Here is a 57671-nt window from a genome sequence, read left to right as displayed (position 1 = left end):
AAAAGCAAAGCAAATGGCAAATCAATTAGTGCAGCAATCGTTGCTGAAGTAAAAAACTCTCTAATTGATTCAAATTCTTGAAGATGTCGAGCAAAAGCACCAACCGAAGGGGGTTTGGCTTCCATTCTAATCCCTAAAACTTTCTGAAATAACTTAGATGAAATTAATACATCTGACTTTTTACCTGCAACATCAATAAAATACCCTCGAATATATTTCAAAATAAAGTCGAAAATAAAGACAACAAAAATACCAGAGGCTAATACCCATAAAGATTCAAAGGCTAAATTTGGTACTACTTTATCGTACACTAATCGAGTAAACATAGGTGTAGCAATGGCAAAAATATTAATTAAAATAGAAGCAATCAAAACATCTCGATAAATATGTTTTGATTCAAATAAAGTACTCCAAAACCAATGACCTTCACGTTTCTTCAATATCTCAGGAGAGCGGTCATCATATCTAAATTGTTTTTTTAATAAAAAATATCGTCCTGTATATTGTGAAGATAGTTCATCTATAGAGATCGATATTGGCATCATCCCTGAACTAGCAGTAATAATTTCTGCGTGTTCATTATCAGCGTCAAATCCAATTAATACGCACGACTCCCCGCCTTTTAGTAAAAGAACGGCAGGTAATACTAATTGAGGTATTGTTAATAACTCCCCTTGGTTTTCTTTGGCTACTAATCCACCTCTCTCTGCGGCTCGAGAAAAGAGAAAAGGCGTTAACTTACCATCCTGTAAAGGCAGCCCATTAATAAGTGCCTCAGGCGAATTCACTTGTCCGTAATAACGCCCTACATAACATAGTGAATGTAATAATGAATCTTTCATTTTATTCACCTTTTATTTTTTCATTTATAAAAAAACCTTGGAACACATCAATATTATGTTCTGATAATAATTCAAGTTGTTCTTTATTTTCTACTCGTGATGCGATGGTAATAATCCCTAAGTTTTTCGCCGTTCTTGAAATAGACGCTAAAATGTAGCGTTGTTTTTCATCATCTAATTGATGAGTAAACAGATAGTCTAATTTTACATATTTAGGCCTAAAGGTTTCTATATATTCTAATGATTCAAAATTTCGACCAAAATTATCTACACCAAATTCAGCACCAAATGCACGGATTACATTACATAATAAGGCAGTATGATCTTCATTTTCAATAAATGACGTTTCTTGGATCTCAAAATGCAGGAATGACGTTATCGATTTATTTTTCTTTAATACTTTAGTTAGCCAGCGTACAAAACTTGGATCTTCTATGCTTCCGTTCGCTAAGTTAATCGCCACTGGTTGAAGTATCTCTTTTGAAAGAATACGTTCAATCATGGTATTAATAACAAATCGATCAAACGATGAGGTTTCATTCAATTGCTCAAGAGCAAATAAATATTGATTAGCAGAATAACGTTGATTATCTTTCTCTATCGCAGAAAAGACTTCTTGATGAAAAACAGCCCCCGAGTTTGTTGTGGCTAGTTGTAATGTAAAGTCAAATAGGTGTTCATTTATTGCCTCATCAACAAACTGCTTCCACTGCTGCTTACCCATCAGTTCATGTTCACTTTCATCTGCAATATAACCAAACAATAATTCTGGGCTTGCATGAGCTTGTGTTAATGCATTATCTGCTAAAGATAATATCTCTGTCGTTGTTTTTCTTGATTCATTAAATACAACACCAAGATTCACATCAATAGGCGCCGTTGCTGTAGGATCCCCCTTGATATCTTGGGTATAGGCTATAATATTTTCAGCCGCTAATTTAAGTTCATTTTCTTCGATATTTGGAAAGATAAAACCAAATTCATACGAACTTAATCGAGTTAAAATTACATTTGTTGATGGCAATGTAATTTTCAGTAAATCAGCAAGCTCTTTAACTTTTGCATCACCAGCGTCATACCCTTCTTCTTCATATACTTTATTTATAAAATTAACTTTAAATAGAGCAAGCCCACCTTTACCTGATTCAGATAACCATGTATTTAATTGAGCCATAAAAAAAGCACGGTTGCCAAGCCCAGAAATAGGATCAAGGTAAACCTTATCCCTTAACTTCTCAGCTTCTTTAGCTTGTGACTTAAAGCTTTGTGCTATTTGTGATGACATAGAGTTTATCCCGATGATCACAGCTTCTAAATCTTTTGTCTTAGGCTTTGCTAATTCACGACTAAAATTATTCTCTGACACTTCCTTCATTTTCACAATAATTAACTGTAACGGAGATAATGCACGTCGAACAACAAAAGCGATAATTATAATGCCCAGTACTATAACAATGAAAAAAGTGGTCAATAGTTGCGTTAATGCATTCCATAACTGCAGATAAGCATATCCAGGATGGGTAACAATCTCGACTTCCGCTAGTTGTAACCAACCACTAGTAATAATGCGACTCTCTGAAATAGTCCTAAATAGATTCAGATCAGAAAACCACTTTGGTACTGCTTCTATTTTCAATGGATAAACACGAACAATTTCATCATTAGTACTAAACAACGTTAATCGTACGGCTGAATAATAACTGCCATCAAATAACGCGTTAATGACAGATTCTGCTGCCACTTTATCTTCATTTTCAAGATATGGGGCGAGAGCTAAACCAACCGTATTTATACTATTGTTTACTTCTGAGTGTTGTTGGTTCTCTAAAAATTTTTGAGTGTTCAAGAACTCAATGGAGAAGACAGAGATCATTAATATTAAAAAGACGGCTGTCATCCATGATACTAGCTGTTTATATAATGTCATTTCACTACTCATCATAATTTATAATTGGGTGATTCAATCTCAGGTCTTTATTTCTTGCTCGTAAATCATTCCATAAGCTTAACCTGGAAGATTGACCTGCCTGTTGTCCGTTTCCGTTACCTTTCATTAACCATAGATGTTGACCATTAAAACTATAAATAGGCAATAAATCGGTTCGCTCTGTAGCGGGTTTTATTTCTTTATCTATATTGTCCAAAATCAGTGGAACTGAAGATGGGGTTGGATAATATGCTAATACCATGTGGAACTGATTCAGCTCCAATGCTTTTAGATAAATTAATCTTAATTTTTTATCTGGCACACCAAGCTCTAATAAAGAAAAATACTTTGCAATTGTAAAATCCTCACAATCACCAGCATTACTTCCTAAGAATTCTAATGGTGTAGCCCAATAATCTTTTTTACCCCAAAGTTTAATATCATCAACAAAGTACAACTGGTTAAAAAATTGGTTAATGTTATCTAGTTTTTCTCTTTCTGTTTTATTGTTTAATTCAACAATTAACTCACGCCAAGTATTAACTCTTCTTGCCGCTCTTTCCCCATACTCTTCTTTTACCGCTTTAATCAAAAGACTGTCTTGCTGAGTCAAAGCTGCCGTTGTTAAAGAGAGTATTATCAAGGGAATAATGAATAACCACTTAGTTCTCATTACTGATTCTCCTTATTTATACTCACTCCTTAAGCGCAGAGCCTTTAACTTGCATAATAGGTTTCAGTAAATAATCTAAAATACTTCTTTTCCCTGTAATTATATCTACTGATGTTGTCATACCTGGAATAATATAAAATTGTGTTTTCTCCATTAAATCATCTTGTGACGTTCTAACTCTGACTAAATAAAAGCTATTCCCTTCTTCATCCTGAATAGTATCAGCACTGATATGCTCTAAAGTCCCTTGCAAACCACCATAACGTGTAAAATCATAAGCACTAAATTTAATAATTGCAGGAAGGCCCGGTCTTAAAAAAGCAATGTCTTGTGGCGCAATTTTAGCTTCAATCAATAACGTATCTTCTGTTGGAACAATCTCTATTAAATCCATACCTGGCTGAATAACACCACCGACGGTATTAATATAAATTTTCTTGATTGTTCCCGTTACTGGTGAAAGAACAATGGTTCGATTTACTTTATCTTTCAAGCCAACTTGTGACTCTGTTAATGCTGATAATTTATCTTGTATGCTGTTCAATTTTTCTTGTTGTTCAGATCGAAATTTAAGTGCTGCATCGATACGATTTAATATTGCTTCTTGAATGGTGGAAGTTAGCACTGGAATTTTCAATTCTGTGGAGGTTAACTCCCGCTTCGTATCATTAACTTGACGTTGTAATTTAAGTAATTCAATTCTAGGAACAACGCCTTCATCAGCTAAGGGCTTTGTTATATCAAATTCTTTTTTGGCTAATCTATAACTTGATTTTAAACTTCTCACCCGAGATTTTATTTCAATTAGATCTTGTTGCTTTTGTTTTACCTGTTGGTCAAATACATTAATTCGGTTTTTTAGATTATTCATATCCGCTTTGTATTCTGCCATTTGCCTTCTAACAACAACTGGATTTTCTTTAATAAAGTCTTCTTCAAATTTTAATTTATCTGTAGATAAGATTACCGACTCTTTCCAACGTTTCTTATTATTAATATCTTGAATTAAAATACTGTCCATTGAGGCTGAGAGTTGCATTCCACTGGCAGTTAGATTAACCAACTGTTTTTTTCGTTCTCTAAAATCTGAACGGAAACGAGTATCATCAATCAATAATAATTGTTGCCCTTTAATTACTTGGTCACCTTCTTTAACTAGCATCTCTTTTACTAATCCTCCCTCAAGGTTTTGAACAACCTGTAATTGAGAGGAAGGAATAACCTTTCCTTGTCCAACGGTTACTTTATCTATTTCAGCCCAAGATGCCCAAGCAATAGCGATACAAAAGAAAAGAACTATAATCCATAAAAGGATTTTAGCGTTAGTTGGTGTATTAAGAAGTAAGGCTGCGGTTCGGTCATCAACAAAATCCAACTCTTCTTTTTTTAGATTATTAAACCCATTTTCATTCATTTCAATATCCCTAGACAATAGTCCAAATGAATAACATTCCTATTACATTAATATATAGCATTTTTGAATAACTCACTAGATTAATTGTTTTTTTTAGGACCTTGATAACAATATGAGAAAAGGGGTTACGATTGGATTTACAGTGTAAATTGACTTAGGGGAGATCGATTTACACTGTAAATTGAGAGGGGTATTTTAGATACGATACATTACGATTTACACTGTAAATTGTGCATCAACACTTTGATTGATTCTCGAAGTTTCTTTTCCGCATTTTTACGACCTACTAAATTACATTTAGATATGACTTCCTGCCAACTTCGCACTTGAATAACCTTTGTAACAATTACACTCTTCTGCTCAAGAGATAACAATTTAACCGCAACAATGTTAGCTAATACAAACTTTCGTAGCTCGTATTGAATTAACTCAAAACCTAAACCACCGTGAATAAAAATAGTAAGACGTTTCAGCATCAGTGCGTTAATAGGCTCAATATTAGAAATGCCACCTAATAAACTTAATACTTCATTCACGTTCAAATCAGAGAAGGTTGACATTAATTGCTCAGGAAAAGATGCGCTGAAATAATCAGTGGCTACAGGTAACCAATTCTCGCTTATCTTTTTCAATGGTTTGATTGCTAACAATGAGTGGGTTCCACTTGCTTTATCTTTGCTTATTCCCAAGCGTACAAATGTGAAACCTAATGAATTCCAAAAATTATTTAGTTCAGTGACGGAGCCAAAGCTAGTACTAAGGTAGTCTACTGATGTTTTTAAATAACGGATCTCAATAAATTTCATAAATTGAGTTCCAATACCATAATGCTGATAACCAACAGCAACAGCAATTCTCATTATTCGAATACTGCATTGAGCAGCAGGTTCATCAATGCATAATGTTTGAGTTAACGACACTGGAGCTAAATGCCCTTTAGGTCTTCTTTTTCCATATTGAATATCATGTATCAAACTGAAATCTAACCCGCCCTCTTTTGATACTAAAGAACAACAAAGTAAACGCTTTGAGTTTTTATCAATGCCTATCCAACAAGAAAGAGTCGGATCTGATAATAATGAAAACCAATCATTTGGCGATGTTTGATAATGAGCCGACACTAATAAGGAGAATAATGATTGAGCAAGAAGCGCATCACCCAATAACTCAATAATAGATAACTGACGATAATCTATTGATAATGACGGAGCCATGTCTATGTCTAATGCGCTATCAGAGACATCATTGGTATGATTTAATAAAAATACAGAAGATAACCACGATTCAAGTGGATCATTTATATTCCATCGGATCGGTTGTTTCATTTCAATAGAACGGTAATTAGGTCGTAATAACTGAAGTTGTTTCTTAAATTTAATTTCAAAACCACGCCCTGTACCTTCATAACCATTAATCGTTGTAGAAAAAAGTATCCGTGTGTATTTTTCAGATAAGGCCATTAACATTGAAGCTGGTATTGCAGCGGCCTCATCGACACACAATAAATCAAAAGAATGATCTCCTTTTAGTAGTTCATCTGGTGCTATATAAATAATATTAGAATCGTTCATTGTTAAGCTATTTTTATGACTATTCACGTCAATCTTATTCAGTATCGCAGTAGACGCCGCTCGTGAAAATATTTCATCTACACTAGCTCGTTGCGGAGCAGTTATACCAATAGTCAATGTTCTCGATTTCGTTAATTCAGCGATAGCAATTCCGATCGCTGATGATTTACCTCTTCCACGATCGGCCGTCATTACCAGTGGCCTTTTCGTATGACCAGTGACTACTTTCTTTATCGCTTGTACTGCTAACTCTTGATCTTGTGAGCGATAAATTAATGAATCAACCGTTGAATTAGCAGATTTAAGTTCTGGTTTATCAGGTAAAGCATATAGATACTCATCTTCGCTGATACATACCATTTTCTTTTTAAAAAGTGATAACCACTCATAAACATGAGAAGGAAGTGTTGAATTTGATGATTGAATAAAAAAGACGATCCCTCCTCCCACTAACGTTCCACAAATTGCATTGATGGCATTAGCATTAAATTCATTAGATATATCGATAATTAAACAATCTGTTTCTTGCCCTAATTTTTTTAATGCTGATTTAATAGGATATGCTGATAATCCTTCAATATTCAAATCACCATACAACTCAATACGCTTTAACTCTGAAAATGGGTTTTGAAGATAAGACTCAATGAATTTTTCACACCACGATATTGAACCTTCAACAAGTACAGGATAACGGACATAACCATTAACAGCATAAGAAGAGATAGTGTTTAATACTGACAGCGCAGAATGCATTGCAAGATGTCCATTAAAAATAATAAAGATGAGAGGTAAATTGTAGCATGAGATAGATATTTACTGTCTATTCAGAAAGAAAGTATGACGCAACAAATAGGGAAAAGGTATAATAGCTATTACATTTAAGATTTCATCATTTAGGAAAAAAAATGCATTTAAGTCAACTAACACAACCTATCTACGAAAAGTTATATAAAGATATATCTCAATTTAGAACCACATTTGACTTAGCAGTTGAAGCTCCTGAATCACTAGATGAAAAAAATGACCTACTGCATACTTCTTTAGCGATTGAAGAATTAACAGAGTTAGCGGAAGCTGACAGTAAGATAGAGCAGGCTGATGCTATCATCGATACCGTTTATGTATTAATGGGACGTGCTGTCCATCTAGGCACTGTGAATTTAGAAGATAATTTAAGTATCTCTTACTTAGTAGATTTACTATTAAACGTTGCTAAAAATCTAAATATCGATTTTTTACCATGCTGGGATGAAGTACATTCAAGTAACATGAGTAAAGTATGTAAAACAATAGAAGAATATCAAGCAACTTACGACTTCTATGCAGAGCAAGGCATTGAATTAATGTCTACAGAAAAAGGCGGATTCATTATCGCTAAATGTGCTAAGAACGTAGAATTAGAAAATAAAGTAATTAAACAAGGCAAAGTATTAAAGTCTGTAAACTATCGCCCAGCGGATCTTGCACCATTAGTTTAATATTCATTAATTAAACTGCATTACGAATACATAAAAAAAGAGCCTGATTTAGTTTATTAAATCAGGCTCTTTTTTATTAAAGAATAAAAGTATTAAGACACTCTTTGACTTATATACGCCAAAATATCTTCCATTAACGCGTCATCTACTTTCTTTAAGCTGACTGTTAATGCTGAACCTTTACGTTTATAAGATGCTCGACCTTTCACTAATTCCGTACTTAACGGTTTTGTTGGTTCTGCTTTTGGTAATAAATCTTCAATCCAAACTTCAATAAGTTCAGTTACTTCTTTTGTCATTCGGCTAACGCCAAGTGCAGTAGAACGCATCCAAAGAGCACCTTGATCTCCAGCACACTGATTAAGCAATACGGTTTGTTCCTCTTTAGATAACGTATTATAGAGCTTATGAAGCTTAACGACGGTAGGACGGCCTATTTCACTCACGCTTGGGTAAGCTTGAAGTAATTCTAAAGGCAACGTTGCGGCTTTTAGAGCCCCGCTAACTAAAGCTTCACTACACTGACATACTTTTGCTAATTCTTTTTGGTCAGCCACATCACCACGAGCCAACATTGCATGCATTTCTTTACCACGTTCATATAAAGAAAGCGGCTTATGTGCGTTAGCGACATCAGAAAGAAACTTAGCGTGTTTCGTATTAATGCCTTCAGCTACATAAATTAAGAAATCTTGCTCAGCTAAAATACACGACATACGACGGCGACTACCGTCGAGAACTTCAATCTTTCCACCTTCAACAATACGACCAACCGCAGGGTATTGCTGACCACGATCACGCAGTGTTGAAAGAATATCAGATAAGGCATGTTCAGTTAAAAAAGACTGTTCGCGTGCATTTTCAGCAAAAACAACGGTAGCGTTACTTACCTCTTTTGCCGGAATTTTACGTAATTCAAACGTCACCATGTCTTCACCAGCAACCGCTAGTTCAATAACTTGAGCTTGAGATTTTGCTGCTTTTTGAGCTTCAACAGGGGTTGTAGCTCTGCGCTTATTCGTTTTACCAAACAATTTTGCATTTAAGTCTGATGTTTTAATTGCCATCGGTTAGTACTCCCCTTTATTTAACGAATTCCAGTGGCTATGTAAAACACGTTCAAACTCTAAAGCGCACTTTTTCACTGCATCTTGAGCTACTGCCAATGTTTTTTTACCACCTTCAAAATCAGCTGCCGTTAAATCAAAAACAGTACTGTAGGTATCAGCACAAATTTCAAATGCTCGACTTCTTGGGATCGTAGCCATCATCACTTGGTCAGCCAATAAATAATTCATTTCAGTGAGTACTGACACTTGTTTTTTATTGTCATCTTCAAACATAGTTGGCATAAGACGAACAAATTCTAAACCATGCCAATCTTCAGGGAACATTTCATACACGGTTGGTAAATGTTGGAAAAAGTTTACAGTTGATGCCCAATCTAAACGCTTAGCTGCACATGGAATTAATAATGAGTTAGACGCATACATGGCATTCCATACCAATGGATCAACGTGCGGACCCGTATCGATCATGATCACATCAAATTGATCAGCAATTGGGTCTATAACCTTTTCTTTCAATAGCTTAACAATATCTAAAGAACCATTTGTTGATAAATCCTGCCATGCTTCTGCGTTAAACATTGCATCTTCAGGGAAAGCTGAAATAGTTTTCAAATTCGGATATTGCGTGTTCAACAACACATTTTTAGCCATAAACTGACCATCAATAACTTCATTTTCTGGCACGTTATCAAGCATGATATCAACAGCAGAATAGATAGTATCTTGCTCTGAAACACTGATTTGAGGGTTTAAAAATAAACGAAGAGACCCTTGTGGATCTAAATCGATTAAGCAAATACGGTAACGTTTTTCTAAATTTAGAGCCAGACAAGCAGCAAGGTGAACAGCACTCATTGACTTACCTGTTCCCCCTTTTTGGTTCTGAACATTTACAACCCAAGGCTTATTATTTACATTTTTTTTCTGTTCATGAAAAGAAAGCATACCCGCCGCTTCCATTAACATATGAGCTTCTGTTAATGAAATAGAATAATGGTTAGCGTTATTTTTTGTAAATTGATGACCTTCAGATTCTAAACGAGTAATTGCTTCATCTAACTTTCTTCTCGTTAAACCAGAACGAGTTTCCATCATTGCTTTAGACATTGGAGGAAAATGCTCATCATTTCTTTCTTCAAGAACCAATTCAATACGATCAGATTGAACTTGTTGGGTCTGCTCTGCCAATGCAGCTAAATTAGCAATGGTTTTTTCTCTATTCATAATATCCGCCAGTAATGTAACTATGAAAAGGATTGTACAGCAATAACAGTTAATTTCAACTAATTGCTGAACGTCAAATATAATTCTGTGATGTACATTAAAATTTAAAAAAACTAACAAAGCTGTAATTTAGCTAAATAAAGAACATTATTTATCTTGATAATACGAGGCAAAACTCACAAAAGTAAAAGTGTTACACTGTCACCAACTGGGATTTACAGTGTAAATTTTACCGGAAGCGTGTAATTAGGTCTATATTTTACGGCTATTGTATTTTCAATAAAAAAATCAAAAAATAATAATTAATATCGCGTAATTAGACCCTATCATAGTTGGGGCTCAAAGCTATTGAACGAAGCATGATCAAGTAGATATACTTCACGGAAGCATGATGTCCATCTCATAAATTACAGAGAATGTATATTCCAAAAGGCTTTCTAGAAGATCTAGCATCAAACAACTAGATTCGAAAATTTAGAATACCACTTGATCATTCTTTCTAGATCTACATAAAGTCTGAAAATAAGATCTCAAGGGGTATATAAAAACAAAAACGAACGTATTTGCAGAAATAATCACATAAACATACAACAGTGACTTCTAAAATATAATTCACAGATGGAAAAGCACTAAAAACCACATAATAATGATCCTTTCTGTGGATAACTTGTGTTTAAACCATGATCATTCTTCAGTTAGATACCTGATCATCGGTTCTTATTGATGATGATCATGCTTTTGAATATTAGTGATCATAGATCCGGCTTGTTATTGATCATGCTTTCTAGGAACTCTTGATCATGCTTTCATTGCGCAAAAAAATAAGATGTTTATATACAATGACTTACAAGTAAAAAACCAACCAGATCATAGATCAATATAATCATATAGATCAGTATTAATCATAAAGATCAGTTTAAAAGAATAATAATTTTTTTCTTTATTTAAAGATCCAATTCCATTAACCTATACGAAAGAATGATTAAAATACAATGAATGTCAGTTGAAAATGAATCATATAAAAACAGCAGATAACGAAAAGATCTACATTCCTTTCCCAAGAGATCACAAGGGAGGACACTTATTTGAAATACCAACAAATTTAGTTGATTGGATTACTCAATATCAACATTTTAAAGGTGTGACAAAAAGTATTTTAGAATTAATGAATTTAATTTCATTAAAAGGATTTTCATCAACTGATGGCTTAGTTTCAACAACTGAGATTATAGAAACAACAGATGGACATCTTACTAGAGCAGCTATTCAGCAACGTTTACGTACTGCTGTGAGTATCGGTTTATTCGAGCAATATCCAGTTCGATTCGAACATGGATTAGCAGGTAAAACCATGCTGCATAAATTTATTAATCCATCTCAATTGATTTCAACGTTAGGTATTACAAGTTTAAAATCAGAGCAAAGTCATGAACAAGAAAAACAAAAACGTTCTAAAGCACTCGCTCAAACTCAAGTAAACCGCCAATTTTTAACTGAACATGGTTTAAGCATTCCTCCAAGTATGCGAGATGAAGCAGATCAATTCGTTGTATCTCCAACAAATTGGGCTGGTATTATAGATCAAGCATTAGCACCACCACGTACACGTAAAAATTATCAAAAAGCCATGGTTGCGATCTCTGGAACTAAAGCGATCATAGAAACAAGATCATCAAAAAACATCATGACTGTTGATGATCTTATGACTCTTTTTGCTCTGTTTACGTTAACTGTTCAATATCATGATCACAATCAAGATGATTACCATATTCAAACCAAAACAATGGGAAACAAAACACCCATTTATATCACTGATATTTTAACTTTACGTGGAAAAAAAGACTCTGGACCAGCTCGAGATTCAATTCGTGAAAGTATTGATCGTATTGAATTTACTGATTTTCAATTACATGAACTTACAGGTCGCTGGTTAAGTGAAAATATGCCAAAAGGCTTTAAAAGTGATCGTTTCCGTTTTTTAGCTCGAACGATTACCGCATCAGATGAAGCACCAAAGGAAGGCAAAGACGGTGAAATAAAAATTAAGCCTAATTTGTATATCTTAGTATGGGAGCCTTCCTTTTATGATGAATTGTTAACCAAAGATTACTTCTTTTTGTTTCCACCAGAGATCTTAAAGCAACATACGTTGGTATTTCAGCTCTATAGCTTCTTCAGAAGCCGCCTAGCACGTCGAATGACAGATAACCTACTCCTGAGTGAGATAAATCAAAAACTCGCTCGTAACGTTGATTGGAGACGATTTTCTTTAGATCTCATTCGAGAATTAAAAAAATTAGCAAAAGATAAAGTGACCGATGAATTATTTATTGTAAATCTTTGGGGCTATCATCTAACGATCTCAATGATTGATAAGAATGATAAATTACCAGATTATCAAGTTGATATTCGTTGTGATCCAGAAGAAGTGATCCGCTATTCTCGAGCTAGAACCACGAATGCAGGGAAGCGTAACATGGCACCAACAATGCCAAACCCATTACGTAATGAGATCATGCCTAAGCAGCAACTTGATCAGCTTTCCACGATCATTGATGGTGAATTTGAACCGATTAAACGAAATACCATCAATAAATCAGGTCGTTTAGGTCGTCGTGTAAAACTTCGCAAACATTCAGCTGAAATTAATGCTGATGAATTGACGATAACATTAACCAAATATACCTCAGAGCAAGCGTTAGAACGAAGTATAATGGCGTTGTCAGCGATGACAGGGCACAGTTCATCATCTATCTCTGAAGAGTGTAAAGAACTGCAAGAAAAATTAGATTATTTAAAAGTCGGTGGAGAGATCTTACCTTACGAAACACTAAGTAAAACGATTGAATTTTATAATAGTCAAGATCATGGTAAACACTTGTCGATTGAGAATTTGATCGCAGGTCTTGCGGTACGAAGAAAGATCAGTAAATTGGTTTTTCTCCAGAACTATGATCAAGACGTTTTACGCGCTTTGGATGAAATGGCGGGTTAGTGACATCGTTGACATATTTATGGCTGTACTCTGACATGTTGATGACAAAAGAATAAGGTTGAAAGCTATCATTACAAATGAATAGACAACCTTTGTCCTTTACCAATCGAAAGATTGGCTCATATTGTTACACATCTTACGCTTATTAATTTAATAATCGTATTGGCGAGCCTAGTGCTCGCCGTTTTTTTATCTATCTATAAATCCCTCTTGCACTCCCCGTATCCTATGACTCCATGATCATTCTTCCATTATGAAATAAGGCTTTAACGCGAAGAGTCCTCGTATTTCCTTTCATTTTTTATTACTCTAGCACTCTAAATTACACCTTAATATTTTAGAAGTAGGTAAGCATGATTGAACGTCAAGAAACAAAGCAGCGTATGAGCCGTATCGTTAAACATAACGGAACGATTTATCTATGTGGTCAAGTTTGTGCAGATGCAACCAAAGATATAGCAGAACAGACGCAAACCATGCTTGATAAAGTTGATCTACTGTTAGATCAAGCAGGCAGCTCTCGTGAGCATATGTTATCAGCCACGATCTACATTAAAGATATGAAAGATTTTGCTGAAATGAATGCGGTTTGGGATGCATGGGTGCCAGAAGGTCACGCTCCAGCGCGTGCATGTGTTGAAGCGAGCATGGCTCGTGAAGCGCTTCTTGTTGAAATATCAGTAGTAGCTGCTGAAAAATAATAAAAAATAGATAACTAAAATAATAACTTACTTAGTTTATCTTTGGGTAGCTAAGTAAGCTTGATATAAGGAAATGTCATGCTCAATCATTCAGAACCCGCGTTTTATCTTGATGGTGTAAAGTATCAATCTCATCATTTTTCTTTGCCTCTTAATTATGATGATTACACCGCTACCCCTGATCATGTTTCCGTTTATGCTCGTGAATTAGTAAAAACAGAAAATAGCGATCTTGATCTTCCGTATTTAGTTTATTTTCAAGGTGGGCCTGGTTTTCCTGCTGCTCGCCCACTCAGTAATTCTGGTTGGTTAAAGCGTGCCTTAGAACAATATCGAGTGATCTTATTGGATCAGCGTGGTACGGGATTAAGTTCTCCTATCACCACTCAAACGATCCAACACTTAGACCCAATAAAACAAGCAGAATATTTAAGCCACTTTCGAGCTGATAATATCGTTCGTGATGCTGAATCAATTAGAAAGCATTTTAACGTTGATAAATGGGCCATCATTGGCCAGAGTTTTGGTGGGTTCTGCTCACTAACTTACTTATCATTATTTCCTGATAGTTTACTGGCTTCGTATATTACTGGTGGGATCCCTTCTATTACACGTGATATTGATGATGTTTATCATGCGACATATAAACGAACGTTAGATAAAAATAGTGAATTCTTTGCTCGCTTCCCACGAGCGCAAGAGATGTGTGATCGCATTGCAAACAGCTTACTCGATCAGTCGGTTACTTTGCCCAATGGCCAGATCTTCACCGTTGAGCAATTTCAACAAATGGGTATCTGTTTTGGTATGGCGGGAGGAGCAGAAGAGCTCTATTTCCAATTAGAAACAGCTTTTGTCGATGTAAATGGCCAACAAGAATTAGGTTATGGCTTTTTAAATTATGTACTTTCACAGCAAGCGCATTTAACTAATCCACTGTATGCGATTTTACATGAGTCGATTTATTGTCAACATAATGCTTCAAAGTGGTCAGCACATCGAGTGAGAGAGAGTTATCCTCAATTTAACCACCAGAAAGGCGCTCCACTGCGTTTTACCGGCGAAATGGTCTATCCATGGTTCTTTGACCAGCTTGAAACCTTAAAGCCATTAAAAGAAGCTGCAGAGCTTTTGGCGGCAAAGTCTGATTGGCCAAATTTATACAATGTTGAGCAATTAGCAAAGAATACGGTTCCCATGGCTGCGGCAACGTATGTCAATGATATGTTTGTTGAGTTTGATTTCTCTCGTGAAACGTTAAAGTCTATTCCTAACTCTAGAGCATGGATGACCAGTGAGTATGAGCATAATGGCTTGCGAGTCGATGGGGAGAAGATCTTATCAACTCTAATATCAATGGCTGAAGATATTAAAGCCATTCAATAAGCTTTTTTATTGATCCAGAAGCATGATCAAGTAGGATTCAATCCCTTGATCATGCTTCTTATATTTAGTTTGTTTGCTTAAAATAATGATCCCAACTTTGACTTAATGAATAAAATTGAAACTCACAAAACTCTTTCCTATCCTTCAAATAATCGTTTTCGACTTCATCCAATAAATGACTTTGCTTTTTTGGATCACTACCATAAACAAGGCATAAGGTAGAGAAATAGCGCTGTAAATCAAAGCTATGTTCATCTATGTACTCTCCGAAATCGTAGTAATCAGGTCTATCCTCAGACTCAAATGCAAACATATCTGCTGCACTTATCGCAATATCATCACCATCATCTACATAGTTTAATAATAAGATGGTTGCAAAGTTATCGACGGCATCTTCTTCTTTTCCTAAAACCGGAATGTTCTGATCAGCGATAAAAGCATGGCCTGCCTCATGTAATAAAGTATGAAGTAGAGTATCAAGGGCACCTAACTGTGGCGATTTATCAAAGCGTTCTTGGTATTTATTTTTTGAAAAGTAATCGAGTGATTCTTGATAAAACGAATAAGGGATCTGTATCGTATGAAAGTTAGGGTCATAGAGTGGCCCTTCCGTGCTTCCATATTGAATGGTGACTGTTTTATTAAATGGGAAATAGTCGTTAGAAAGTTCTGTCAATGTGTCATTAATGCCACTTTCTTTTATCGTTTGCTGAATTGTAATTTCTTGCTGATTTAAAGGTTTTGAATATTGTATTGATATATTAGGGTTTTCAGCAAAGCTACATAAACTGATGCCCATTAAGGCAATGAATAGAGGGGAGCGGATATCTGTTTTCATAGTTAGTCCATTAATCATACCTTGAGTTAGTTGTAGCATAGTATAAGTAAATTAAGGATCCAGAAGAATACACCCTTGATCATGCTTCTGATTTGAGCTCAATCTTCTTTATTAGAAGTAAGAATAAAGGAAGATCTGACAGAGGATTTACATGTTTTATCTTTTACTTTGTAAACTTTAGTTAGTTTATCTGTTTGGTTTATTTATGCATTTCTTAAAAGTATCTCCTTTCTTGTTGTCGTTATTTTTTAGACATGACATGATCTAACATTTCCATGCTTTGTTCAAAGTAAGGGTTATAAGTTAAGCGTGCAAAAATCTTACCTTCTTCTTTAACGCCATAAGCAGAAAACCATACATCTGCGCCTTCTTCACAAGCCAATTCTTGCTCTTCTGTCTGCCCATTGCTGCAAATTCTCACCGCTCCGTTTTCGCCATATTCAGGATTTATAGGTGAAAATAATAGCCCCATATGAGATCCATCGACTATTTTTAGATCTGGACGGTTCATGCTAAATGTAGTGGCATTATTTGCAGGAAATGTATTTTCTCCTTGCCACACTAAGTGATTTTTAACATTAGTGAATTGGGTTTTAAAAACAGAGGTTGCAAATGTCGTATCGATGACATGATCTCCCTCACTGGCTATCATAAATACGGGTTTGGTGTATTTTTTACCCTTAAGATCCTGCTGGACAACTTTCACCGTATCATAATAAACCGCAGCACCGTGCATTGGGAGTGAGTTATAACGGATAGGGTTAGTTTCAGGATCTTGATCTGCCCACGTTACAAAATAACTTGCGATTTTTGCAAATTTAACGGTGGATGATCCCGGTTTAAATGCCGGAGAAAACAAAAGTAATCCTGCGATATTATCGTCTTTAAGAGCTTCAGAGGTAACAAGGTTCGCCCCTGTCGAATAACCACCAAGCCACACTTCATCTGTTTGAGCTTTAAGTAATTGGGTATGATGATGAACGACATTTTGCCAGTCTTCTAAACTAGGCAGCATGAGATCTGCCACTTTACTGCCATGCCCTGGAAGTAATATTGAGCGAACTAAATAACCTTGATCAGCTAGGTGCTGAGCAACATCGATAAAAGAAAAAGGGGAGTCACCCAAACCATGAACTAAAAGCACGCCTTTTCCGTTTGGCTTATTTGGCTTTATTTCAAAAGGTAAATTTACAGAAAGTTCTTTTTCTAGATCGTTACTTTTAAATACTCGATGTTCAGTTAACCACTGTTTGGTTTCATCCATGTACTGTTGAAAGCTGTTTTGTGAGTAGTCAGGCAGAGTATCGGATGGTACATAATTAGCGTCTGTGGTGGATTGGCTACATGCGCCTAATATTGCCAGAGATCCAATGACTGCAAAGCGCGAAAATAATGATGAAATCACGTAAATGGCCTATTGAACGATAATAAGATGAGATTAGTATAATCTAATAAGAATGAACAGAGTGTGAATACTTATAGACATAATAGGTCTGTATACATGCTTTCTAGGCACATAAAAATAGCCAGATGTTAAGTCTGGCCATTTTTATGTGAAGTGCTTTCTAGAAGAGGGAAGTGTTATCCGACGATACCAATAAAATAAGGAATAATAAGAGCATTAGCGAGATCGATAAAAAAGGCACAAACCAAAGGCACGATAATAAAGGCTTGGTGTGAATTGCCGTATTTTTGTGCCACTGCTGACATGTTTGCCATCGCTGTTGGGGTAGACCCTAGTGATATCCCTCCAAATCCGGCACAAACCACTGCTGCATCGTACGTTTTTCCCATAAGAGGGAAGACAACAAAGATGGCAATACATATCGCAATAAAGAATTGAGCTGCCAAAATAATAAAGATAGGCCCCGCTAAGTCGACTAAAGCCCATAATTGCATACTCATTAAAGACATCGATAAAAACGCCCCTAAGGCCATATCAGCAATCAGAGCAACCGCAGGTTTACGAGCAGGCCAACGAGTACCAGTTAAGCGGGGGTAAGAGGCTGGTATTAAATTAGAAATTAAAATACCTGCAAACAAGCAACTCACGAACAAAGGAAGATCTAATCCAAGCCCAGAGACCACTTCATTTAAGAGCGCCCCTAATATAATACAGATGTGAATGGCGAGCATCGCGTCTAAAAAATCATAAGAGGTAATGCGAGTTTGCTTGGAATCTTGTTGAGTTCCAACGTCAACCTTTTCGCCTTCAGTCGCTTTTAAATTATGTTTATTAATTAAATATTTTGCTATTGGACCACCCATTAAACTGGCAAGAATTAACCCAAAGGTGGCACTTGCAATGCCTATCTCCATAGCGGTATTTAAATCGAATTGCTCACCAATCTTTGGTGCCCATGCAATAGCGGTTCCATGACCGCCAATTAAAGAAACAGATCCACTTAACAAACCAAAAACGGCAGGCTGATCAAGCAATAAAGCAAACCCTATGCCAGTGAGGTTCTGAATAAACATATACCCGATGGTGATGGTTAATAAAATGATGAGAGGCTTACCACCTTTAAAGAGATCTTTAAGGCTGGCGTTAATACCAATAGTAGTGAAAAAGTAAACCAGTAGAAGATCACGAGTAGCTAAATCAAAAGAGACATCAACCTGTGTTACGTAATGAAGAACAGCGAAAAGAACAGAAACAAGAATGCCACCAGAGACGGGTTCTGGAATACTAAATTCTTTTAGCCAATAGCTCATCTGTGTTAAACGACGGCCTAAGAAAAGAACAATTATCCCGAGAGTAATAGCCAAAAATGATTCGATGTGTAGTACACCGTCAACGAAGTTCATAAATAATCCTTTAATATGAAAATATTGGAAAGATTCATCATAACTGGGTTTGATAACGGCTTTTCTTCTGTAAGGTTATTTCGTGAACTGCTTCTTATTTTTATTTGTTAATTAATTGCTGTTTCATTGCATAGATCTGAAAATGAAAAGCCAATAAAAAATGGTTTAATTACAATAATTAAAGAGATCTTCTTTTCAGAGAGTTGAGAAGAATAAATGAAATAGGGCAATGGCACTAACAGCCATCGGTTATTGAGCCTGAATAAACAGAATTAGTGGAAGCATTATTAATGTAAAAGCTATAGCAACCATCGGTTTCTAATAAGTAACCTTTTGGCCAAATATAGGCAACTCTATTTTCGCCAACAAAGCTCCCCGTTAAATCATAACCGGGAACGGGCACATAATTTGATTTTCCAGGATACATATTGCCTAAAATACAAAATTCAGGTTCTGCACAAGGCACTGTTTTCCAAAGTCTTGTCCAAGAGGTTGGGACTTCAATATCTAAAAGGGCACGCAATGTCCCCGCACTTGCTGTTGGTTGTCCTGCGGTTAATTGAATCGTGTTACCTAAGTAATCAATACTTGAATCAGCATTGTCTATTTGAATTCGAGCGTTTGCTAAATCTAGCCCTGTTTTGATAGCTCCCCCAACACCTTGTATGAGTGATTGGCTAGCATCGCTTTTATAATTGATGAATTTAGGTAATGCAATAACAGCAATAATCGCCAAAATCACGAGGGTGGTGATTAATTCTAGTAATGTAAATCCTTTATTTTTCAAATGTCATTCCTTAACATTCATTGATGAGAGATGTTCCACTCATTAAATCAATATAGGATGTTAGGGGCCATTTGTTAATACCTTCGTCATGATTATTTTTTATTTGTGAAACCAGCTTGTTGTTTCAACAAATTATGATCGGAAAATAAAATCACCAGCATCATTTATAAAAAAGAGCCACCTTCATTCGGGTGGCTCTTTTGTTTACTTTAAATTACAGCGAAAAATATTAACGAGTTAAATATGCCGTTAAGAAACGAGTAATATCAACCATATCAGAGACTTTAATAAACTCTTCTGTAGTGTGTACTTTAGACATACCCGTAGAAAGGTTTACGGTTGTTAAGCCTTTTTCATTAAATACGTTTGCATCAGAGCCACCACCAGTAGATTTAGTGAATGGACTAATGTTAATGCTCTCAAATGATTCTTTAATGCTAGCAACGTGTGCATTATAGTCTGAAATTTTGTAAGCGTTATAAGCACGCGTTGAGATAATCTCGATTTGAGCGCCGTGTTTATCTGCTGCTGCTTTGAACGTTGATTCCATGTGTTCAACTTGTTTTGCCAGCTTCACATCATCCAGAGAGCGCGCTTCACCTTCAATGTACAGTTCTGGCATAACGATGTTTGTCGCTTGACCACCACGAACCACACCAATGTTGGCTGTTGTTTCTTCGTCAATACGTGCAAGTGTCATGTTCATGATTGCATCAGCGGCAACCGTTAGGGCATTAATGCCTTCTTCTGGCGCTAAACCTGCGTGTGCTGGACGGCCTGTGATGGTTACTTTAAGGTTTTGCTGACCAGGAGCAGAAGTAATAATAGTGCCAATAGGGCCGCCTGAATCTAGCACAATCGCGTGGTTAGATTGAATGTAGCTCATATCGTAGTTTTTAGAGCCGTGTAAGCCGCCTTCTTCATAGACAGTAAACGCTAACTCAATCGTTTTGTGTGCGTGGTTATTTTCTTTAATAACACGTACCGCTTCCATTACCGCTGAGATACCCGATTTATCATCACCGCCAAGTACAGTGTTGCCTTTAGAGCGGATAACGCCATCTTCAATAATCGGTTCAATACCATTACCTGGAGTTACCGTGTCCATGTGAGAGCTAAATACAATGCTGCCCTCTAACTCGCCTTCTAATCTTGCGTAAATATTAAAGCCGTTTGATATGTGCTCTGGCACAGGTAATTTAGTAACGGTAAAGCCCAGTTCACCTAGTTGTTCTGCAAGTGCTTCTGCAATCGCTTTTTCATTTTTTGATTCACTATCGATTTGAACAATATCTAGAAAGTGATTAATTAAACGCTCTTGATTCACTTGAGTCATGATTTATCTTCTATATTGAAAGGGAACAGAAAACCACTCTAACCAAAGAAATTGCTTAGAAAGATGCACTGAATCAATAAATCGTCCGACAGCACTATCATATTTATGAGCTATATCTTAATAACGAAAAGCAATAACAAAGAATTAATGTTTAATAACAAATTGCAACTTTTTCGAAGCACATCACTCTGATAACTATATTAATAAGAAACCATAAAGAGGTTGATATGAGATCCCGATTAAAAATTACAACAGTTGCTCTACTGTTTGCTTCATTTTTTGCTGCTATGACGAGTTTTTTTTCAACGGCTGAGGATATGCCCACACCAATAAAAGGTAACTATGAAGTCGCCACTCTTGCTGGGGGGTGTTTCTGGTGTACTGAATCTGATTTGGAAAAATTAGATGGGGTGGTGGATGTGGTTTCAGGTTATGCCGGAGGAAAGCTTGAAAACCCAACTTACAAACAAGTGTCATCAGGAAAGTCAGGTCACATTGAAGTGATTCAAGTGACGTTCGATCCAAAGATCGTTAGTTATGAGCAAGTGCTTGATCAGCTGTTTAGACATATGGACCCAACGGATAACAAAGGCTCATTTGTTGATAGAGGTCCACAGTATCGTCCAGCTATCTTTTTCCATGATGAAGATCAGCAAGTGATCGCTCAAGAGTTCATGAATGCGATTGATGCAGCAAAGGTGTTTCCAAAGCCATTAGCGACAGAACTTATTCCATTTACTAAATTTTGGGTCGCTGAAGACTATCACCAAGATTATTACAAGCGTAACCCTGTGCGTTATAAATATTACCGCCACGGTTCAGGACGCGATAAATACCTAGACTTAGTATTTGGTGAAGACAGGGAAGACAATCCCAAAACATTACGTCAGTACATTGATGAGCAAAAAATGGCTCAAAACGTTAAGTCGTATGCCAAACCATCAGAGTCAGAAATTAAGAAGATGCTGACGGATAAACAATATTACGTAACGCAAAAAGAAGGGACAGAACGTCCATTCGATAATGCGTATTGGGATAATAAAGCTGAAGGTATTTATGTGGATATCGTCAGTGGTGAGCCGTTGTTTTCATCAACCGATAAATACAAATCTGGTACAGGTTGGCCAAGTTTTACTAAACCAATCAATAAAGCGTACATAACCGAAGAAGACGATTTTGCATTATTCAGTAAACGCACCGAGATCCGCAGTAAATTTGCTGACTCTCACCTAGGACATGTTTTTAGTGATGGCCCTAAACCTACAGGGTTACGTTACTGCATGAACTCAGCCGCAATGCGTTTTGTTGCTAAAGCGGATTTAGAGAAAGAAGGCTATGGAGAGTATTTGTATCTGTTTAATTAAATAGTTTTTAGCTGTATTTAAATTTCTTTATATAAAAAGGGGTTATAAATTTTTATTTGTAGCCCTTTTATAGTTAATACTTAAATATAAGTGCCTTTTTTACTCAAGGAGTTAGTTTATTACCATGAATAAGTTCTTTATCTAAAGAAGATAAAGATGCATATCAATATTTATTTTTCAGTATGTTACAGAGACTAAGCCTGGCGTTTCAATTATGCTAACCAATGCGTGTGAGATACTTTATATGGAAAATATTCTTCTAGAAGAAAAGGATGTTAATTATAATCAATGCTTACTTGATAACCTTCAAAGCTCTAAAAATAAAATAGCATCATTGAAAGTTAAACAGGCATGTGATCAGAAATACCGTAGTTTTTTTAATTAATAGATTGGTTCTATTGATGCTGAAAAATATTTTTTTGAATTAAGTATGTAGTTTAGGAGTTAATCATATCTAGCATTTTAATAAATTATTCAGTGATTATCCTTCTTTAAAAAGCGCCATGAGCATAATGTCCATGGCGCTTTTTTATCGGTAGTTATTAACAGTTATGATTAATTTTTAAATTTCAACATCATTTTTTGTATACCAACAAAGAATAAAGGAACAAAGAATATAACGAGTAGAGTCGCAGATATCATCCCGCCCATTACCGATGTACCGATTGCATGTCGTGCATTAGAGCCAGCTCCCGAGCTGATAACTAACGGAAGTACCCCTAAAATAAAGGCCAGTGAGGTCATTAATATAGGGCGTAATCTCATCTTACAGGCTTCAATAGCTGCTTCAGTCAGTCCCATGCCTTTTTCATATAACTCTTTCGCAAACTCAATAATTAAGATGGCGTTTTTCGCTGAGAGACCAATGGTTGTTAACAATCCAACTTGGAAGTAAACGTCATTTTCTAAGCCTCTAAAATACGTCGCAGCTAATGCACCAAGCACACCTAATGGTACAACGAGAATAACAGCAATAGGAACAGTCCAGCTTTCATACAGAGCGGCTAAACATAAGAACACCATTAATAATGATAGGGCATATAAAAAAGGTGCTTGATTACCTGCTTCTAATTCTTGGTAAGACATTCCAGTCCAGCTTATGCCTATACCATCTGGTAATTGTGCTTGTATGCTTTCAATGGCTTGCATTGCATCACCAGTACTGTATCCAGGAGCCGCTTCACCAATAATTTCAATAGCGGAATTACCGTTATACCTTACCAGTTGAGGTGAACCTTTCCCCCAATGGGATTGAGTAAATGTATTCAATGGCACCATTTTTCCTTGGTCATTTCTAACAAACCAAGCGTTGATGTCTTCTGGTGTCATTCGGTATTCGGCATCAGATTGAATATAAACTTTCTTTGATCGGCCTCTATCAATAAAGTCATTTACATACGCAGAGCCCCAAGCAATCGATAATGTGCTATTTACATCTTGGATATTTACTCCAAGGGCTTTTGCTTTTTCATAATCAATATCAAGGTAGAATTGGGCATTATCTTCCAACCCATTGGTACGTACTTTTTGTAATATCGGATTTTTATTGGCAAGTTCAAGTAACTGATCTCGAGCTTCTACTAATTTATCATGACCAAGACTGGCGTTATCCTCAAGGTAAAAATCAAACCCTGTTGCTTGTCCTAACTCCCTAATCGCTGGTGGATTTACCGCAAAAATGGATGCTCCTTTGTAGTTTTGAAATTTTTGCATGACCCTTTGAATGATAGAATTAACATCTTGCCCTTCTTCTGTTCTTTCTGACCAATCTTTTAGGCCGATAAAACTCATTCCGGCATTTTGCCCCGTCCCTGCTTGGTTAAAACCTGCGGTGTTAAATACCGCTCTTACGGTGTCTTTTTCTTCCTCTTGGAAGTAAGTGTTAATGTCTTCCATTACTTTTTTGGTTTGAGCGACCGTAGAGCCATTTGGCAACTGGGTCATGATCATGAAGTTACCTTGGTCTTCATCTGGTAAAAATGAACTGGGTAAGGTCTGGTATAACCCCGCAGTTCCAACTAATAACGCGACATAGAGTAAAATCAAACGAGTAGGGCGGTTTAATACGCTAATAACCGATTGTTGATAACGGTTAGAGCACGCGTCAAAAATGCGATTAAATCCTGAGAAAAATGCATTTGGTTCTTTTTTAGTTTTTGGCTTTAATAGCGTAGCACACAGTACTGGCGTTAAAATCAAGGCAACCATTACTGACAGTACCATCGCAGATACAATCGTAAGTGAAAATTGGCGGTAGATGGCTCCTGTAGAGCCAGACATAAATGCCATTGGAATAAATACAACCGCCAATACCATGGTTATACCAATCAACGCGCCCGTAATTTGTCCCATGGATTTTTCGGTAGCTTCAAGAGCTGAAACCCCTTCTTCATGCATAATACGTTCAACGTTTTCTACAACAACAATGGCATCATCTACTAATAGGCCAATCGCAAGTACTAAACCAAACATGGTTAAGGTATTGATGGTAAAGCCCATCATGGCGACAACTCCAAAAGTACCCAATAAAACGACAGGAACGGCAATGGTTGGAATGAGCGTTGCTCTAACGTTTTGTAGAAATAACAGCATGACAAAGAAGACGAGTACAATCGCTTCAAATAAGGTTTTAACTACTTCTTCAATAGAGAGTTTAATGAATGGGTTAGTGTCCATCGCTTTATCTACAACAAGTCCGGCAGGAAAGCTTTTCGATAGTTCAGCTAATTTGGCATCAATCGCTTCTTGTGTTTCTAAGGAGTTAGAACCTGATGCGAGAGTGATCCCCATCCCTGAGGTTTCTTGACCATTGTAAGCGGGTATAACGCTGAGATCTTCGCTGGCTAATTCAACTCGAGCAACATTATTTAAACGAACTTGAGACCCATCTTCATTCACTTTTAAGAGAATATTTTGAAACTCGTCAACTGTTGAGAGTAGGGTCTGAGCCGTAATTGTCGCATTGATTAATTGCTCTTTTGTCGAAGGTGTTCCGCCTAGTTGCCCGACAGTAACTTGAGAGTTTTGGTTTTCTACCGCGCTGTAAATATCGGAAGGCGTTAAATTGTAACTGTTTAGTTTCGCGGGATCTAACCAGATACGCATGGCATAAGAAGAGCCAAAGACTCGAACATCACCAACCCCATTAATACGGCTAATTGGATCCTTAAGATAGCTGTTTACATAATCTTGAATATCAGGACCACTCATGCTTCCATCTGGAGAGTAAATCGTGATCATTGACATAAAACCAGAACTGCTTTTACGTACAGATACCCCTTCACTTTGTACGGAGGCAGGTAAACCGCTAGTGGCTTGCTGTAAATTATTCTGAACTTGAACTTGAGCAATGTCTGGGTCGGTATCTGAACTGAAGGTCAATGTAATAGTTGCACTACCAGAAGAATCACTAATGGATGACATATACAATAAATTGTCTAGCCCTGTCATACTTTGTTCGATAATTTGAGTGACACTGTCTTCAACTGTTTTTGCTGATGCACCTTGGTAGGTAGCACTGATTTGAATTGCGGGTGGTGCAATGGTTGGATATTGGGCGATAGGCAACGCTTTGATGGATAACACACCGAGCAACATGGTTACGATAGCAAGTACCCAAGCAAAAATAGGCCTTTTTAAGAAGAATGTAGACATGATAATTCCTTAATCAAGGTTATTCAGAGGCAACAGATTGATTATCTGATGAGCTATCAACAGGAGGTGTGGCATTATCGATAACAATAGGGGCACCTTCTTTAATTTTTTGTAAATTATTGATAATAACGTGTTCACCTTCCTTGAGGCCATCAAGTACAATCCAATTATTTTCCATCTCATTACCTAATGAAATAGCTCTTTTTTCTACAATATTTTTATCATTTGCAATATAAACAAACGGTTCTCCGGTTTGACTGCGAATAACGATTGATTGTGGAATCATAATGTAATCTTTTTCTGACGGGCTATAGATGGTTGCTCGAACAAAAATACCCGGTAGAAGTTCATTATTTGGGTTAGAAACAATTGCTCTCAATGTCATGCTACCTGTTGATTCATCAACCAAAATATCAGATGCTTCTAAATACCCTTGAATAGGGTAGTCAGTTCCATCTTCCATTTTTATATCAACTGGAATTTTTCTTTCTTGTTCGTGATCTTTATTTCTTGGGAATTCTCGTTTGAGCTTTAATAAGGAAAGGGAAGATTGACTTATATCAACATAAACGTTATTAATTTGCTGAATAGTGGTTAAGTAGCTACTTTGCTCTGCTGTTACTAATGCGCCTTCTGATACTTGTGATATACCAATTCGACCAGAAATAGGAGCGGTAATTTGTGTGTATGAGAGTAGAATATTAGAATAGTCAAGAGCCGCTTGGGACACTGCAACTTCAGCAGTTGCTTGCTCATAAGCCGCTTGTGCATCATCGAAATCTTGCTGGCTGCTTAATTTCTTTTTCGCTAATTCAGCAATTCGATTTAGAGTTTTCTTGGCTACATTTTGATCGGCTAATGTTCTATTAAGTGTTGCTTTTGCACTGTTGACATTCGCTTGATAGGTTGCAGGTTCTATTTGATAAAGAACATCTCCCTGTTTCACCTCTTTGCCTTCTTTGAATAATCGTTCTGTAATAATGCCTGATACTTGAGGTCTAACTTCCGCTTCTTTGATTGCTGATATTCGGCCTGGTAACTCACTGGATAGACGAGCACTTTTATATTGAAGAGTCAGTGTATCAACGTGGAGAGGCGGGATTTTCTGCTGTTGGGGAGAGTTGTCCTTACAACCTGAAATAATAAATAAACTGACAGTAAGTAGTAAGATTTTATACATAAGAATGTACTCAAATAAAATAGTTCTGAAAAGTATAGTAGATACTTTGATATTTTATGTAAGTGAAGGTAAAACTATGTAAATATAAATCATATTAACTTGTTGTTATTTAATATTTTTATGTTGTATTTTTAATTATTCATGATTGTGATTAATATGTTTGAATTGAAAACTTCGCCATACCCTTTTTTATTCTTTCAACATCTTGTTTATATTAATAGGAAGAATAACAATAACTAGGCTTCATGACTTACTTCTAATTTTTGATAGGTTTTATAAATCACAGCTATAAGTACAAGCGATTATCTCTTATTCTCTAAAGTGTTTATTCTATCCCCACAGTATTTTAGGGGTTAAAGAGAGAGTATGGTGAAGAGTGCATTAGTCGTAGAAGGTGGAGCAATGCGTGGCATTTTTGCTAGCGGTGTTTTGGACACTTTTATGAAGACAGAATTTATGCCTTATGATTTTGCCATTGGAGTCTCTGCCGGAGCATCGAATCTAATAGGGTATCTTTCTTATGCTCCTCAACGTAGCTTTGATGTCATTACGAAACTTGCAACCCACAAACGCTTTTTTAATCCAGCACGATTTGCTCGCGGTGGTGATCTTGTTGATGTTAAATGGTTAATTGAGGAGTCGAACAGAAGACATCCATTAGATTCTGAACGTTTATTTTCTTCTATTCCTATGTATGCGGCAGTAACTAATATTGATAGTGGTAACGCCGATTATTATCAAGTAAAAGAAAGTAATTTAAATAATGTTCTTGAAGCAACAACCGCTTTACCTATCGCTTATAAATCAACACCTTGCTTTTCTGGTGGTTGCTATACCGATGGTGGAGTAGCCGATTCTATTCCAGTAAAAGAGGCTTATCGTCGAGGTGCGAGAGATATTACGGTGATCTTATCTCACCCTTTAAGTTATGAGATGAAACCTGCACGTTCACCTTGGCTAATGACCAAGTTATTAGCTCGATACCCTCAAATAGCACAAGCAATGTTAGTGAGAGCCGAAAATTATAATCAATCACTGGAATTTATTCGTAATCCTCCTGAAGGAACGACAATTCGAGTGATCGCTCCACCTGAAGATTTTGCAGTTAAGCGTCTTTCTATGAAATCTCCTACACTGATTGCAGGATATGAAATGGGTGTTTCTTCAGGGTTAAATCATTTATCAAGTCGTGACGGTACTTTCGGGTTAGATATTGAAAATTGTCATTTCTGTGTTTAATACGACTTTTAGAAAACCATTTTTCCGTGCACTTTATAATAATATTAAGGAATGAGTAATGAGTAAAAAATTAACGACAGCAGCAGGTTGCCCTGTTGCACATAACCAAAATGTTCAAACTGCGGGTAAACGTGGTCCTCAACTTCTGCAAGATGTTTGGTTTTTAGAAAAACTGGCGCATTTTGATCGTGAAGTTATCCCAGAGCGTCGTATGCACGCAAAAGGGTCTGGTGCTTACGGTACATTTACGGTAACTCATGACATTACTAAATATACAAAAGCAAAACTGTTTTCTGAAATTGGCAAACAAACAGACATGTTTGCACGTTTCACAACGGTTGCTGGTGAGCGTGGCGCAGCAGACGCAGAGCGTGATATCCGTGGTTTTGCGCTAAAATTCTATACAGAAGAAGGTAACTGGGATTTAGTGGGTAATAACACGCCTGTATTCTTCCTACGTGATCCTCTTAAATTCCCTGATTTAAACCACGCAGTTAAACGCGATCCTCGCACAAATATGCGAAGCGCGAAAAACAACTGGGATTTCTGGACATCATTACCAGAAGCACTTCACCAAGTAACTATCGTGATGAGTGATCGTGGTATTCCTGCGACTTACCGTCATATGCATGGTTTTGGTAGCCACACGTTTAGCTTTATCAACAGTGATAACGAGCGCTACTGGGTGAAATTCCACTTTGTATCTCAGCAAGGCATTAAAAACCTATCAGATGCTGAAGCGGGTGCAGTGATTGGTAATGATCGTGAAAGTCATCAACGTGATTTGCTAGAAAGCATTGATAACCAAGATTTCCCTAAATGGACATTGAAAGTTCAGATCATGCCAGAGGCAGAAGCGGCGACGGTTTCTTATAACCCATTCGATTTAACCAAAGTATGGCCACATAAAGATTACCCATTAATTGAAGTGGGTGAATTTGAGCTAAACCGTAACCCACAAAACTTCTTCGCAGAAGTAGAGCAATCGGCATTTAACCCTGCAAACGTGGTTCCTGGTATCAGCTTCTCTCCAGATAAAATGCTACAAGGTCGTTTATTTGCGTATGGTGATGCACAGCGTTACCGTTTAGGTGTAAACCACCAACACATTCCAGTGAACGCACCTCGTTGTCCTGTTCATAGTTACCACCGTGATGGCGCAATGCGTGTTGATGGTAACTTTGGTAGCACATTAGGTTATGAACCAAATAATGAAGGCCAATGGGCAGAGCAGCCAGATTTTTCTGAACCACCACTAAACTTAGATGGCGCAGCAGCACATTGGGATCACCGTGAAGATGAAGATTACTTCTCACAACCGGGCGATCTATTCCGTCTAATGACCGCTGAAAAACAAGACATCTTGTTTGATAACACAGCGCGTAACTTAAACGGTGTGCCAAAAGAAATTCAACTTCGTCACCTAAGACATTGTTACAAAGCCGACCCAGCTTATGGTGAAGGTATTGGTAAATTACTTGATATTGATGTGAGTGAATTTAACTCGTAATTTATCCCATTAAGTAACTATAAATCAAAGCGTTGAGTCTTATATTCAGCGCTTTTTTTATGTCTGTTTACATTGTAAATTTTACTCTCTTGCTATTTGAAAATGTGGTTGTTTTATTAATTTGATTAGAAAAACCACAAAAACTGTCGGTATTTGTGTCGATAGACCTCCGTTATACTCCCCGCACTATTATAAGCCGCTAAGGCAAATACTCATTGCTCTGGACTTACGATCCAGCCTCGCAAAAAAGGAAAGTTATCCATGTCTCAATATATCGTTTGTGCGTTATACAAATTTGTTTCATTAGAAAATTACACCGACATTCGTCAACCATTAACTCAAGTATTAGAAGATAATAATATTCGCGGCACATTGCTGCTAGCAAGTGAAGGGATTAATGGCACGGTTGCTGGCTCTCGTGAAGCGATTAATACGCTACTCGCTTGGTTTAAAGAAGATCCTCGTTTAGCGGATGTGGTTTATAAAGAATCAATCAACGACGTTCAACCTTTCAATCGTACCAAAGTGAAATTGAAAAAAGAAATCGTCACCATGGGCGTAGAAGGTATTGATCCTCTTCATGTGGTGGGTACGTACGTTAAACCTGCTGATTGGAATGCCCTTATTTCTGATCCCGACGTGCTATTGGTTGATACTCGAAATGATTATGAAGTAGATATAGGCACATTCAAACATGCTGTTAACCCAAAGACAGAAACGTTCCGCGATTTTCCTCAATACGTTGCTGATAATTTAGATCCTGAAAAACATAAAAAAGTAGCGATGTTCTGTACTGGTGGTATTCGTTGTGAAAAATCGACAGCGTATATGAAAGAGCAAGGATTTGATGAGGTCTATCATCTTGAAGGCGGCATCTTAAAGTACCTTGAAGAAGTACCAGAAGAAAACAGCTTATGGGAAGGCGATTGTTATGTATTTGATGGCCGAGTTGCCGTTAATCACCAATTAGAGAAAAGCCATTACGATGTGTGTAATGCGTGCCGTTTGCCAATCACAGATGAAGACAAACAATCTGATGCGTTTGAAAAAGGCGTAAGTTGCCCTAAATGTATTGATCAACACAGTGATGAGCAAAAATCTCGTTTCCGTGAGCGTGAAAAACAAGTGCAATTGGCGGATGAAAGAGGCGAAACTCATGTTGGTGGTGACGCGGCAAAATTGATTGAGCAACGTAAACAAGAAAAGAAAGAGAAAAAACAGCAACAGAGATCGTCTAGGTAAAAATGTTAAGACGACTTTATAGTGGTTGTTGTTAGATAATGAGTTGAGTTGAGTTGAGTTGAGTTGAGTTGAGTCGAAAGAATATAATAGGCTTTCATTTGACTCATTATTAGATGGAAAGCAGATAACAAATGCGTCATTAAAGCTTTTCTTTATTTCCGTTTTAGTCGCTAATTTATCAATTCTTGCTAATTTTATAAACGAAAGCAGAGCACTCGTCGCTCTGCTTTTATTGTTTATAAACAAGGATGAAATATGACTAATAAAATAAAAATTAGCTCGCTTACCATTGCCTTTGTTGGCGCATTATCATCAATGGGAGCACAAGCACATGGCTGGGTTGAATTTCCAAGTGCAAGGCAGAATACGTGTTATCTTGATGGTGGTTTCTGGGATAACACAATTCCAAATAAGGCGTGTCAGGCCGCGTATGATGAGTCCGGTGCGTTTCCTTTTGTCCAACGTAATGAAGTCGCTGCCAATGTACCAAACTATAAAGACATGGCCCATGTTCAAGCCATTGTTCGTGACGGCAATTTATGTTCAGCAGGTGATAGCTCAAAATCCGGCTTAAATGTAGGTTCCTCCCATTGGCAAAAAACGGCGGTTACCTTAGATGAGAATAACCAGATTGAACTTATCTTTAATGCGACCGCACCGCACAACCCTTCTTACTGGCAATTCTACTTATCTAATACTAATTACGATCCGACCGCTCCATTAACGTGGGGTGATCTAGAGCTAATTGATACTGCGGGTAACGTCCCTGTAGGAGATGATAAAAAGTACCGTATTAACATTACCCTTCCAGCGGATAGATCCGATTCAGCGGTACTTTATACTCGTTGGCAGCGTGAAGATGCCGCAGGCGAAGGCTTTTATAACTGTAGTGATATTTCGTTTGATAATACTGGCACGATACCCCCAGGACCAACAGATCCAGTAGACCCACCAGTATCATATTCTGATTTAGGTTATTACATTAGCCAAGGCTTTGGCCCAGTAGAATCTGGTGATACGGTTCGCTTCAGAACATTTGATGCTACAGGTGCTGAAACCACCGATATAAGTTTAGCGATAACGGTAAATAATACCATTACATGGTCAGCTGAATTGGCGGGACAATTTAACCAGTTGAAAAATAAAGAATGGTTTATTGGTATTTGGCACCAAGAGATGAATCATTATATGTACGACGCCAATAATATTTACGCGAACCGAGTATTTGCGCCAAGTGCAGATCTTAGTTATCAACTTTCTTTAATTAAAGCCGATATCACACCACCGGTAGAGCCGCCAGTAGAACCAACAAATGCGTGGCAAGTAGATTCAACATATAACGCAGGAGATATCGTTATTCACCAAGGAGGAGCTTGGGTTGCTCAGTGGTGGACAAAAGGTGAAGAACCTGGAACTACAGGTGAATGGGGTGTGTGGCGATAATATTTTTTCAGATCCATTCTCGTTTACTGTCGGTTATAAATTTTAATTTTTAATCACATAAACGCTATTCGTACCTTTTTAAAGCTCTAGATTTTTCTAGGGCTTTTTTATTGAATATAAAAACACCGTATTTTCTCGACATTGTGATCAAGATCTCTGTATAATCCGCGGCTAGATTTTCTCATTTATCATACTTTCGTCCTTCATCTTGTGGCTTTCTATAGCTCAATCATGACTTGTCAGTAAACCCTAGGAATTATTTCGTTGATACAATCAAACAACATCACAATGCAATTTGGCGCAGAGCCTTTATTTGAAAACATTTCAGCAAAATTTGGCAACGGTAACCGTTATGGTTTGATCGGTGCGAACGGTTGCGGAAAATCAACGTTCATGAAGATTCTAAGTGGTGCATTGACTCCTAGTTCAGGCAACGTATCAATGACGCCGGGACAAAAATTAGGCGTGTTGAGCCAAGATCAGTTTGCGTTTGAAAAATACAGCGTAATTGATGTTGTGATCATGGGCGACAAGAAATTATGGGAAATAAAACAAGAGCGTGAACGCATCTATTCGCTACCAGAAATGAGTGAAGAAGATGGCATGAAAGTGGCTGAGCTTGAAAGTGAGTTTGCAGAAATGGACGGTTACAGCGCAGAAAGCCGTGCTGGTGACATTCTATTACAAGCCGGTATTGATGAAGAACTTCATTATGGCTTAATGCAACAAGTTGCTCCTGGTTGGAAACTGCGAGTGTTATTAGCACAAGCATTGTTCGCAAACCCAGATATCTTGCTACTTGATGAACCAACAAACAACTTGGACATTAATACGATTAACTGGCTAGCTGGTGAGCTTAATCAACGTAAATGTACAATGATCATCATCTCGCACGATAGACACTTCCTGAACTCTGTATGTACTCACATGGCAGACATTGATTATGGCGAGCTTCGTGTTTACCCTGGTAACTACGAATACTTCCTTGAAGCGTCTAGTTTGATCCGTGAGCAACTACTTTCTGGTAACGCGAAGAAAGCAGCAGAAATCAGTGAACTACAAGATTTCGTAAACCGTTTTGGTGCGAATGCATCTAAAGCGAAGCAAGCAAGTTCTCGTGCAAAGAAAATGGATAAAATCTCATTAGATGAAGTGAAATCATCAAGCCGCATGAGCCCATCAATTAACTTTGGTGAAGGTAAGAAATTACACCGTCAAGCACTTGAGTTGAAAGACTTGGGTCATGGATTTGAAGAAGAAGTATTGTTTGCTGGCGGTAACTTACTGCTTGAAGCGGGTACTCGTCTTGCAATCATTGGCGAAAATGGTGTTGGTAAAACAACGCTATTACGTTGTTTAGTTAATGATCTAGAACAAAACGAAGGTATTGTTAAATGGTCAGAAAACGCAACATTCGGTTACTGCCCACAAGACAGTACCGCTGATTTTGATAACGATTTAAGCATCTTTGATTGGATCTCGCAGTGGCGTACAGTTAAGCATGATGACTTGATGGTTCGTGGTATTTTGGGTCGTCTACTATTTACTGCAGATGATACAAACAAACAAGCAAGAAACTGTTCTGGTGGTGAGAAAAACCGTCTGTTATTTGGCAAGTTAATGATGCAAGACATCAACGTACTTGTTATGGACGAACCAACCAACCACATGGATATGGAAGCGATTGAAGCATTGAACGAAGCGTTAAAAGTGTACACTGGTACATTAATCTTCGTAAGCCATGACCGTGAGTTTGTTTCTTCTCTAGCGACTCAAATCATTGATGTTACAGATAAGAAATTAGTTAACTTCCAAGGTACTTACGATGAGTACCTAGATCATAAAAACAGAATGCATGTAGCTTAATTTTAATTAACGTTACTTAGCAAAAAAAACGCGAGACTGATGATATCAGCTCGCGTTTTTTTATTGCTTGATTAAATACTTCTACCAAACCCGAAATAGATAAAGGTATCGCTATCGCTGATATGAGTAAAATCACCGGTAATGGTTAATCGCCAGATTTATGCGGTTAATTCAAACTCTTTTTTATCCAATTCTCGCCCATTAAGAATGAGAGATAACTCGTGTATACCGACGTAAAACTTACGCGTGGTAATGAGTTTAAAGCTTTGCTTACGATCCACAGTGTATTTTTCTTTGGCTTCAATATCACGCTCGCTTATCTTAAAAACCTTACGTGCTAATGTGCCGTTGTTTTTTAGGTAATACAGGCCATATTCTAGACGCAGTTTTTTTCTTTTTTCGGTTGTGTTGTGAACCGTAAACGTGAACTCAAGGTTAGAGCCAATAGTGACTTTGGGTGTGGTAATGTCAAAATTAGATGTCTCAATGCCTTTACTTTCAAAACCGAACAATTCAAGCACCTCAGTATTGGCTTGTTTTAATAAAGTGCGGCAAGCGTGCTTAATGAGTTTGTTGGTGTGTTCTGATTTATTAATGTGCGTTTTAGCAAATGAAATCACATAGTCAGGGTTGTCTTTAGCAATATCATTTAAGCTGTTAGCGACGCTACGTCTTACGGCCTCACAGCTGTCGTTGGTTAGTTCAAGAAGGATAGGTGTTAATGGACTAGGATCTTTCTTTAACTCACGTAATGCCATCCCCCAAGGTAATCGTGGTCTTGAACCTTCACTGGCTAAACGACGAACTCGGCGATGATCATGCGTTGCCCATAACATCATGTCATTAAGCATTTTCTGTTGATACTTAGCAATAAAAGGGCGAACGGCAAATTCACAAGTAACAAAAGGCGTTACGATAACAAAGGCCTTAATGGCATTGTCGTAATCTTCTAAGCCATAACGTTCAATGTACTCAGGTATAAATAAGTATTCTAAACTGTCGGGTTTTATCTCAAGGCTTTCAAAATAGGCGATAAGTTGAATGAGAATATCAGAAGCATGACTGAATTCTTTGGGCATAAATTGGTGTAGAACTTGAGTAGTGTGGCTTATGCGTTGTTTCATCTCAAAATCAAAGAACTCATCACAATAGATTTGAGTAATGAAGGCCTGTTTATCAAGCTCAGGAAGTACGTGTTTTAATGCGTTTGAGAGGAAATCATAGAAATCTTCAGAGAAAAGATCCTTAAATAGCGTGCTCATTAATTTTCCTTATATGAAAGTCATGTTCTTATCATTTTATATATAAACAGAAGAAGTGGTATCATTGCCGGCTAATTATATGACTTGGAAATATTTCGTGCCTTTACGCCTTGCCAAACCCCTTGCTGCTCTTGCTAATACCGTTGTTGTTCTCGATTTCGAAACCACTGGTTTATCCCCAAACCAAGGCGATCGTGCCATAGAAATTGGTGCGGTTAAGCTAGAAAATGGTGTTATTGTTGATCGCTTTCAAAAACTGATGAACCCTGGTTTTAGAGTTAGCTCGTTTATTGCTAATTACACAGGTATTACTAATGAAATGCTAGTGGACGCAGACGATTGTGGAACGGTAATGCATGAATTTGCAGATTTCATTCAAGGTTGCAATCTCGTTGCTCATAATGCTTCGTTTGATCAGCGTTTTTTGGATGCAGAGCTTGATGCAATTCAGCGAGATTATGATGGCACGTTCGCGTGTTCATTATTGGTATCAAGACGATTAACTCAAGATGCGCCATCGCATAAATTGGGCGAGTTAGTGGCGTATCATCAAATTGATAATGACGGTGTGTTTCACAGAGCATTAGCCGACGCAGAAGTGACCGCGTCATTATGGCAAGTTCTGCTCGATACCCTAAAAAGTGACTACGCGATTACCCGTCCTGATTTTTCATTAATGCAAAAAATAGCTAAGACTCCAAAAGGGTCAATCGATCAATTTCTTAAGAAACAGGGCTAGTTTTAACCGTCTTTTTTCTAACAAACGTTTATGTGTGATTTCAGCATAAGCGTTTTTTATTTCCAGCCAGAAAGCCAATCGTCTTGGTTTTTTAATTCTTGCCAATCCAATGCTTGTGTTCGTTTTGTCATGACGGCTTCTATTAAACAATGCGTCACTTCATTTTCTTCAAATTCAACCTCTGTAATTAAAAAGTGTTTCTCTTTTTTTATTGGATTTACGGCAGTCCATTTACTATTTAATAGTTTCTTAGGGTTGATTTGATTCATCATTATTCCTTAATTATTTTTTTAAGTCATTGTAATGTCGCTTATAAAGCATAGACCAAAGTAGGTTAGGTTGGTGGTCTAGATGCGTTGTTTTTAAGCAAACCCTGTATTTCATAATATAAGCTGATATAATTGAACAAGTGTTCAAGTTTTTTAAGAGTAATTTATTATGGCAAAAACAGCCAAATTTAACAGAGACGATGTGATTGAAAAAGCGACCAATCTTTATTGGGAAAAAGGTTTTCACGCCACATCCATGCGTAATCTTCAAGATGTAATTGATATGCGCCCTGGCAGTATTTATGCGACATTTGGTAGTAAAGAAGGTTTGTTTAAAGAAGTGCTACATAAGTACACGGAGATGGGTGTTGCTCAAATTGCCGAGTGTAGAGCCAATACTTCATCTCCTCTTAATGCTCTGAAAAACTTTATTACTTTGATTGTGCTTGAAAGCCAAACCTCTGCCCCAAGCGGTATGTGTATGTTGGCAAAAACGATTGCAGAATTAACTGAAGAAAACGCAGAATTGCTTACTGAAGCCAAGAAAATGCTCGTTATCATGGAAGGTCAATTTATGACCTTATTAGAAGAAGCACAGCAGCAAGGTGAGTTAAGTAAAGACAAAGATGTATCTCAATTGGCGCGTTTTGTTCAAGTACAAATTATGGGGTTAAGAGTCTATGCTTGTGCAAGTAATGGAGACGCACCTTTAGATCAAATGATTGATGATATGTTCATGACATTAAAAATCGGTGCGTAAGAATTAAAATAACCGAATGATAGATAATAAAAAGCCAATCCGATGAGATTGGCTTTTTAGTTTTCGTCGATGTTATAACCAGAAGAATTACGTTATGTTGCTGTTATAGATTATTTATCCCAAGCAAACTGTTTAAATGCGCTGTCTACTGGTGTGTGAGCAAGATGGTTGGTGTAATTACTCATTACTTTTTGAGCCATACCCAAAACAATTTCTAGCAGTTGTTGATGAGTAAATCCGGCATCGAAGAAAGTCTGTATTTCTGCTTGAGAAAGCTCCCCACGATTGCGAACCATTAATAATGTTGTTTCGTGCAACACTTGCAGTTTTTCTGTTGGCATAATTTCTCGGTTACGCAATGCTTCAGTGATTGTTGCATCGACTTTCATCATATGTGCAATCCCAGTATGAGCAGGAACGCAATAAGTACAATTGTGTTCTACGTTAATGGTTTGCCATACTACCGTTAGCTCTTCTGCATTGAATGATGATTCAGTAAACAATTTATGTAGCACTTGGTAGCCTTCAAGCAATCCGGGAGCTTCTGCCATTACAGCGTGAAGATTAGGAAGCATACCATTCGTTTTTAATGATTTTTCTAGAATTGGTTGGCTTTTAGTTGGCGCTGATTCAAGTGTATGAATAGTAAATGTAGTCATCATTTTTCCCTTAATAATTCATTGTTTTTTGGTTTAACGTTGTGTTGATGAAATAAACTATAATTAAATTTGAACGATTGTTCAATTATTATTTTGAGCGATCGTTCAAAATGGTTTGTTTTTTAGTGAAAATGAAATTTAGATGTTTGATTTCCATGATTAAATAAATTTAATTTTATGCTGAATGTTTAAATCATAAATGTTGTGAAAGAGTTACGCTTACTATTGGAAAGGATTTCTTTGCCCGCCGATCGTAAATTTTTTCTAAAAAAATCGTTAATGTATTTAAGTTTAATCAATTATTTTTATCGTAATAAGAAGACAAACTTGTTTTACATGAATAAAAGTGAGGCCTATTTTATATGCTTTAGTTTTCATAAATCGTTGGAGTCTTAATTACGACAGAGAGGAAACAAAATAATTGCTACCAAGATCTTAAAACGATAAAAAGAAGCACAAACAGGAAAAGTATTGTTGCTATTTACTCAATAGAAAGTGCTAGTATTCTCGCACTTTAGTTAGAAACTAAAATGCAATAAATTCAGTTATGTAAAGAGTGTTTACCATTGATGTGTAGTGGCACGTAAGTGACGTCATTGAATAATATGACCTCATCAATGGTAAACAATCTACCATATGTATGGAGCAACAAATGAGTGAGCAAATTCTCACACTATCACAATTAGGCTGGCGTCCTTATTTTCAACAACAACTGACTCTAGATGATTTAACCGAGTTTCAAACGGGTCGAATTATTGAACAACACCGAAGCAGTATCATTGTTTTGAGTGAGCAAGGTCAGGTGAGTTTATTACCACCATCAGGTGATGATCGTGTTTGTGTGGGTGATTGGGTATTGTTTGATGAAAATCTACGAATTCAACGTGTACTGGATAGACAATCTTTGTTTGATCGTAAAGCTCCAGGATCAAAAATCGCAACGCAATTGATTGCCGCGAATATTGATAATGTCATGATTGTCTGTTCATTAAATAACGATTTTAACCTAAGCCGTATTGAGCGTTATCTTGCTATCGCTAAAGAAGCAGAAGTTGAGCCAGTTATTGTGCTGACTAAAGCCGATTTATGTGCTGATGTTGATGACAAACAAGATCAAGTTCAAAAACTGAATCGTTTTATGAGTGTATACAGTGTAAATGCACTAGATGTGAATGATCTTGTTGCATTGCATAGTTACTGTAAGAATGGTCAAACATTGGCATTCTTAGGTTCATCTGGTGTGGGTAAATCAACGCTTGTGAATGGCTTACTTGGTTTTGAAGCACAGCAAACAGCCGACATCCGTGAAGATGACAGCAAAGGTCGACATACAACAACGCATCGCGCACTAAAATTGATGCCACAAGGTGGTCTATTAATGGACACTCCTGGAATGCGAGAGCTTCAATTAAGTGATTGCGAGCAAGGCGTAAATGCAACGTTCAGTGAAATTACTGATCTTGCAGAAAAATGCCGCTTTGGTGATTGTACTCATGTTGCTGAACCGGGTTGTGCAGTATTAAAAGCGGTGGAGTCAGGTGTTCTTGAAGAACGTCGTTTGGTGAGTTTCCAGAAATTAATGCGTGAACAAGCAATTAATGGTGCGAGTCTTGCTGAACAACGAGCAAAAGATAAAGCGTTTGGCAAAATGGTGCATGGCGCGATAGCTGATGCCCGTAGCCGTAAAAAAGGGTATGAGACAAGCGCTTATTAATACCTAAAATCAATTCAAATAAAAACCGCCAATATTCCATTGGCGGTTTTTTTGTGCGTGAAGTTTTTAAAATTGTCACTCATGCCTTGAGCGGTAATAGATATTGATAACAACGATAGATTATTTTTCAAATGGAATGTTGTCGCTTTTTTTAATCATTATTTATCACGAACAACTATGATCTCATTATCAAAGGTCGTCTAGGTTGTCGTTGTTTGAGTATGGAAAAATGCCAGTTATTGAATCCAGATGACATCTTGCACGAAGAAGGTAGTGGTGCTCAGCGAATTTTACCTGAATAATAACAAAATAGATTTTAATGAAGTGGTTGTGAGTGATATGAATAATAAACACGTAGGCAAATTAGTATTAAGTACTGAGAAGATTAAAGCAGGCGTTGCTCTTGTCGCGGATAAATTAAATCAACAGTTTTCAGGTGAAGAGGTCGTCATTATTTCAATGGTTCCGGGTGGGATTCTTTTTACCGCGGATCTTGTTAGAGATCTGACGTTAGATATTAAAATGGATTATGTTTCATGTCCTCATACCCCTGGAGACAGCAATAACAACTCAAATATAGAGTATCACCAAAATATACCGGTTAAAGGTAAGCACGTTGTGCTTGTTGATGACGCGATTGAATCGGGTGGCACAATGAAGCGTGTTGCTAAATACATAGCAGAAGAGTTCGGGGTTAAATCTCTCTCAATTGCGACATTATTTGTGAAGCCGGGTCGGGTTGATATTCCATACCCTCAATATTTCGCTTACGAAATGGAAAACGATGACATGCTGATAGGTTATGGATTACCTTGGCAAGACAAACATCGTAACATTCCATTTGTGTCTAAATTAATAAGTTAATTAACGGTAGAATCTTTTTATTGTAGATAGATTCAAGTTCCAATTTTGGATGAATCTCGTTAAAGTATCGCCCATTGAAATGGCATAGTCCAAATTGTTTAATTCAGTAAGAGAATACAAGTATGACGCAAGAATTAGAGATGATCACTAACCTAGAAGATCTAGAAACGTTTATCGTAGCTGCTGAAAATGGGGGTTTTGGGTTAACGAATGTTGCTGGTATTGCAATGGCAACCAACAATAAAGACGGTCGTCGTTTTGTTGCGGTATTAGATGATAAGCACCAACTATTGTTGTCTCGTTGGGTAACAGAAGAAGTATTCCAAACAGGACAAGATTTAGTACGTAATGGTTCAAACCGTACTACGCACTAAATTGAGTGATTACAGTAAAGCCCTATACGAAGAGTGTAGGGCTTTTTTATCGTGTGGATAGCGTGTTTTATTTCCACTGAAGAGTATAACTATACATTGTGGGATAATTTTTATGCCTTTACGACTCTATTACGTGGTGACTACTGAGGTATCTATCTAGAAAATAAGGAGGTATAACAAATACCATAAGATAAAAAGATTGGTCTAAGAATGTAGATGCAATTTTATCCTCGTTGTTTACGTAAGCAAATAAAGCAAATATATTTAGCAGAACATAAAGCGCAACTAAAGCAGTTAAAACAATTAAGAGTAAACCAAGAAGGTCTCTTTGAAATACTTTTGATATCGTCATATTTATTCCCTCAAAAATGTAACGTCCATTTTTAATTTACGCCTAATCAACTGGTGTCTTTTTGAGCTATATCAATATTTGGTTTATAAATAAGAAATGAAAGAAGCATTTTAAATGGAAGGTTTTATATTGAAAAGTAAAATTTATTATAAAAATCAACGTTATTTATATTAACGCTTGTAACATTTAAATGTTATTTTTTGCCTATTAATTTATTAAATGTTGAGAGTTTAAGCATAATAATCCAACGGATGTTATAAAAAATCTATTACTAATAATATAAGTTTTCTATGCTAATACCTTACCCATATAATCATTTCCTATGGCATAGGTATAATGGCTAATAAACGGTAATACCGTAGTGGATTCATTGGATTATATAAAGATGAATGGTAATGATATTTAACACTGTTTATAAAAAAGGGTTAAGACTCTTTTAAAAAGAAATATCTTAACCCTGTTGGTATGCGTCTAATAAGAAGTGATAACTTACTTCTTTAGCGTATTAATTAATGATTGTGATCAGCATTATCACAGTTTTTAGGCTCATAGCGTTCAGCCAGAACTCTTGGCGTGTTATGTGTTGGAATTGATACTGCACGCATCGCTTCATTGCCCCCTTGTACTGTATATACAGGCTCAAGTTTTGGACTGCTAATCGCTATTGAATTCAGTACGTTGTTATCACAGATAACAGAGGCTGATACTGGATTTTCAGAACGTGCCACGTTTACATGGAACTTATTCATGTTATCCGCGTTACGACGGTTATTCTTCAGTGCAAACTTTTGAACATCGCCATTTTTCATGCTTACTTCTAACGCACATTCACTTACTGTTAAGCTTGCTGAATTGTCAGGGTAAACATAACCATAAGAACCATGCAGAGCAGGGAAGATATAGCTATCCAGCTTGTTTTTAGGATCGTAGTAACCCACTAATGTTGTTACAGGAACGCCAAATGAGGTTGGACGAATCACTTTGTTTTGTTCATATTCGCCATTTTGTACCCACGTTTGACCATCAGATACAAACAGTAAGCGACTGCCGTTGTTAACTAGGATAGTAGCGCCATTAATCTCTAAGTTTGAGTTGTAACCTGCATCTGAATTAAAGGTAAAGATCTTGCCTTTATTTATAGATGATGCAGCAGGAACTGACATATCTCGTGCCCAATGACCATTCCAAGTTGCAAGGTCTATTTTATCGAAATCCGTTAATAGTGTCGCGATATGGCTTGCATTAGCGTCCCATGGGTTGACTGATGTCGCTTCTAAATCATCGATTGAATGCGTGTACTCAACCATGCTCTCTGTTGCTTCATCCCACTTTTTAAAGCCCGTTGATGAGGTTTCATCAAATACAATTTTGCTTTCTAAATTTTGCTGAATAAAGTGCATTGAATACGGCGTATACAGCGTAAATCGTTGTGCCCCATACATTGCGCTACCGCCAGCCATTGAATCATAACCAAAGCTAAACATGCCGCTAAATGGTTCAACACATTGACCATCAAGACAGCTTTGAGCACCGTTGTTAGATGGTGAGAAGTTTGGAATAAACACATCGCGTGAAGAGTCCCAACCCCATGTCGAGTTACTCATGTTGGCAGGTTTATGGATAGACCCTTCAAACCCACCAGGGTAGTGGCCTAAACCGTAGTTATGCCCTACTTCATGGCTAAACTCATTACCAATAGAGCTATCAAGTGTCACCATACCAGCACCACCAGAACCGCCGTGAGTTTGTACGCCATTGTTGTAGTTACCACGGCTGTTATGAGCGGTTAATTGAGCGGCTACATAAGGGTTTTCACTTTCACCAACACCTACGCTTGAGTTAATACCGTAGTTGGCGTTGTTGATACCGATAGAGATTAACTCTTTACCAATACTTTGACGCATAGTGCCTGAATGCCAGCCACCCTTACTTGGGTCAAGATCAGTTAATAAAGTGCCATCTGGTAGCATTACTTCAGCAAAGTGCACTGGTTCATATTCACTCACCACCATTTTACTTACAGGGGCTGTTTCAAAGTATTCGCGCTGTGCTGCTTTGTCGGTTTGGAAGTGGAAAGCATCACGAGGCTCAACAAGCATGCCAACGTCAATGGTATGAAGCAGTAACTCAGTTGGAGCACCTACTTTAATTTGCGCTAATGTGCCTTTTTTACCTTGGTTTTCAAATGATAATTTCAGACCAGCATTAAGCCATTCTTTTGGTAGTTCAGCAGACCAAAAACCATCCGCATAACCGATCTTATTGAAAATTAAATCATCTTCTAGCACCCATGCACCATTAACGTTTTTAAACACAGTGGTTGTGCCGCTAACAATCGTTTTAGAGCGCTCTGGGTAGTAATTTACGTTTGAGTTGTAACCTGCACTTGAGGTAAATACGAATATTTTACCATCGAGTTCTGGATTATTTTGCTCAAGTACAATGTCTCGGATCCAATGACCGTTCCATGTGTTCAGTTTTACTACGTTGTGTTCAGCTAGCGCGGCAGAAATTGCTTGGCTTGATACTTCACGAACGTTGAATGCAGCAGCTTCATCGTAGCTAAAATCAATATTCGGATTAGTGATTTCAGGCATAGCCATCACATTTTGAGCCAACAAATCAGGACGTTTCATTTCTAACGTACCTAATATTTTACCATTACGATCCATTGCTGTTAGAGCAACTGATGCGTATGAAGCAAAGGTTTCTGTTGGTTTAAACATGACTTTTGTCGCACGTTGACCAACTAGGTGCATGCGTTTTTCTTGTTCAGTCGCTTTTGCTGAAATAATGTGGGCTTGAGCAAATAATACGCCACCAGAAAGATCGCCAACTAATGAATTTTCTAATTGATTAGTGTTGAAGAATATCGCTGGTTTTTCAATAACAGGAGTACACTCTGAGGTATCGATGTTGGTCGACATCGTGTTTTCCCAAATGTAATTGCCTTCGTTGTCTTTAGACCCTCTTGCTGCTGCATAAAGACCAAGTGTACATTTCTCAGCGATATCAAAGGTTTCAGGATAGATATCAAATCCACCGTCGTACCAATATTTTTCCCAGCTAGTTGGAAGAAAATCGAATACGGTTTCAAACTCTGAGTCGAAGTCCATCAGGCCAAACTTCACATTGCCATCAAAGTTAATTCTTAATTTTTTCCCTTTGTATTCAAGGTATTTTTGTTCACCTTCTTGCGTGATGTTTGCAGGATCACTAGCAAGTACCGCTAATTCAGCCATTTTATTTGTAATTTGAACATTAGCGTCATTGAGCGGATGGTTTGCTGCATAAACGTTAGTCGCTAATGTAGCGGCAATAAACATACCTAAGACTGTCTTTTTCATAGAACCTCAATTTTTATTATTATTTAAATAACTAACGCTTTTTAATTGCGCTGTATTATTCGTGAGGCTTATAGCTCAAAAGTGAGAATAAGATATTTAAATAGGTTGAAAATAAGAGGTTTATTCCAGAACTTAATACAGAAAAAGCAAAGTTAGGCAGTAATGTCACTATTTATTTCCTTTAATCCTCGCAACAATGAAATCAACGGCAGCTTTAACTTTAGGGGTAGCATACGCCAGTTTCTGATACAGCATATAGACGGCAAGAGTTTGATTTTGAGTGATATTTAATGGCTCGTTAAAGGTTAATTCCACCAATTCTCCTTGTTGTAAATGAGGTTCTAGTACCCACCTCGGCATCATTATAATTCCAGCCCCTTTTATGGCTTTATCTGTCAGCCATTTACCGTTATTTGTTGTTAAAATGCTTGGCGCAGATACTTCTTGCCATTCTCCATTTATCTCGCTTAACCAAGGGGTAGGGCCATTGGGCGTTTTGAAATAAAGACCTTTATGATTAGGCAGCTCTTTCGTGCTTGTCGGGTGGCCATATTTTTTAAGATAGGAAGGAGAAGCGGCAGGAATAAAACGATTATCCATAAGGTAGATAGCAACCACGCGCTCATCAGGCGCATAACCGCCACGGATCGCAATATCCACATCGTCTCGGTCTAATTTAGAGAGTTCATCGCTTAGTACGACATCCAACAAAATATCTGGGTAGAGTAAGATAAATTCGTCCAAAATAGGCGCAAGAATACGTTCACCAAAACCAACCATGGCACTGATTTTAAGGGTTCCAGTTGGTGTGGTTTGATAGTTTTTTACGGCCTGATCGCATTGTTCAAGTTGCTGAACAAGTGCCGTGACTTGGGTATAATATTGTTGACCTACTTCTGTTAAAGAGACGGTTCTCGTCGTTCGTTTTAACAGCTGTGCCCCAAGGGAAGCTTCAAGATCTGCGATTCGACGTGAGATAGAAGAAGCGGGAACATCAAATTTTTTAGCTGCTGCTGAAAAGTTTCCTGCCTCTACCGTTGCTGTAAAATATTTTAATGCTCGCAATTGGTCCATAATTTTATTATTGCCTTTTTAACAATAGAACTACGTATATTATCTGCTATATCTAATTAAAAATAGAGGCAGTTAAAAAGGTGAAATTTGGCATCATGTCTTTATCTGTATAATGTTCGTATAGATATTTTTCTGTATGGAATAAGAGATAATACAAGCAAGGAACAATGCGATAACAATTTTTAGTGGCTATTTTTACACAGCAATTACAAAAACAAAAAACCTTATAATTCATAAGGTAAAAATCTGGTTTCATAAAATGAAAGTGGTAGCATGATCAGATATGTTATTAAAGGGATAGAAAAATGGTTACAACCACTCCAACGCATTTTAAAGTTAAGGTGAATACAAGCAAAGGAAGCTCTTACTGGACACTCAGTGGTTCTACAACCATTATTGAAGACGCAGCTGTCTTCACTATGGATTCCATGCCTGACTTCTTTAGACAATCTTTAAAGCAAGACTTTATTGAACTGTTAGCAATTGAATAAAGCACACGGTTTGATATTTATATCAGCAATAACCTTGTTCGTTTTTGCTGATTAATTAAGGGCATTTAGCATCTCAGAACATTGCTTTGGCATAACGGGTGCAGATGCTCTTTTTTTCTGTGGTGTTGGGTTCAATCGCCAGCTTTGCGCTTCGTGTCCACAACCATCCCCTTCTGGTGGCTCAGCTTGGTTAATGCAGTTTTTATTCTCTTTAGGACAATTAAGGCGCACATGCATATGAGCACTGTGTCCCCACCAAGGACGTACCTTGCGTAACCATTCTGTATTCTTACTTTCTTCTTCACACAGTTTTTCTTTGATTGCAGAGTTAACAAATATACGAGCTACTCTTTCATCTTTTGCTGCCATTTTAATTAATTCAAAGTGTTCTGGTTGCCAGTATTGCTCTTTAATGGTTGTCGTTGGTTTATCTACTAGGCTAATCGAGTAGGGCTTTTTCAGCTCTTTTTTGGTTAGTGGTGTAGTTAATAAGCGTAGCCAAATATCAACATCAAGTCCTGTCTGATGGCTGGAGTGGCCGTGAGAAAATCGCCCTCCTTGTGGTAAAGACATATCAGCAATTAACAATTGTTTATTGAGATCCTTTTCTGAAGAGATAGCGAGATCTTGAATAAAATGAATGGTGTCTGAATGAGCGAAATAACGCTTACGTTCACTGCGAACCACTTGATAACCCTTTCCAGTTAAAGGCAAAGCGTTTGCTCCTTCAAGACAACCATTGGCATAACTACCAATAGATTCAATCGCTTGATTAGTTGGAGATTGCATTGATTCCCAGGGTGTCGCATTTACCGAAAAGCTATAACAGAGAACATAAAAAGTAATGAGGTAGTAACGCATTGGTTTATCCCTAAACTACATTGTAATTTACAATATATTAACCTAAATAAAGCGATCACACTCATGGTAATTTCCTCCTTAATTATTCTTTGAATACTCAGAAATAGAAATTACTAAATAAATAACTGATTAAAGCGGATAAGACTGACATTTTAGATTAAGTAGAAATATAGACCTATAATTAACACTAATATCAGTTAATTTAGGTTTAGGTCGCATTCTGAAAAAGAGAACTTCGTAACTCGGCGGTTTGAGACTTGCGTATCAAATGGAGAAGTGACCAGATGATATAAAGACCAAAATACACTTACAAAAAGTATGTGTTAATAATGTCATTATGATTCTGGAGTAGTAGTATGCAAGACAATAATGCACGATTTCCCACGATAGCCAAGGTTCTAATTTTTAGACAATTTTTATGGGGTGCCGCCTTCTATGGTGCTTTTGTTCTTTTAACCAAATTCTTCCTCAATGATCTTAATTACAGCGAAGCTGATACCATTATGATGATGGGTGCCTTTGGTGCGGTTGGCCCTGTATTCTCTGCTGTCGGTGGTTTTTTAGCGGATAAATTTATTGGTGCGTTCCGTGCCGTTTATATTGGTTATGCGGTGTATTTAGTGGGGTTCTTATTACTCGGTATTGGAGCAAGTCAACTTAACATTCCAATGAGTATTTTATCTATCGCATTAATTGGTTTTGCTCGTGGTTTATCTGCGACGTGTCCAACCGTGCTATTTGGTAACTCATATTCTGAGACGAACCGTGAAGCTTTCCAGCAAGGTCTTACGGTTAACTATTCAATTAATAACCTTGGTTCTTTTTCTGCTAAATACCTTTTTCCTTTTTTAATCACTTATCTGGCATACCAAGGTGTTTTCTTCATCTCTGCTATCTTAATGGCACTGAACTTACTGATGTTTTATAAGTATCGTAAAGAGTTGGCAAGTGTGGGTAATGATTTAGATAAAGCGCCATTATCATTAAAAACGTGGACTCTATTTTTTGCAGGCTCTGCAGCAATGCTTGCTTTAATATTTTGGATATTCTCAAACCTTGATACAGGTAAATACATTCTGTATGCATTAGGTTTTGGGGCTATTGGTTACTTCATTTATGAAATTACAAAAGCGACGCGTGCATTCCAATATAAAATGGTGGCTGTGCTGATCACCGTTTGTATCTTAATCGTGTTCTATTTCTTCTATGGTCAAATGTTCACTTCAATGAACATGTATGCGATTAATTTAATGGATGATACTTTACTTGGCTTCATTCCAATTCACCCTGAATCAAATATGGCGTTCAACCCGCTATGGTGTTTTGTGCTTGGTGGGCCAATGATCCAACTTTACGCATGGTTAGATCGCAAAGGCTACTCGCCAACTATCCCAACTAAAATTGCAGGGGCATTTATGCTAAGTACTATCGCCTTTGCTTTATTGGGATTATCAGCAGGTTCAATGGGGCCTGATGGTAAAATTTCGGCTAACTGGATCTTATCTGTTCACTTTTTCCAATCAGGTGCAGAGCTTATCGTTGGAGCACTAGGTGCTGGGTTTATTTTTGAAATGGTGCCACGTTATCTTGCGGCATTCTCGATTGGTTTACGTGCGGTAGCAATTTCATTAAGTGGTATTTTAGCAGCTGTAATTGCAACCAAAATCGCGTTACCTAAAGACATCGTTTTCACGCCAGAAGTGGTTGAGACCGTATACACCAGTTACTTTTATATGCTAGCGCAAGTGGCTGCATTTATGGCTGTATTGACGTTAGGGCTATCTAAGGTGATTCAACGATTAATCGCTCGTGGTGAAGAATTGGAAGCCGAAGAAAAAGCAGAGGCGACAATGAAGCCAGAAGTTCAGAGTTAGAATTTAGTTAATAATTCAGCTTAAAATAGCAACAATATAAAGGGCGAGTGTCGCCCTTTTTTATGTTTAATAGATAATTAGATAAGCTCTGTTTGGTAAGGTTGGGTAATTATTCTGTGTAATTACAGCTTAATTTACCCGAACTAACTTATTAATCTCATATTCTAAATTATCAAAATATGGGTTCCACGTGAGTCGAGCATAAGCCTTCCCTTCTTCTTGATAACCCCATGCCGAGAACCACACATTCTCTCCTTGTTTACAGGACTGAGTTTGTTCTTCATCTAAACTGTTGGTACAGATTAGTTTTTCTGCTTTTTTCCCATAATAATTATTGCTAGGCGAAAATAATGGGCTCATGTGCGATGCCGTACTGATATGTAAAGCATCTAACTTCATAGGGTAGGCTTGAGTTCGTTTCTTTATTAGCAAATTTTGTTTATCGCCGTACCAAATCAAGTGGTTGTTAGGGTTTACAAATTTATCTGCGAAAAATTCCGTGGTCGCTTGTGAATTTATAATGCTGTCGGCTTCACTAATCACAATTAAAGTAGGCACTGTAATTTTTTTATTCGTGATTATTTTTCTAAATGCGACGGCACTGTCGGAGTATTGCGCCATACCGTGCATGGATATTGAGCTGTATCGTGCAAAGTTATTTTCTTTTTTTGATATACCATCCCAAAATACAGAAACGACTGAACTTAGTTTTTCTAATGTAGGATTTAGTGATTCAAAACCGGGTGAAACAAAAACAAGGCCATCAATGCCTTCATTATTTAATGTATGAATCGCTGTTAAATTAGCGCCAGTTGAAAACCCACTTAGCCACACTTCTTGATAGTCTTTTTTTAGAAGATTAGCGTAGTGGTCAACAATGTTTTGCCAATCTTGATAGGTAGTTAAATGCATATCTTCTGGTTTACTTCCATGCCCCGGAAGTAAAAGGACTTGCACATAAAATCCTTGCTCTGAGAATGTCGTAGCAAGATCACTAAAGCTGTATGGAGAATCGCCTAATCCATGTACCAGTAGGATTGCTTTTTTCGAGTTTTTATCGCCACGCTCAAAGGGCATGTTCATTGTTAACTCTTTTTCATGATCATCAGAGATAAAAGCACGATGCTCAGAGAGCCAAGCTTTGGTTTCCACTAAGTACTGATCAAATGAAGGCTGCAGATAATTGTAATACTGCTCAGATAAATGCAAAGGTTTAGGATTATTAGAGAAAGCAGAGCACCCGAGAATAAGCAGTGGCAAGCAGATCGCAGTTAAATACATAATAAATTTACGCACGACGATTCCTTAAATGATAAAAAGTGACGATTAAGCATATTCTGCGCTCGATAATTTAATGTCTTTATTAGTTTCGATTTATTTGAGGCGATTAGCTATTAAGGTTGCTCGCCATTTTCTCTGCAACACGCTTAAATTCTGCAATTTCTGCTTCTGAAAGATCCATCGACATTTTTTCAAACATTGTTTTATCAATGACTGAGATCTTTTTCATTATCTCTTTTCCGCTTTCAGTGATACGAAGGCATTGGCTGCGTTTATCTTCAGGGTTTGGCTCTTTTATGATGAGCTCTTGTGTGAGTAAACTGCTTAAAAGGCGTGTGACTTGAGCCTTATCTCGGTTTAAATAGTTAGCAATATCAACGGCTGTGCAGTGCGGTTTGTGGTTAATGATCTTGATAACTCGCACATGCATAGGGGTGATCCCAAGATGTAATTCTTCAATTTGATCATGCAAATTACGTTTTAACGTATGTACTAAGGTGAACAAACTATCTAACGATTTTCTTTGTGACATTAAAATCTCGCCATTGAAAGTGGTTGACATTATCAACTAAAAATATATAGTTGATATTATCAACTTAATTGAGCGATCTTTCAAGAAGAAGTTCAAATCGGTTTGTTATTATTTACGACACAATTAAGATTATTAGAAGGCAGAATTATGATCCCTAAAATTAGAAAAGATAAGTGTTATCGAGTGACCATTGAAGAGATAACACCAGAGCAAGAAACTGCTCAAACATTGGTGTTTGAATTTCAAGATCGTGAAGATGTATTTAATATTGTTGGTAATCTAAAGCAAAAGAGTGGCTTAGAGCCAGAGGTAGCTACAAAAGTGGGCGTAGCATTACGTTTATTAGGCCCAGTGATGATGCAAAATCGTAAACATGAATTGTTTGCTGATTTTATGCCGCACTTTAAAACTTTTATGCAGAACTTGAAGAGTAAAGTGAAAGGCAAATAAGAGAGTAATGTTTTAAGAGTATATTGAAAACCTAAAGCCGAGTAAGGAATACACTCGGCTTTTCTGTGACTGAGTAAAGCCTAGATGAGCTGTATACTCTCTTCATAACTTCCTTCAATTAAACCGATTTAAATCCATTTTTATCTCTTAGAATACTCACCTCATACTGAAAGAGAGTTGTTCTAAAAACACGAGTAAATTTCGTCTTTAATATTACCCGCACAGCATTATTAAAATTACACCGAACTTTGACAAAGTATATGGTAGTAAGAGATAGTTTATAGAGTTGATTTTAAGTCATGCTAAGTATTGGTTTATGTGATTTTTAATTATAACTGTGTCACCTTATAGTTAATTCATCAAAGACAAAATGAGTAATCAAAGATGAATGTGATGAACCCTAAGAGAGAAATTATGAGCCTTAATATAGTCGAAGTGTCAGCAGATCATGATGAAGAGTTAAGCTGTGTTATCAAGCGTGTAGGAGCTGAATATGGTGCAGTAGGTGAAGGTTTTGGTCCATCAGATGCCGAAGTTGATAAGATGAGTGCCTATTACACCAAAGAAAATCGCAGTCATTATTTGGTCGCGTTACTGGATGGAAAAGTCGTAGGAGGTTGCGGTCTTGCTCCCTTTGGTAATGACACAAATACCTGTGAATTAAAAAAACTGTTTTTGCTTGAAGAAAGCAGAGGGTTAGGCCTTGGAAAGCAACTTGCTATTGCGTGTTTAGCGTTTGGGAAAGAGCAGGGCTTTACTCAATGTTATCTTGATACGCTTTCTAATATGGTTGCGGCAGTGCGATTGTACGAAAAACTAGGCTTTGAACATCTACCACAACCACTTGAAGAAACACTTCATGGGGCATGTGATGTTTGGATGCTAAAACAGCTGTAAATAAGAACTCAAGGATGAGGCATGAATAACTACAAACTGCTACGCCCGTTATACACCTTGCTACAAACACGAAGTTTGACAGGATCAGCGAAACGCCTAAACGTAACGCAATCAGCAATGAGTAGAACCTTAACTCAAATTAGAACCGCCTTTAATGATCCTATTTTGATCCGAGAGGGGAACCAGTTTGTGGTCAGTGCAAAAGGTGAAGCATTACTGAAAAAACTGCCATCAATATTGGCGACTCTTGATGACTTATATGACGTAGAGATATTCTCTCCTAAAGAATGCAGCCGAGAGTTTACACTGGCTTACACCGCCTTTCTTTCGGAAGCCATTGTTCCCGTTATTTGCAAAGAAATAGTGGCTCAAGGACCTAATGCCTCGTTATATAGTCAGCTTTGGCAAGAGCAACACATTCAAGCGCTGTCTGAGAATAAGATTGAGCTTGTGGCCTCAACATTGGATTATTTCCCTGAGAATATTTATGGGAAAAAATTGATTGATGATGAGTACGTTATCATAATGGCTGATTCACATCCCTTAGCTAATCAAGCGGTGAGCCAAGACGTTTACTTGGAATCAAAGCACGTATTGGTTCATGGGTTACGAGAAATGAAGCAGTATGTAGGAGAGCTATTTCAGCAACATAAGAAAAAAAGAAAAGTACTCGCAAAGACCCCTTCATTTACTTCAGCCATAGAGCTTATATGCCAGACCGATGCGCTTGTGACTGCACCATTGCATATTGCTGGTCAATTTATCGATAAACTGCCAATTACCATTAAACCGTTACCGTTTGAACTGCCCGTTCATAGTTATTATTTACTTTGGCACAGTAAATTCCAGAATGATCCTGCTCACCGTTGGTTTAGAGATCAAAGTTTCTTACTGCTACAACAGCACCTAAAAGAGACCTATGAAACTGGACGGTTTTTTAGTGCCGCTCGAAATGGAAGTCTAAATAGGAACGCAGTTCATGTTCCTAACTTCAATGTTTGATGGAAGCAATCCATCGGAGGCGATGAGGCGTTATTCCGTTTTCCTTGTAACGTGTCTGTATTAACAGAGGCAACTGGCTCGCAGCTTTTGCATGCCGTTCTCACTACAGTACTTATTACCAATAGGAAACCAATATGAAAAGCTTAATCGCTATATCCATTGTAACGGCTCTATTTGCAGGCTCAGCGTTTGCTAATGAGAGCGTTAATGAATCATCCACAAACGTAGATGTTTACAACACTCATGACTTTTTCTTGGAAAAAGGCAACCGCGTTAAACTTCAATTTCCTATTGAACAATCTAAGTTTGCTTGGCAGAACCTAAGCCGTTTCTATCCTACGGCTCAAATTGAACGTGATGGACCTGTCTATCAATTCCCATATCAAATTGACAAAAAAATTGGTGAAATATCAGCGACTGTACACGGTGAAAGCAAAACATTAAATGAACACCTAGATTCTTACCCTGTCGATGCTTTTCTTGTTGTTAAGAGTGGAGAGGTTGTCTTTGAACGTTACAACACGATGCGAAAAACAGACAAGCATAATTGGTTTTCAAACTCGAAAATTACAGCAGGTATAGAGCTGGCTAAATTAGTCAATGAGGGCAAAGTTAACCCTAGTGATCCAGTTTCTAAATATATCCCTGAGTTGAAAGGTTCTGACTGGGATACGGTATCAGTTTCTGATACTGCAAACATGGCCACGGGTTTGAACGCAACAGAGCACGATGAGCCAGAGGCGGACTCACGTATAAACCCAGAACAACCTTGGTTTAAATGGGCGGTTTCCATTGGCGTGTTTGAAGGTGAAGGCAACCAAAGCCCACTTGAAGTACTTGCTGAAATGAAACGAAGAGCGCCGGGCGGAAAAACATTCGAATACAATTCAATTAATACGTTTGTTCTGGCTCGACTTATTGAGAATGTTCGTAACTTACCCATGAATGAGATTGTCAGTCGTGATATGTGGCAGAAAATGGGGGCAAATAATGACGCTTACACTGTCGTTTCTCCAAAAGGGGGATATCCTTTAATGTTTTTCTCAATGAACACCACAATTGAAGATATGACTAAATTCGGTATGTTACTTACTCCGTCAGCCGCAAAGTTGGGTAATGGTGGAGTTAGCAAAGAAGTCATTACGTTAATTCAAGACTCAGGTAACCCAGAAGCTTATGGTGGTGGTTATGTTGGTAAGATGATGGAAAACTCTTTCTACAACGACACAAACATCAAGAATGGTTATCAATTTGATGCAATCTTTGAGGATGGCGACTTATATAAGGCAGGTGTTGGTGGTCAAGGTGTGTATATTTCACCAGAAAAAGACTTAGTTATATCTTTCTTTTCAACCAGTAACGGCAAAAACCAAGAAGAAACTTATGCTCGTGAGATTGCGAAATATTTTAGCCGCTAATAATGCTTGGTGGTTGCCACCTAATGTGATCAATCATTGATAGGTTTGGTCATTGAATAGAGTTTTATCTTTTTGTACGCCAGTCGCCTGACTGGCGTTTTTTTGTTTATTTAGTTTCGTTATTGATTGCCTGTGTGCTCGATTAAATATCACGATATCTTTGGTTCATCTCAACATCGCTATTCATTGCAGCTCTTGGTAACGCTTCTATGAATTATAGACATGTAGTTATATATCTACGTAATGGCATAAAGATGTTCACGCGATAACTATCATTACTTGTTTTAGCTCCTTTCTATTACTCATTGTATCCAGACGATACATTTGAGATCAATATAGCTTGATTCAAACTAAGTCACTCTTGAGCCTATATCGCGCCCAACACTACGCGCACTACTGATGAGTAGAGGGTAAGACATGTACTAGCAAGCGTAAATAGTTAAGTATCAATTAATAATGACATTGAAATGGGCCGCTAGAATAAGGTTTTGAGTGTTGAAAAAATATGGGATGTAGGCGTAATTTAGTAGAAGTAGAAGTAGATAGTGAATTCAAGGTAAGGTCGAGCTGAATAGTAAATGATGGCTATTTTAACAAAAAAAATTGAGAGGAAGTAAGGAAAAAACTAGAAACAAAAAAAGGCGAATTTCTCGATTCACCTTTGAACGTATTATGGATCCGGGTCGTTTTAAAAGAATACTTTGTATTGGAACCAAACAACCGTGTCGTCAATGTCTAATTTTTGATTGGTTGACTCCATGCTTCCATAAGTATTTTCAACCTTGACTTGCCCCCAACGTGTTTTGTCTGCCGAAAAAGGAGTCGCTGCGAGTAGAGTGGTTTTAACGGTACTCGTTTCAATATCACCATCCATGTACGTAAATTCAGGGTAGGCTGCAAAATAAGTACCATCTGCGCCCGGCTTCCAAACTGCATAAGCAGCGGCCATACCACCTACGATACTATTGTCTGTAACACCGAAGGCACTTGTTGTGCTGTCTGAATATTCACCGCCCATCACTGCTGCACGGCCAAAAAAGGTCAGAGAGTCGATTGGAGTTCTAAAAATAGCGACACCACCTACAGCTGCAGTAGTAAAGCTTGCATTATCAATGATGTCTAATGACGCGGCTACACGAGGTGTAACGGCATTATTTATATTGAATACATGGAAATATTGAGCTCGGCTGTCTTTATATTTCCCCTCATTATCCATCGAACCTTCCAATGTGACCATAGACATCTGTCCGTTGTCATAAGTATATGATAGAGCTCCCGATAGTTTTAGATCACCTATGTTGTTGGTTGCCACATACATATTAGTACTGGCACGAGTCATATCGGATGGGTCGACTTTTTGAGTATCATCAGCAAATGCAGAAATAGAAATGGTAGCAAGTAAAGCCGTAGACAAAGTGGTCATTTTTAGTGTGGTCATTGGACGTTCCTGAGTTATTTAAGTGCAATAACGCAACTTTACATAAGGTTTTTAGACTTATTAACTCTCTAGCGATGGGCTCGAACCATCGCTGTCATCCAAACATCGGTGGGAAAGGGGTATTTCGGTTTTTCGTGGTAAAAAATATTAATTCGTATGTTTAATGTGGACTCTGGTGGTAAGATTTATTATCGAAGATAAGGACTCGCAGGGCATGATATGAACTTTAGTCTTGAACAATTAAATACTTTCGTTGCGGTATATGAACAGCAGGCTTTTAGTAAAGCGGCGATAAAATTAACTAAGCACCGAACAACGGTTGCACAAGTTATCACGAGTTTAGAAGACCAGTTAGCGATCACTTTATTCAATAGATTGAGCCGCAGTGTTGAACCCACGGAAGATGCAGTACTTCTTTATCATTACGCAAAGCAAATACTAGAGCAGGCTAAAACTCTTGATAGATTTGCATTAAGTCTTTCATTTGGCGGGTTAGAGTCGGTGACGATAGCTTATGCGAGCTTTTTACCTCATCACGTTGTTTCTAAAATTCGTCGACAGCTTTATGAAGACTTCCCATCCATGCGCGTTAATTTTTTGGTCAGAACGAAACCAGAAATAAAAGCAGGGATTGAAGATGGAAGTATTCATTTTGGGATTGTGAATATATACGAAAGCAAAGTGATTAATAGTATTGATTTTACTTTTTTGGGGAATATGCCTTTTGTGCCATTTGCTCATGCAGGAAGTGAATTATCGACTAAGCCCTCAAGCGAAGCGCTCTCAACGATGAAATCTTTACGCCAGTTTGTACTCAAATCTATGGTCGACGATAAAATGACGGAGAAGGTTGTTGTTTCTTCAAAACATGAATATGTTGATCAATTAGCGGTCATTATTAAGCTTGTTCAAGATAATTTTGGCTGGGCTCTTTTGCCAAAGTCGATAATCGAGTCTGAATATGTGACTGAAAATTTGGTAGAGATAAAATGTGACGAGATCAAACAAGACATAATGGTTCCCATATCCCTTTGGTGCCCACATTCAAAACAGATTGCACAGGTAAAAAAATCGATCATCAAAGTAGCTGATTATTACATAAATAAATCAGCGAACTGAGGTGTGTAAATTTACATTTTATCGGGAGGACTTATCTGCCAGACAGATGCGCTTGTGACTGCACCACTGCATATCGCTGGTCAATTTATCGATAAACTGCCAATTACCATTAAACCATTAAACGGTTACCGTTTGAGCTGCCAGTTCATTCTGATATTTACTGTGCCAAAGTAAATATCAGAATGATCCTGCTTATCGTTGGTTTAGAGATCAAAGTTTCTTACTGTTACAACAGTACCTAAAAGAGACCTATGACGTGGGTAAACACAATTTCCATACGATCAATGGTGATGAGGAATAACGATCAATTAACAATTTATATCTTGCTCTCTTAAATATACTTAGT

45 protein-coding genes and 1 pseudogene (1 of these 46 running past the window's edge) are annotated in these 57671 nt (G+C 37.4%); 23 read left to right on the top strand and 23 right to left on the bottom strand.

What is annotated here, in order from left to right; translation table 11 throughout:
* From A6E06_RS10595 to A6E06_RS10575, 5 genes are all read right to left on the bottom strand, one after another.
* Window positions 1–842 carry the beginning of a type I secretion system permease/ATPase gene (locus tag A6E06_RS10595; RefSeq protein ID WP_065592278.1) on the bottom strand. 1273 nt of this gene lie to the left of the window's left edge, so 842 of the gene's 2115 nt are visible here — the first part of the coding sequence; the start codon lies at window positions 840–842; its stop codon lies beyond the left edge, outside the window.
* 1 nt (window position 843) lies between these two features.
* Window positions 844–2769, bottom strand: coding sequence for an EAL domain-containing protein (locus tag A6E06_RS10590; RefSeq protein WP_065592279.1), 1926 nt, complete (start codon window positions 2767–2769; stop codon window positions 844–846).
* Between the two features lie 4 nt (window positions 2770–2773).
* Window positions 2774–3442 (bottom strand): transglutaminase-like cysteine peptidase, encoded by a 669-nt coding sequence (locus tag A6E06_RS10585; RefSeq protein ID WP_065592280.1) that lies wholly within the window; start codon window positions 3440–3442, stop codon window positions 2774–2776.
* Between the two features lie 22 nt (window positions 3443–3464).
* Complete coding sequence (locus A6E06_RS10580) at window positions 3465–4856, bottom strand: HlyD family type I secretion periplasmic adaptor subunit (protein WP_065592281.1); 1392 nt, start codon at window positions 4854–4856, stop codon at window positions 3465–3467.
* Window positions 4857–5065: 209 nt separating this feature from the next.
* Window positions 5066–7180, bottom strand: a complete 2115-nt coding sequence (locus tag A6E06_RS10575) for a GNAT family N-acetyltransferase (protein WP_065592282.1) — start codon at window positions 7178–7180, stop codon at window positions 5066–5068.
* Window positions 7181–7332: 152 nt separating this feature from the next.
* Between A6E06_RS10575 and A6E06_RS10570 the strand changes: the two genes are divergently transcribed.
* Window positions 7333–7905: a nucleoside triphosphate pyrophosphohydrolase family protein gene (locus A6E06_RS10570; protein ID WP_065592283.1), complete on the top strand. Its 573-nt coding sequence runs from the start codon at window positions 7333–7335 to the stop codon at window positions 7903–7905.
* A 92-nt stretch (window positions 7906–7997) separates the two neighbouring features.
* Here A6E06_RS10570 and A6E06_RS10565 read toward each other — a convergent pair whose 3' ends face one another.
* Together A6E06_RS10565 and A6E06_RS10560 are read right to left on the bottom strand one after the other, a co-directional pair.
* A complete protein-coding gene (locus A6E06_RS10565) occupies window positions 7998–8972 on the bottom strand; it encodes a ParB/RepB/Spo0J family partition protein (RefSeq protein WP_065592284.1) in 975 nt (324 codons plus the stop codon).
* A 3-nt stretch (window positions 8973–8975) separates the two neighbouring features.
* Entirely contained in the window at window positions 8976–10199 is a 1224-nt protein-coding gene (locus tag A6E06_RS10560; RefSeq protein WP_065592285.1) for a ParA family protein, read from the bottom strand.
* Window positions 10200–11208: 1009 nt separating this feature from the next.
* Between A6E06_RS10560 and A6E06_RS10555 the strand changes: the two genes are divergently transcribed.
* From A6E06_RS10555 to A6E06_RS10545, 3 genes are all read left to right on the top strand, one after another.
* Complete coding sequence (locus tag A6E06_RS10555) at window positions 11209–13194, top strand: replication initiator protein RctB domain-containing protein (protein ID WP_065592286.1); 1986 nt, start codon at window positions 11209–11211, stop codon at window positions 13192–13194.
* A 353-nt stretch (window positions 13195–13547) separates the two neighbouring features.
* Entirely contained in the window at window positions 13548–13895 is a 348-nt protein-coding gene (locus A6E06_RS10550; protein WP_065592287.1) for a RidA family protein, read from the top strand.
* A gap of 78 nt (window positions 13896–13973) precedes the next feature.
* Window positions 13974–15281 carry an alpha/beta fold hydrolase gene (locus tag A6E06_RS10545; RefSeq protein WP_065592288.1) on the top strand — a complete coding sequence of 436 codons (1308 nt, stop codon included), beginning with the start codon at window positions 13974–13976 and terminating at the stop codon, window positions 15279–15281.
* A 64-nt stretch (window positions 15282–15345) separates the two neighbouring features.
* On the opposite strand, the gene A6E06_RS10540 is transcribed toward A6E06_RS10545, so the two are convergent.
* The 5 genes from A6E06_RS10540 to A6E06_RS10520 all read right to left on the bottom strand — a co-directional run bounded on the left by A6E06_RS10540 (window position 15346) and on the right by A6E06_RS10520 (window position 21050).
* A complete protein-coding gene (locus A6E06_RS10540) occupies window positions 15346–16119 on the bottom strand; it encodes a DUF4344 domain-containing metallopeptidase (RefSeq protein ID WP_065592441.1) in 774 nt (257 codons plus the stop codon).
* A 241-nt stretch (window positions 16120–16360) separates the two neighbouring features.
* A complete protein-coding gene (locus A6E06_RS10535; protein WP_255312075.1) occupies window positions 16361–17476 on the bottom strand; it encodes a carboxylesterase in 1116 nt (371 codons plus the stop codon).
* A gap of 224 nt (window positions 17477–17700) precedes the next feature.
* The gene (gene gltS, locus A6E06_RS10530) at window positions 17701–18927 is read right to left on the bottom strand and encodes a sodium/glutamate symporter (protein ID WP_065592290.1); all 1227 of its coding nucleotides are present in this window, start codon (window positions 18925–18927) and stop codon (window positions 17701–17703) included.
* 235 nt (window positions 18928–19162) lie between these two features.
* Entirely contained in the window at window positions 19163–19714 is a 552-nt protein-coding gene (locus A6E06_RS10525; RefSeq protein WP_065592291.1) for a type II secretion system protein, read from the bottom strand.
* Window positions 19715–19943: 229 nt separating this feature from the next.
* Window positions 19944–21050: a M20/M25/M40 family metallo-hydrolase gene (locus tag A6E06_RS10520; RefSeq protein WP_065592292.1), complete on the bottom strand. Its 1107-nt coding sequence runs from the start codon at window positions 21048–21050 to the stop codon at window positions 19944–19946.
* Between the two features lie 227 nt (window positions 21051–21277).
* On the opposite strand from A6E06_RS10520, the gene msrB reads away from it, so the two are divergent.
* Window positions 21278–22414, top strand: a complete 1137-nt coding sequence (gene msrB, locus A6E06_RS10515) for a peptide-methionine (R)-S-oxide reductase MsrB (RefSeq protein WP_065592293.1) — start codon at window positions 21278–21280, stop codon at window positions 22412–22414.
* A 555-nt stretch (window positions 22415–22969) separates the two neighbouring features.
* Here msrB and A6E06_RS10505 read toward each other — a convergent pair.
* Together A6E06_RS10505 and A6E06_RS10500 are read right to left on the bottom strand one after the other, a co-directional pair.
* Window positions 22970–26074, bottom strand: coding sequence for an efflux RND transporter permease subunit (locus A6E06_RS10505; RefSeq protein ID WP_065592294.1), 3105 nt, complete (start codon window positions 26072–26074; stop codon window positions 22970–22972).
* A 13-nt stretch (window positions 26075–26087) separates the two neighbouring features.
* On the bottom strand, window positions 26088–27248 hold the full coding sequence (locus A6E06_RS10500; protein WP_065592295.1) for an efflux RND transporter periplasmic adaptor subunit: 1161 nt from the start codon (window positions 27246–27248) through the stop codon (window positions 26088–26090).
* 366 nt (window positions 27249–27614) lie between these two features.
* Between A6E06_RS10500 and A6E06_RS10495 the strand changes: the two genes are divergently transcribed.
* From A6E06_RS10495 to A6E06_RS10475, 5 genes are all read left to right on the top strand, one after another.
* Window positions 27615–28487, top strand: a complete 873-nt coding sequence (locus A6E06_RS10495) for a patatin family protein (protein WP_065592296.1) — start codon at window positions 27615–27617, stop codon at window positions 28485–28487.
* Window positions 28488–28545: 58 nt separating this feature from the next.
* A complete protein-coding gene (locus A6E06_RS10490) occupies window positions 28546–29997 on the top strand; it encodes a catalase (RefSeq protein ID WP_065592297.1) in 1452 nt (483 codons plus the stop codon).
* A gap of 261 nt (window positions 29998–30258) precedes the next feature.
* On the top strand, window positions 30259–31239 hold the full coding sequence (locus A6E06_RS10485; RefSeq protein ID WP_065592298.1) for a rhodanese-related sulfurtransferase: 981 nt from the start codon (window positions 30259–30261) through the stop codon (window positions 31237–31239).
* A 255-nt stretch (window positions 31240–31494) separates the two neighbouring features.
* Window positions 31495–32682: a lytic polysaccharide monooxygenase gene (locus A6E06_RS10480; protein ID WP_065592299.1), complete on the top strand. Its 1188-nt coding sequence runs from the start codon at window positions 31495–31497 to the stop codon at window positions 32680–32682.
* Between the two features lie 264 nt (window positions 32683–32946).
* Complete coding sequence (locus A6E06_RS10475; RefSeq protein WP_083190314.1) at window positions 32947–34548, top strand: ABC-F family ATPase; 1602 nt, start codon at window positions 32947–32949, stop codon at window positions 34546–34548.
* A 158-nt stretch (window positions 34549–34706) separates the two neighbouring features.
* Here A6E06_RS10475 and A6E06_RS10470 read toward each other — a convergent pair whose 3' ends face one another.
* The gene (locus tag A6E06_RS10470) at window positions 34707–35810 is read right to left on the bottom strand and encodes a DNA alkylation repair protein (protein ID WP_065592301.1); all 1104 of its coding nucleotides are present in this window, start codon (window positions 35808–35810) and stop codon (window positions 34707–34709) included.
* Between the two features lie 79 nt (window positions 35811–35889).
* Between A6E06_RS10470 and A6E06_RS10465 the strand changes: the two genes are divergently transcribed.
* Window positions 35890–36549, top strand: coding sequence for a PolC-type DNA polymerase III (locus A6E06_RS10465; protein WP_065592302.1), 660 nt, complete (start codon window positions 35890–35892; stop codon window positions 36547–36549).
* Between the two features lie 56 nt (window positions 36550–36605).
* On the opposite strand, the gene A6E06_RS10460 is transcribed toward A6E06_RS10465, so the two are convergent.
* A complete protein-coding gene (locus A6E06_RS10460; protein ID WP_065592303.1) occupies window positions 36606–36818 on the bottom strand; it encodes a TIGR02450 family Trp-rich protein in 213 nt (70 codons plus the stop codon).
* 169 nt (window positions 36819–36987) lie between these two features.
* On the opposite strand from A6E06_RS10460, the gene A6E06_RS10455 reads away from it, so the two are divergent.
* Window positions 36988–37578, top strand: a complete 591-nt coding sequence (locus A6E06_RS10455) for a TetR/AcrR family transcriptional regulator (protein ID WP_065592304.1) — start codon at window positions 36988–36990, stop codon at window positions 37576–37578.
* Window positions 37579–37688: 110 nt separating this feature from the next.
* Here the strand turns inward: A6E06_RS10455 and A6E06_RS10450 are convergent, their stop codons facing one another.
* Entirely contained in the window at window positions 37689–38237 is a 549-nt protein-coding gene (locus A6E06_RS10450; protein WP_065592305.1) for a carboxymuconolactone decarboxylase family protein, read from the bottom strand.
* Between the two features lie 652 nt (window positions 38238–38889).
* On the opposite strand from A6E06_RS10450, the gene rsgA reads away from it, so the two are divergent.
* The 4 genes and pseudogenes from rsgA to A6E06_RS10435 all read left to right on the top strand — a co-directional run bounded on the left by rsgA (window position 38890) and on the right by A6E06_RS10435 (window position 41189).
* The gene (gene rsgA / locus A6E06_RS10445) at window positions 38890–39951 is read left to right on the top strand and encodes a ribosome small subunit-dependent GTPase A (RefSeq protein ID WP_065592306.1); all 1062 of its coding nucleotides are present in this window, start codon (window positions 38890–38892) and stop codon (window positions 39949–39951) included.
* A 188-nt stretch (window positions 39952–40139) separates the two neighbouring features.
* Window positions 40140–40253: pseudogene (locus A6E06_RS20115) on the top strand (redox-sensitive transcriptional activator SoxR); the annotation flags it as partial.
* A 37-nt stretch (window positions 40254–40290) separates the two neighbouring features.
* Window positions 40291–40815 (top strand): phosphoribosyltransferase, encoded by a 525-nt coding sequence (locus A6E06_RS10440; protein WP_065592442.1) that lies wholly within the window; start codon window positions 40291–40293, stop codon window positions 40813–40815.
* A 122-nt stretch (window positions 40816–40937) separates the two neighbouring features.
* A complete protein-coding gene (locus A6E06_RS10435) occupies window positions 40938–41189 on the top strand; it encodes a hypothetical protein (protein WP_065592307.1) in 252 nt (83 codons plus the stop codon).
* Between the two features lie 861 nt (window positions 41190–42050).
* On the opposite strand, the gene A6E06_RS10425 is transcribed toward A6E06_RS10435, so the two are convergent.
* On the bottom strand, window positions 42051–44888 hold the full coding sequence (locus A6E06_RS10425) for a M66 family metalloprotease (protein WP_065592309.1): 2838 nt from the start codon (window positions 44886–44888) through the stop codon (window positions 42051–42053).
* Window positions 44889–45056: 168 nt separating this feature from the next.
* Entirely contained in the window at window positions 45057–45962 is a 906-nt protein-coding gene (locus A6E06_RS10420) for a LysR family transcriptional regulator (RefSeq protein ID WP_065592310.1), read from the bottom strand.
* 305 nt (window positions 45963–46267) lie between these two features.
* Between A6E06_RS10420 and A6E06_RS10415 the strand changes: the two genes are divergently transcribed.
* A complete protein-coding gene (locus A6E06_RS10415) occupies window positions 46268–46453 on the top strand; it encodes a hypothetical protein (protein ID WP_065592311.1) in 186 nt (61 codons plus the stop codon).
* A 51-nt stretch (window positions 46454–46504) separates the two neighbouring features.
* Here A6E06_RS10415 and mepA read toward each other — a convergent pair whose 3' ends face one another.
* Window positions 46505–47242 (bottom strand): penicillin-insensitive murein endopeptidase, encoded by a 738-nt coding sequence (mepA, locus tag A6E06_RS10410; RefSeq protein ID WP_255312074.1) that lies wholly within the window; start codon window positions 47240–47242, stop codon window positions 46505–46507.
* 428 nt (window positions 47243–47670) lie between these two features.
* Between mepA and A6E06_RS10405 the strand changes: the two genes are divergently transcribed.
* Complete coding sequence (locus A6E06_RS10405; RefSeq protein WP_065592313.1) at window positions 47671–49188, top strand: peptide MFS transporter; 1518 nt, start codon at window positions 47671–47673, stop codon at window positions 49186–49188.
* A 129-nt stretch (window positions 49189–49317) separates the two neighbouring features.
* Here A6E06_RS10405 and A6E06_RS10400 read toward each other — a convergent pair whose 3' ends face one another.
* Together A6E06_RS10400 and A6E06_RS10395 are read right to left on the bottom strand one after the other, a co-directional pair.
* On the bottom strand, window positions 49318–50484 hold the full coding sequence (locus A6E06_RS10400) for a carboxylesterase (RefSeq protein WP_065592314.1): 1167 nt from the start codon (window positions 50482–50484) through the stop codon (window positions 49318–49320).
* 91 nt (window positions 50485–50575) lie between these two features.
* Window positions 50576–51001, bottom strand: a complete 426-nt coding sequence (locus A6E06_RS10395; protein ID WP_065592315.1) for a MarR family winged helix-turn-helix transcriptional regulator — start codon at window positions 50999–51001, stop codon at window positions 50576–50578.
* A gap of 147 nt (window positions 51002–51148) precedes the next feature.
* Between A6E06_RS10395 and A6E06_RS10390 the strand changes: the two genes are divergently transcribed.
* The 4 genes from A6E06_RS10390 to A6E06_RS10375 all read left to right on the top strand — a co-directional run bounded on the left by A6E06_RS10390 (window position 51149) and on the right by A6E06_RS10375 (window position 54768).
* Window positions 51149–51451 carry a DUF3861 domain-containing protein gene (locus A6E06_RS10390; RefSeq protein WP_065592316.1) on the top strand — a complete coding sequence of 101 codons (303 nt, stop codon included), beginning with the start codon at window positions 51149–51151 and terminating at the stop codon, window positions 51449–51451.
* A gap of 414 nt (window positions 51452–51865) precedes the next feature.
* Complete coding sequence (locus A6E06_RS10385) at window positions 51866–52348, top strand: GNAT family N-acetyltransferase (protein WP_065592317.1); 483 nt, start codon at window positions 51866–51868, stop codon at window positions 52346–52348.
* Between the two features lie 21 nt (window positions 52349–52369).
* Window positions 52370–53350: a LysR family transcriptional regulator gene (locus tag A6E06_RS10380; RefSeq protein ID WP_083190312.1), complete on the top strand. Its 981-nt coding sequence runs from the start codon at window positions 52370–52372 to the stop codon at window positions 53348–53350.
* 134 nt (window positions 53351–53484) lie between these two features.
* A complete protein-coding gene (locus A6E06_RS10375; RefSeq protein WP_065592318.1) occupies window positions 53485–54768 on the top strand; it encodes a serine hydrolase in 1284 nt (427 codons plus the stop codon).
* A 688-nt stretch (window positions 54769–55456) separates the two neighbouring features.
* Here the strand turns inward: A6E06_RS10375 and A6E06_RS10370 are convergent.
* Window positions 55457–56206: a hypothetical protein gene (locus A6E06_RS10370; RefSeq protein WP_065592319.1), complete on the bottom strand. Its 750-nt coding sequence runs from the start codon at window positions 56204–56206 to the stop codon at window positions 55457–55459.
* Between the two features lie 219 nt (window positions 56207–56425).
* On the opposite strand from A6E06_RS10370, the gene A6E06_RS10365 reads away from it, so the two are divergent.
* A complete protein-coding gene (locus tag A6E06_RS10365; protein ID WP_045103437.1) occupies window positions 56426–57325 on the top strand; it encodes a LysR family transcriptional regulator in 900 nt (299 codons plus the stop codon).
* Window positions 57326–57671 lie beyond the last annotated feature (346 nt).

The organism is Aliivibrio sp. 1S175 (genome assembly GCF_001690985.1).
In the GTDB taxonomy this organism is placed as follows: domain Bacteria; phylum Pseudomonadota; class Gammaproteobacteria; order Enterobacterales; family Vibrionaceae; genus Aliivibrio.
This window is presented reverse-complemented; position numbering and strand designations above follow the sequence as displayed.

Excerpts from the sequence above, each read along its gene's own strand:
- A6E06_RS10590 (WP_065592279.1), bottom strand. The coding sequence starts at position 2,769 with ATGACATTATATAAACAGCTAGTATCATGGATGACAGCCGTCTTTTTA.
- A6E06_RS10585 (WP_065592280.1), bottom strand. The coding sequence starts at position 3,442 with ATGAGAACTAAGTGGTTATTCATTATTCCCTTGATAATACTCTCTTTA.
- A6E06_RS10580 (WP_065592281.1), bottom strand. The coding sequence starts at position 4,856 with ATGAATGAAAATGGGTTTAATAATCTAAAAAAAGAAGAGTTGGATTTT.
- A6E06_RS10575 (WP_065592282.1), bottom strand. The coding sequence starts at position 7,180 with ATGCATTCTGCGCTGTCAGTATTAAACACTATCTCTTCTTATGCTGTT.
- A6E06_RS10570 (WP_065592283.1), top strand. The coding sequence starts at position 7,333 with ATGCATTTAAGTCAACTAACACAACCTATCTACGAAAAGTTATATAAA.
- A6E06_RS10565 (WP_065592284.1), bottom strand. The coding sequence starts at position 8,972 with ATGGCAATTAAAACATCAGACTTAAATGCAAAATTGTTTGGTAAAACG.
- A6E06_RS10560 (WP_065592285.1), bottom strand. The coding sequence starts at position 10,199 with ATGAATAGAGAAAAAACCATTGCTAATTTAGCTGCATTGGCAGAGCAG.
- A6E06_RS10555 (WP_065592286.1), top strand. The coding sequence starts at position 11,209 with ATGAATCATATAAAAACAGCAGATAACGAAAAGATCTACATTCCTTTC.
- A6E06_RS10550 (WP_065592287.1), top strand. The coding sequence starts at position 13,548 with ATGATTGAACGTCAAGAAACAAAGCAGCGTATGAGCCGTATCGTTAAA.
- A6E06_RS10545 (WP_065592288.1), top strand. The coding sequence starts at position 13,974 with ATGCTCAATCATTCAGAACCCGCGTTTTATCTTGATGGTGTAAAGTAT.
- A6E06_RS10540 (WP_065592441.1), bottom strand. The coding sequence starts at position 16,119 with ATGAAAACAGATATCCGCTCCCCTCTATTCATTGCCTTAATGGGCATC.
- gltS (WP_065592290.1), bottom strand. The coding sequence starts at position 18,927 with ATGAACTTCGTTGACGGTGTACTACACATCGAATCATTTTTGGCTATT.
- A6E06_RS10520 (WP_065592292.1), bottom strand. The coding sequence starts at position 21,050 with ATGACTCAAGTGAATCAAGAGCGTTTAATTAATCACTTTCTAGATATT.
- msrB (WP_065592293.1), top strand. The coding sequence starts at position 21,278 with ATGAGATCCCGATTAAAAATTACAACAGTTGCTCTACTGTTTGCTTCA.
- A6E06_RS10500 (WP_065592295.1), bottom strand. The coding sequence starts at position 27,248 with ATGTATAAAATCTTACTACTTACTGTCAGTTTATTTATTATTTCAGGT.
- A6E06_RS10495 (WP_065592296.1), top strand. The coding sequence starts at position 27,615 with ATGGTGAAGAGTGCATTAGTCGTAGAAGGTGGAGCAATGCGTGGCATT.
- A6E06_RS10490 (WP_065592297.1), top strand. The coding sequence starts at position 28,546 with ATGAGTAAAAAATTAACGACAGCAGCAGGTTGCCCTGTTGCACATAAC.
- A6E06_RS10485 (WP_065592298.1), top strand. The coding sequence starts at position 30,259 with ATGTCTCAATATATCGTTTGTGCGTTATACAAATTTGTTTCATTAGAA.
- A6E06_RS10480 (WP_065592299.1), top strand. The coding sequence starts at position 31,495 with ATGACTAATAAAATAAAAATTAGCTCGCTTACCATTGCCTTTGTTGGC.
- A6E06_RS10470 (WP_065592301.1), bottom strand. The coding sequence starts at position 35,810 with ATGAGCACGCTATTTAAGGATCTTTTCTCTGAAGATTTCTATGATTTC.
- A6E06_RS10465 (WP_065592302.1), top strand. The coding sequence starts at position 35,890 with ATGACTTGGAAATATTTCGTGCCTTTACGCCTTGCCAAACCCCTTGCT.
- A6E06_RS10460 (WP_065592303.1), bottom strand. The coding sequence starts at position 36,818 with ATGAATCAAATCAACCCTAAGAAACTATTAAATAGTAAATGGACTGCC.
- A6E06_RS10455 (WP_065592304.1), top strand. The coding sequence starts at position 36,988 with ATGGCAAAAACAGCCAAATTTAACAGAGACGATGTGATTGAAAAAGCG.
- A6E06_RS10450 (WP_065592305.1), bottom strand. The coding sequence starts at position 38,237 with ATGACTACATTTACTATTCATACACTTGAATCAGCGCCAACTAAAAGC.
- rsgA (WP_065592306.1), top strand. The coding sequence starts at position 38,890 with ATGAGTGAGCAAATTCTCACACTATCACAATTAGGCTGGCGTCCTTAT.
- A6E06_RS10440 (WP_065592442.1), top strand. The coding sequence starts at position 40,291 with ATGAATAATAAACACGTAGGCAAATTAGTATTAAGTACTGAGAAGATT.
- A6E06_RS10435 (WP_065592307.1), top strand. The coding sequence starts at position 40,938 with ATGACGCAAGAATTAGAGATGATCACTAACCTAGAAGATCTAGAAACG.
- A6E06_RS10425 (WP_065592309.1), bottom strand. The coding sequence starts at position 44,888 with ATGAAAAAGACAGTCTTAGGTATGTTTATTGCCGCTACATTAGCGACT.
- A6E06_RS10420 (WP_065592310.1), bottom strand. The coding sequence starts at position 45,962 with ATGGACCAATTGCGAGCATTAAAATATTTTACAGCAACGGTAGAGGCA.
- A6E06_RS10415 (WP_065592311.1), top strand. The coding sequence starts at position 46,268 with ATGGTTACAACCACTCCAACGCATTTTAAAGTTAAGGTGAATACAAGC.
- mepA (WP_255312074.1), bottom strand. The coding sequence starts at position 47,242 with ATGCAATCTCCAACTAATCAAGCGATTGAATCTATTGGTAGTTATGCC.
- A6E06_RS10405 (WP_065592313.1), top strand. The coding sequence starts at position 47,671 with ATGCAAGACAATAATGCACGATTTCCCACGATAGCCAAGGTTCTAATT.
- A6E06_RS10395 (WP_065592315.1), bottom strand. The coding sequence starts at position 51,001 with ATGTCACAAAGAAAATCGTTAGATAGTTTGTTCACCTTAGTACATACG.
- A6E06_RS10390 (WP_065592316.1), top strand. The coding sequence starts at position 51,149 with ATGATCCCTAAAATTAGAAAAGATAAGTGTTATCGAGTGACCATTGAA.
- A6E06_RS10385 (WP_065592317.1), top strand. The coding sequence starts at position 51,866 with ATGAGCCTTAATATAGTCGAAGTGTCAGCAGATCATGATGAAGAGTTA.
- A6E06_RS10380 (WP_083190312.1), top strand. The coding sequence starts at position 52,370 with ATGAATAACTACAAACTGCTACGCCCGTTATACACCTTGCTACAAACA.
- A6E06_RS10375 (WP_065592318.1), top strand. The coding sequence starts at position 53,485 with ATGAAAAGCTTAATCGCTATATCCATTGTAACGGCTCTATTTGCAGGC.
- A6E06_RS10370 (WP_065592319.1), bottom strand. The coding sequence starts at position 56,206 with ATGACCACACTAAAAATGACCACTTTGTCTACGGCTTTACTTGCTACC.
- A6E06_RS10365 (WP_045103437.1), top strand. The coding sequence starts at position 56,426 with ATGAACTTTAGTCTTGAACAATTAAATACTTTCGTTGCGGTATATGAA.